The sequence below is a fragment of the Microcoleus sp. Pol1C5 genome, from assembly GCF_036701115.1.
Lineage (GTDB): Bacteria > Cyanobacteriota > Cyanobacteriia > Cyanobacteriales > Microcoleaceae > Microcoleus.
In genome coordinates, this window is sequence record NZ_JAUBQE010000042.1 from 1 (window position 1) to 57,671 (window position 57,671).

The 57,671-nt window shown below is 46.7% G+C and carries 47 protein-coding genes, 1 tRNA gene and 1 pseudogene (1 of these 49 running past the window's edge); 29 read left to right on the forward strand and 20 right to left on the reverse strand.

Annotated features, from left to right (window positions below; genetic code table 11):
• Nucleotides 1–480: 480 nt before the first annotated feature.
• The 3 genes from QUA23_RS21615 to QUA23_RS21625 form a co-directional block, all read right to left on the reverse strand.
• Complete coding sequence (locus QUA23_RS21615) at nucleotides 481–1,359, reverse strand: 3'(2'),5'-bisphosphate nucleotidase CysQ (RefSeq protein ID WP_333078066.1); 879 nt, start codon at nucleotides 1,357–1,359, stop codon at nucleotides 481–483.
• A 97-nt stretch (nucleotides 1,360–1,456) separates the two neighbouring features.
• Nucleotides 1,457–2,581, reverse strand: a complete 1,125-nt coding sequence (locus tag QUA23_RS21620; protein ID WP_333078067.1) for a cupin-like domain-containing protein — start codon at nucleotides 2,579–2,581, stop codon at nucleotides 1,457–1,459.
• Nucleotides 2,582–2,813: 232 nt separating this feature from the next.
• The gene (locus tag QUA23_RS21625; RefSeq protein WP_333078068.1) at nucleotides 2,814–3,671 is read right to left on the reverse strand and encodes a PfkB family carbohydrate kinase; all 858 of its coding nucleotides are present in this window, start codon (nucleotides 3,669–3,671) and stop codon (nucleotides 2,814–2,816) included.
• 71 nt (nucleotides 3,672–3,742) lie between these two features.
• Between QUA23_RS21625 and rsmI the strand changes: the two genes are divergently transcribed.
• From rsmI to QUA23_RS21660, 7 genes are all read left to right on the forward strand, one after another.
• Nucleotides 3,743–4,624, forward strand: a complete 882-nt coding sequence (rsmI, locus tag QUA23_RS21630) for a 16S rRNA (cytidine(1402)-2'-O)-methyltransferase (RefSeq protein ID WP_333078069.1) — start codon at nucleotides 3,743–3,745, stop codon at nucleotides 4,622–4,624.
• An 83-nt stretch (nucleotides 4,625–4,707) separates the two neighbouring features.
• Complete coding sequence (locus QUA23_RS21635; protein ID WP_333078071.1) at nucleotides 4,708–5,931, forward strand: glycosyltransferase; 1,224 nt, start codon at nucleotides 4,708–4,710, stop codon at nucleotides 5,929–5,931.
• A 232-nt stretch (nucleotides 5,932–6,163) separates the two neighbouring features.
• Nucleotides 6,164–7,324: an FAD-dependent urate hydroxylase HpxO gene (gene hpxO / locus QUA23_RS21640; protein ID WP_333078072.1), complete on the forward strand. Its 1,161-nt coding sequence runs from the start codon at nucleotides 6,164–6,166 to the stop codon at nucleotides 7,322–7,324.
• A 111-nt stretch (nucleotides 7,325–7,435) separates the two neighbouring features.
• A complete protein-coding gene (gene uraH / locus QUA23_RS21645) occupies nucleotides 7,436–7,798 on the forward strand; it encodes a hydroxyisourate hydrolase (RefSeq protein WP_333078073.1) in 363 nt (120 codons plus the stop codon).
• A 74-nt stretch (nucleotides 7,799–7,872) separates the two neighbouring features.
• The gene (locus tag QUA23_RS21650) at nucleotides 7,873–8,337 is read left to right on the forward strand and encodes a Rieske 2Fe-2S domain-containing protein (RefSeq protein ID WP_333078074.1); all 465 of its coding nucleotides are present in this window, start codon (nucleotides 7,873–7,875) and stop codon (nucleotides 8,335–8,337) included.
• A gap of 22 nt (nucleotides 8,338–8,359) precedes the next feature.
• Complete coding sequence (gene uraD / locus QUA23_RS21655; protein ID WP_333078075.1) at nucleotides 8,360–8,860, forward strand: 2-oxo-4-hydroxy-4-carboxy-5-ureidoimidazoline decarboxylase; 501 nt, start codon at nucleotides 8,360–8,362, stop codon at nucleotides 8,858–8,860.
• A gap of 259 nt (nucleotides 8,861–9,119) precedes the next feature.
• On the forward strand, nucleotides 9,120–9,275 hold the full coding sequence (locus QUA23_RS21660; RefSeq protein WP_333078076.1) for a hypothetical protein: 156 nt from the start codon (nucleotides 9,120–9,122) through the stop codon (nucleotides 9,273–9,275).
• Here the strand turns inward: QUA23_RS21660 and QUA23_RS21665 are convergent.
• Nucleotides 9,260–10,030, reverse strand: a complete 771-nt coding sequence (locus tag QUA23_RS21665; RefSeq protein WP_333078077.1) for an ABC transporter permease — start codon at nucleotides 10,028–10,030, stop codon at nucleotides 9,260–9,262. The two genes, QUA23_RS21660 and QUA23_RS21665, sit on opposite strands and share 16 nt — an antisense overlap.
• A gap of 13 nt (nucleotides 10,031–10,043) precedes the next feature.
• Nucleotides 10,044–10,871 carry an ABC transporter ATP-binding protein gene (locus QUA23_RS21670; RefSeq protein WP_333078078.1) on the reverse strand — a complete coding sequence of 276 codons (828 nt, stop codon included), beginning with the start codon at nucleotides 10,869–10,871 and terminating at the stop codon, nucleotides 10,044–10,046.
• A 420-nt stretch (nucleotides 10,872–11,291) separates the two neighbouring features.
• Between QUA23_RS21670 and QUA23_RS21675 the strand changes: the two genes are divergently transcribed.
• The 4 genes from QUA23_RS21675 to puuE all read left to right on the forward strand — a co-directional run bounded on the left by QUA23_RS21675 (nucleotide 11,292) and on the right by puuE (nucleotide 16,856).
• Nucleotides 11,292–12,413, forward strand: coding sequence for an ABC transporter substrate-binding protein (locus tag QUA23_RS21675; protein ID WP_333078079.1), 1,122 nt, complete (start codon nucleotides 11,292–11,294; stop codon nucleotides 12,411–12,413).
• Nucleotides 12,414–12,595: 182 nt separating this feature from the next.
• Nucleotides 12,596–14,833, forward strand: a complete 2,238-nt coding sequence (locus QUA23_RS21680; RefSeq protein ID WP_333078080.1) for an iron uptake porin — start codon at nucleotides 12,596–12,598, stop codon at nucleotides 14,831–14,833.
• Between the two features lie 296 nt (nucleotides 14,834–15,129).
• A complete protein-coding gene (locus tag QUA23_RS21685) occupies nucleotides 15,130–15,843 on the forward strand; it encodes a GntR family transcriptional regulator (protein ID WP_333078081.1) in 714 nt (237 codons plus the stop codon).
• Between the two features lie 89 nt (nucleotides 15,844–15,932).
• Nucleotides 15,933–16,856 (forward strand): allantoinase PuuE, encoded by a 924-nt coding sequence (gene puuE / locus QUA23_RS21690; RefSeq protein WP_333078082.1) that lies wholly within the window; start codon nucleotides 15,933–15,935, stop codon nucleotides 16,854–16,856.
• Between the two features lie 87 nt (nucleotides 16,857–16,943).
• Here puuE and QUA23_RS21695 read toward each other — a convergent pair whose 3' ends face one another.
• Nucleotides 16,944–17,447 carry an allophanate hydrolase-related protein gene (locus QUA23_RS21695; RefSeq protein WP_333078083.1) on the reverse strand — a complete coding sequence of 168 codons (504 nt, stop codon included), beginning with the start codon at nucleotides 17,445–17,447 and terminating at the stop codon, nucleotides 16,944–16,946.
• A 97-nt stretch (nucleotides 17,448–17,544) separates the two neighbouring features.
• Between QUA23_RS21695 and QUA23_RS21700 the strand changes: the two genes are divergently transcribed.
• The 3 genes and pseudogenes from QUA23_RS21700 (at nucleotide 17,545) to QUA23_RS21710 (ending at nucleotide 20,054) form a co-directional block, all read left to right on the forward strand.
• Nucleotides 17,545–18,804: a Zn-dependent hydrolase gene (locus QUA23_RS21700; protein ID WP_333078084.1), complete on the forward strand. Its 1,260-nt coding sequence runs from the start codon at nucleotides 17,545–17,547 to the stop codon at nucleotides 18,802–18,804.
• A 248-nt stretch (nucleotides 18,805–19,052) separates the two neighbouring features.
• A pseudogene (locus QUA23_RS21705) lies at nucleotides 19,053–19,523 on the forward strand (DUF4365 domain-containing protein); the annotation flags it as partial.
• Nucleotides 19,524–19,820: 297 nt separating this feature from the next.
• On the forward strand, nucleotides 19,821–20,054 hold the full coding sequence (locus tag QUA23_RS21710) for a hypothetical protein (RefSeq protein WP_333078085.1): 234 nt from the start codon (nucleotides 19,821–19,823) through the stop codon (nucleotides 20,052–20,054).
• Nucleotides 20,055–20,072: 18 nt separating this feature from the next.
• On the opposite strand, the gene QUA23_RS21715 is transcribed toward QUA23_RS21710, so the two are convergent.
• Entirely contained in the window at nucleotides 20,073–21,089 is a 1,017-nt protein-coding gene (locus QUA23_RS21715) for a DNA cytosine methyltransferase (RefSeq protein ID WP_333078088.1), read from the reverse strand.
• Between the two features lie 142 nt (nucleotides 21,090–21,231).
• Here QUA23_RS21715 and QUA23_RS21720 point away from each other — a divergent pair, with 142 nt between their 5' ends.
• The 3 genes from QUA23_RS21720 to QUA23_RS21730 all read left to right on the forward strand — a co-directional run bounded on the left by QUA23_RS21720 (nucleotide 21,232) and on the right by QUA23_RS21730 (nucleotide 23,872).
• Entirely contained in the window at nucleotides 21,232–22,494 is a 1,263-nt protein-coding gene (locus tag QUA23_RS21720) for a folylpolyglutamate synthase/dihydrofolate synthase family protein (RefSeq protein WP_333078089.1), read from the forward strand.
• A gap of 332 nt (nucleotides 22,495–22,826) precedes the next feature.
• Entirely contained in the window at nucleotides 22,827–23,444 is a 618-nt protein-coding gene (locus QUA23_RS21725; protein WP_333078090.1) for a hypothetical protein, read from the forward strand.
• Nucleotides 23,441–23,872, forward strand: a complete 432-nt coding sequence (locus QUA23_RS21730) for a type II toxin-antitoxin system VapC family toxin (protein ID WP_333078091.1) — start codon at nucleotides 23,441–23,443, stop codon at nucleotides 23,870–23,872. Before QUA23_RS21725 ends, QUA23_RS21730 begins: the two co-directional genes overlap by 4 nt.
• 49 nt (nucleotides 23,873–23,921) lie before the next feature.
• Here the strand turns inward: QUA23_RS21730 and QUA23_RS21735 are convergent, their stop codons facing one another.
• Nucleotides 23,922–25,205 carry a sugar ABC transporter substrate-binding protein gene (locus QUA23_RS21735; protein WP_333078092.1) on the reverse strand — a complete coding sequence of 428 codons (1,284 nt, stop codon included), beginning with the start codon at nucleotides 25,203–25,205 and terminating at the stop codon, nucleotides 23,922–23,924.
• Nucleotides 25,206–25,652: 447 nt separating this feature from the next.
• On the opposite strand from QUA23_RS21735, the gene pilM reads away from it, so the two are divergent.
• From pilM to QUA23_RS21775, 8 genes are all read left to right on the forward strand, one after another.
• Nucleotides 25,653–26,747, forward strand: a complete 1,095-nt coding sequence (gene pilM, locus QUA23_RS21740) for a type IV pilus assembly protein PilM (RefSeq protein WP_333067299.1) — start codon at nucleotides 25,653–25,655, stop codon at nucleotides 26,745–26,747.
• Between the two features lie 399 nt (nucleotides 26,748–27,146).
• The gene (locus QUA23_RS21745; protein ID WP_333078093.1) at nucleotides 27,147–28,049 is read left to right on the forward strand and encodes a PilN domain-containing protein; all 903 of its coding nucleotides are present in this window, start codon (nucleotides 27,147–27,149) and stop codon (nucleotides 28,047–28,049) included.
• Nucleotides 28,046–28,846, forward strand: a complete 801-nt coding sequence (locus tag QUA23_RS21750) for a pilus assembly protein PilO (RefSeq protein ID WP_333078094.1) — start codon at nucleotides 28,046–28,048, stop codon at nucleotides 28,844–28,846. The genes QUA23_RS21745 and QUA23_RS21750 overlap by 4 nt, the downstream gene beginning before the upstream one ends.
• Nucleotides 28,847–29,324: 478 nt before the next feature.
• Entirely contained in the window at nucleotides 29,325–31,709 is a 2,385-nt protein-coding gene (locus QUA23_RS21755) for an AMIN domain-containing protein (protein WP_333078095.1), read from the forward strand.
• An 837-nt stretch (nucleotides 31,710–32,546) separates the two neighbouring features.
• On the forward strand, nucleotides 32,547–32,855 hold the full coding sequence (locus QUA23_RS21760; protein WP_278187376.1) for an HU family DNA-binding protein: 309 nt from the start codon (nucleotides 32,547–32,549) through the stop codon (nucleotides 32,853–32,855).
• Between the two features lie 15 nt (nucleotides 32,856–32,870).
• Entirely contained in the window at nucleotides 32,871–34,004 is a 1,134-nt protein-coding gene (cobD, locus tag QUA23_RS21765) for a threonine-phosphate decarboxylase CobD (RefSeq protein ID WP_333078096.1), read from the forward strand.
• A 222-nt stretch (nucleotides 34,005–34,226) separates the two neighbouring features.
• Nucleotides 34,227–35,702: an NAD(P)/FAD-dependent oxidoreductase gene (locus tag QUA23_RS21770; protein ID WP_333078097.1), complete on the forward strand. Its 1,476-nt coding sequence runs from the start codon at nucleotides 34,227–34,229 to the stop codon at nucleotides 35,700–35,702.
• Between the two features lie 619 nt (nucleotides 35,703–36,321).
• Nucleotides 36,322–41,796 (forward strand): AAA family ATPase, encoded by a 5,475-nt coding sequence (locus tag QUA23_RS21775; RefSeq protein WP_333078098.1) that lies wholly within the window; start codon nucleotides 36,322–36,324, stop codon nucleotides 41,794–41,796.
• Nucleotides 41,797–42,302: 506 nt separating this feature from the next.
• Here QUA23_RS21775 and QUA23_RS21780 read toward each other — a convergent pair.
• The 3 genes from QUA23_RS21780 to QUA23_RS21790 form a co-directional block, all read right to left on the reverse strand.
• A tRNA-Ser gene (locus QUA23_RS21780) sits at nucleotides 42,303–42,389 on the reverse strand.
• Between the two features lie 60 nt (nucleotides 42,390–42,449).
• Nucleotides 42,450–45,059, reverse strand: a complete 2,610-nt coding sequence (locus QUA23_RS21785) for a ComEC/Rec2 family competence protein (RefSeq protein WP_333078099.1) — start codon at nucleotides 45,057–45,059, stop codon at nucleotides 42,450–42,452.
• 211 nt (nucleotides 45,060–45,270) lie between these two features.
• Nucleotides 45,271–45,750: a DUF4079 domain-containing protein gene (locus QUA23_RS21790; RefSeq protein ID WP_333041247.1), complete on the reverse strand. Its 480-nt coding sequence runs from the start codon at nucleotides 45,748–45,750 to the stop codon at nucleotides 45,271–45,273.
• Nucleotides 45,751–46,002: 252 nt separating this feature from the next.
• Here QUA23_RS21790 and QUA23_RS21795 point away from each other — a divergent pair, with 252 nt between their 5' ends.
• Nucleotides 46,003–47,049: an endonuclease/exonuclease/phosphatase family protein gene (locus QUA23_RS21795; protein ID WP_333078100.1), complete on the forward strand. Its 1,047-nt coding sequence runs from the start codon at nucleotides 46,003–46,005 to the stop codon at nucleotides 47,047–47,049.
• An 827-nt stretch (nucleotides 47,050–47,876) separates the two neighbouring features.
• On the opposite strand, the gene QUA23_RS21800 is transcribed toward QUA23_RS21795, so the two are convergent.
• The 4 genes from QUA23_RS21800 to QUA23_RS21815 form a co-directional block, all read right to left on the reverse strand.
• Complete coding sequence (locus QUA23_RS21800; protein ID WP_333078101.1) at nucleotides 47,877–48,221, reverse strand: DUF1815 family protein; 345 nt, start codon at nucleotides 48,219–48,221, stop codon at nucleotides 47,877–47,879.
• Nucleotides 48,222–48,538: 317 nt separating this feature from the next.
• Nucleotides 48,539–49,270, reverse strand: a complete 732-nt coding sequence (radC, locus tag QUA23_RS21805) for a RadC family protein (protein WP_333044167.1) — start codon at nucleotides 49,268–49,270, stop codon at nucleotides 48,539–48,541.
• 122 nt (nucleotides 49,271–49,392) lie between these two features.
• Nucleotides 49,393–50,016: an excalibur calcium-binding domain-containing protein gene (locus QUA23_RS21810; protein ID WP_333078103.1), complete on the reverse strand. Its 624-nt coding sequence runs from the start codon at nucleotides 50,014–50,016 to the stop codon at nucleotides 49,393–49,395.
• Between the two features lie 448 nt (nucleotides 50,017–50,464).
• Entirely contained in the window at nucleotides 50,465–50,707 is a 243-nt protein-coding gene (locus QUA23_RS21815) for a hypothetical protein (RefSeq protein ID WP_333110507.1), read from the reverse strand.
• A 238-nt stretch (nucleotides 50,708–50,945) separates the two neighbouring features.
• On the opposite strand from QUA23_RS21815, the gene QUA23_RS21820 reads away from it, so the two are divergent.
• Together QUA23_RS21820 and QUA23_RS21825 are read left to right on the forward strand one after the other, a co-directional pair.
• On the forward strand, nucleotides 50,946–51,962 hold the full coding sequence (locus QUA23_RS21820; RefSeq protein ID WP_333078105.1) for a succinate dehydrogenase/fumarate reductase iron-sulfur subunit: 1,017 nt from the start codon (nucleotides 50,946–50,948) through the stop codon (nucleotides 51,960–51,962).
• A gap of 94 nt (nucleotides 51,963–52,056) precedes the next feature.
• Complete coding sequence (locus QUA23_RS21825) at nucleotides 52,057–52,245, forward strand: chlorophyll a/b-binding protein (RefSeq protein ID WP_333078106.1); 189 nt, start codon at nucleotides 52,057–52,059, stop codon at nucleotides 52,243–52,245.
• A 238-nt stretch (nucleotides 52,246–52,483) separates the two neighbouring features.
• Here the strand turns inward: QUA23_RS21825 and QUA23_RS21830 are convergent, their stop codons facing one another.
• The 5 genes from QUA23_RS21830 to psbX form a co-directional block, all read right to left on the reverse strand.
• The gene (locus QUA23_RS21830; protein WP_333067318.1) at nucleotides 52,484–53,104 is read right to left on the reverse strand and encodes a pre-peptidase C-terminal domain-containing protein; all 621 of its coding nucleotides are present in this window, start codon (nucleotides 53,102–53,104) and stop codon (nucleotides 52,484–52,486) included.
• Between the two features lie 204 nt (nucleotides 53,105–53,308).
• The gene (locus tag QUA23_RS21835; RefSeq protein WP_333078107.1) at nucleotides 53,309–54,757 is read right to left on the reverse strand and encodes a trypsin-like peptidase domain-containing protein; all 1,449 of its coding nucleotides are present in this window, start codon (nucleotides 54,755–54,757) and stop codon (nucleotides 53,309–53,311) included.
• A gap of 109 nt (nucleotides 54,758–54,866) precedes the next feature.
• The gene (locus QUA23_RS21840; protein ID WP_333078108.1) at nucleotides 54,867–55,991 is read right to left on the reverse strand and encodes a redoxin domain-containing protein; all 1,125 of its coding nucleotides are present in this window, start codon (nucleotides 55,989–55,991) and stop codon (nucleotides 54,867–54,869) included.
• Nucleotides 55,992–56,258: 267 nt separating this feature from the next.
• On the reverse strand, nucleotides 56,259–57,071 hold the full coding sequence (locus QUA23_RS21845; protein WP_333041931.1) for a Ycf66 family protein: 813 nt from the start codon (nucleotides 57,069–57,071) through the stop codon (nucleotides 56,259–56,261).
• A 280-nt stretch (nucleotides 57,072–57,351) separates the two neighbouring features.
• A complete protein-coding gene (gene psbX, locus QUA23_RS21850) occupies nucleotides 57,352–57,471 on the reverse strand; it encodes a photosystem II reaction center X protein (protein WP_172191671.1) in 120 nt (39 codons plus the stop codon).
• A 124-nt stretch (nucleotides 57,472–57,595) separates the two neighbouring features.
• On the opposite strand from psbX, the gene QUA23_RS21855 reads away from it, so the two are divergent.
• Nucleotides 57,596–57,671, forward strand: partial view of a YggT family protein gene (locus tag QUA23_RS21855; RefSeq protein WP_006634856.1) — the beginning only. It continues 209 nt past the right edge of the window; only the first 76 of its 285 coding nucleotides appear in the window; its start codon is at nucleotides 57,596–57,598; the stop codon falls past the right edge of the window.

A 57,671-nucleotide genomic window follows, 5' to 3' on the forward strand; every position in this document is an offset into this window, starting at 1 on the left:
CTTTATTATTTAAATTTGGCATACTGCACCTACTAATAGCTAAAAAAAGACAAGGATTTCCCTGTTTCGCGACTTGCGTCCGAAACTCTTTCTCCAGGTTGTAGTAACAATAACTGTTTTTTAAGAGAATATGTATAAAGTTTTCTTTATAAACACCTTTTTAATTAAAGTTTTGATAAAGTGGGGGATTTTTATTAAGTAATATTGCTGAGAAGCCAACGCGAGGTTGCTCATATAACACAAAAAGCATTCAATAGCAAGTGTGATTAGACTGGAATATTAAGAGTGGGATTTTTGATAAATATGTGCGATCGGGTTGCGCCGTTCGTTTCAACCCCTGGCGGACTTTCGGGCAAGGGTGGGGGCAGGTTTACGAGATAATTGGTTTTAGGCAATTATTTCTCGTAAAACCCGCCCTACAAGTTATTCGTTAGAATCTTTAAGGGCGATTCCCTACGGGATAGCTTCGCACGCGCGGACTTACTTCAAACCCCCATCTATCCCCGCTAAAATCTCCTCAGCCTCCCCGCATAAAGCAGCGTGACAGCAACCGTTACTCGCCAACAATCCCCCCCACTGACTCACATCTCCCCGGTTATATTGCAAAGTAGAACCGTCAAAACGAGTAAATTGACCGCCCGCTTCAGTCAAAATTAATTCCGGTGCCGCTAAATCCCAATCTTTCGGTGCAGACTTTCCCGAAAGCGCAATATAAACATCAGCTTTTTGTTCGACAATTGTCGCAATTTTACAACCAATACTACCGACAGCTAGTTGATTTTGACAAGGCAGTTTTTGTAACAATTGATTAAAGCGCTCCCCCCGGTGACTGCGGCTGGTTACTATAGATAAATCTGCCACTATATTTCGCGCCGAAACCTGCAATTTGACCGCAGAACCGTTCCGAGTTTCCATAAAAGCGCCAGCATTTTGCACTGCGTAATAAATCTTTTGCTGTTCGGGCCAAGCCACAACTGCTAATACCGGTCTTCCCTCGAACGCTAAAGCAATGTGAACTGCAAATTCACCTGTCCTGTCAATAAAATCTCGCGTTCCATCCAACGGGTCAATAATCCAAACCCAACTTTGGGGTAAGGGAACTTTGCCATAAGTTTCTAAATAAGATTTGTAAGTTTCTTCGCTGAGATAGCCAAATTCTGCATTCCCTAAAGCCGACTGCAATTCGTCGAGAATGTAAGAATTGACTGCGACATCGGCGGCGGTGACGGGGCCATCTTTTTTTTCTTGGATGTCGAGGTTAGGAGTGTTGGAATCCTGGCGATAATAGGATTGTAGGATATCTGATGCACTCCAGGCGATCGATCGGGCAATTTCGCTGATTTCTTCGAGAGTTTTCATGAATTTCTTTTTTGTGAACCGCAGATGAACGCCGATTAACGCAGATTTCTGTAGGGCGGTGCCCCCGTGCCCGCCCCTGGAAACCATACATTAGCAATTACCAATTAATATGAGGATATTTCCATTCATAATAATTAGGAAACACAAAATTAGTAAACGAAACCGAAATACTAACTTCCAATGATTTTACATGATGCCACCAACCGACAGGAATAAAGATAGCTTCTCCCGGTTCTAAAATTACTTCAATAATTTTCGCATCTCTGTAAAGCGGGTATTTGTCATAGTCGGGATTTTCGCCATCCACCTTGCTGAAAACTCCGACGTGATTGTAAAGGAGAGGTGTTTGTTGCGGAGAAATCAATTTAATTAGTTTGCGACCCGACACTTGAGCTAAAATTAAATTAACTGGGTCATGGTGCAGCGGTGTAATCGTGCCTTTCGGACCGAACCAAAAGAAAACTCTGCCTTTTGTATCCGTTGGATTTAGGTATTCTGGGAAAATTTCAATGTCGTCAAATAGGGGTTTAAATTCCTCTCTTTCCAGAGTTTTGTTGTTAGCAACCATGTAGTAGTCGTTGCTAGGCCCGCCCTTGACCACCATCTCTACATATTTGCGGAACAAAACAATTTTTTTGTGATTCTCTATCTTAATTTCATAATTCGGGTCTGAGTTGCGGTTGGCTTGAATTTGTACCTCTGCATCGCCGTATTTTTGCTGCAAATACTCCGGCGTCCACAACTGCAACGCTTTCCAGTTGTGCATAATGTTGGTAATAATTACTGGAGTATTTTTGGCGTAGTAATTTTCGAGAAAATACTCTCTAGAAAGGCTGCTTTTGCGTTCAATTGTGCCAAACTTGGAAGACAATGCAGCTAATTGATTGTTAATCCTGAGATGGGATTCTAATTTTTGCAATAACTGGACGTAATGGCTGCCTGCTTGAAAGTAGGGATGAGATGATATTTCCCTAACTTCTGCGGTGGCTGTTTCCGCATCTATGCCGGTATTTACTAGGGCTTGAATGATTTCTTCGTCGGGTTTATTTAATAATTTATTAGCCGCCACCCACTGTTTCATATTGTCGGGAAGTTCTTGTTTGCTTGGGGTGAGTAGATTGGGCAAGTTTTGTGTCAGCCATTCTAGGTTAACTTGCTGTTGTTCTGTGAGGGTAATCCGCAAAGGGGGAAGGGTGATAGTTAGGGGTTGGGTGTCAGACATGATTCGGGTATGTTGTTTTGGGAGTGTTTTGTGTGACTTGAACTTGTCTTACTAATATAGCAATTTTGTTAACGAACCGCGAAGGCGCTAAGGGCGCGAAGGAAGAGAAGAGGGAAGTTCACAAATTTTGTCGAGGTTGCTGTCAGGATTTTAACTTAACAAGTGTTGCCTGTTCAACTTTTCTAGCTTTGAACGGTTTTAACCGGATAGTTTGGTTAATTTTTATTTAAAATTAACCCTTATTCATCCAGGCGCGGGTTCCGAAGTTTTTGCAGGAATGGGAAGCGATTTTAGCCGCTGCGGTGAGAGTATCGGTAAAGTTGTTTTGCAAAATGTAGTGACAGAAAGCCCCGTGAAAGATGTCGCCCGCGCCTAAAGTATCTGTGGCTTGAATTTGAGGTACTTCTACAGTGCCATAACTGCCATTGCTGAGGTATAAAATTGATTTTTCGCCGCGAGTGATGGCAATATGGGAAATTCCGGCTGCTGACAGGTAAGCAAAGACTTGTTCAGAATTGTCGCAGTTGGGCGGATGAAAGTTATCGGAACATACCGCCCATTCTATAAAAGGCAATATTTCCTCTAATCCGGGTTTCCAACTGCCGCCGTCGAGGACAATGGGAATGTTTTTTGACTTGGCAAGTTGAGCAATTTCTTTGCTGGCTGCGATTTGATGTCCGTCAAGCAGTACAATACTAACTGATGTTAAAATATCCTGGTTAATTACTTGGCGGTCAACTTGCGATTTCGTAGCATTGATGGAAATTACCGATCGATCGCCAGTTGCTTCAGTTACAATAATCGAGGACACTGGTGGCGAGTGCGATCGCCCTTGCTCCAAATCAATTATCCTGACATTATACTCCGCTAAGTCTGCACGAATTAATTGGGCGATCGCGTGAGTGCCCAAAACGCCAGCCCATATCGCCGCATTCCCCAAATAGCTAAAAGTGACCGCAGCATTGGCCGCCGGCCCGCCCGCAGCAATGGTACAATCAGAAGCAACAACTTTCTGATTTTCACCCGGAGGCTTCCCTGCCAAATAAACTAAATCTAAAGTTGTCAATCCCAAAAACAATCCTGTTTTCATATCTTCTTAAAGATGTGGCATGGGCGTCCCGCCCGTGCTTTATGTGCGGTTAAAAACTTCAAAATATCAAAATGCAGCCAAATCCCAATACAGGAACACTTTACATCGTAGGAACCCCGATCGGCAACCTCGAAGACATGACATTTCGCGCCATCCGAATCTTGCAAACAGTAGACTTCATCGCCGCCGAAGATACCCGCCATACAGGCAAACTCTTGCACCATTTTCAAATCCAAACGCCCCAAATCAGCTATCACGAACACAACCAACACCAGCGACTTCCCGAACTCATCGACAAACTGCTTTTAGGCAAAGATATCGCCCTCGTCACCGATGCCGGAATGCCGGGAATTTCTGACCCAGGATACGAGTTAGTCAAAGCTTGCGCCGATGCTAATATTAACATTATTCCGATTCCCGGTCCGACTGCCTGCATAGTTGGCATAACTGCATCAGGATTACCCACAGAAAGATTTGTATTTGAAGGTTTCTTACCCGTGAAAGGTCAAGAACGACAACAAAGTTTAGAAGCTTTGCAAATAGAATCCCGCACTATAATATTATACGAATCTCCTCACCGATTGCGGCAAACTTTACAAGATTTAGCAAATAGTTTGGGAAGCGACAGACAGATTGTGCTGGCGAGAGAGTTAACTAAAATGCACGAAGAGTTTTGGCGTGGTAGTATGGAAAGTGCGATCGAGCTTTACACCAATCGCGAACCCCAGGGAGAATTTACCCTCGTAATTGCCGGCATCCAAACAGCAGCCCCAATATTTTCCGAAGACGCCATTAAAGCAGAATTGCAAACATTAATTGCCGAAGGCATAAGTCGTTCCCAAGCCAGCCGCCAACTAGCGCAACAAACATCCCTCCCCCGCCGCCAAATCTACCAACTTGCCCTCACAATAGGCGACAATGAATCGCTAGAACAACCCTTAGATGACTTGTGAATATCTCTCTTCTCTTCTCCTCTGCGCCCTCTGCGGCCTCTGCGGTTAAATAAAAAAAGCTAGATACTCACACTCAGAATTATATGGTACGCGGAAACTACGATCGACAAAAGCCATATTTACGAAACGCCCACATCAACAAACCAATCGCCGAAATTTATGCAGACTTAGACGCCTTTACCTGGGAGATATTTGAAGACCAACCCCACCGCTTCGATACCGTCAGTTTCTACGTCTTGCTTCCCCCACTGTTTTACGAAGGGCGTTTCATCAAAGGAATTTATTTCAGCGAAGCAGTCGAACTCATCAACAAACTATTTCCCCAACTTTCCTCAGTATTTTTATCCTTCGCCTATTCCCCCGGAATCTCCTACTCCTGGGCCCCCATAGCTGACGCCTACTCTAGTTTATACAAAAACCCGCAGCGGGATAAATGGTTTCGCGAAACTTATCCCGATCGCGCCCACAAACCAATCATACCCCTGCAAGACACAGACTTCATCAACGAATACTTAATTTCCCCTCGCAACGTCCCCGCCAAAGATATCGACTTGCTAGCCGTCTCCCGAATTTCCGAAGAAAAAAATTTGCCAATCATAGCCAAAGCGTTAAAAGTTTATCGCCAAAAATATCCGCAAAAACCGATAAAATTAACAGTAGTCACCGGCCACGAATTTGATGCTACCAACCTGAAAACTCTCGACCAGTACGCCTTACAAGAATGGCGACAAGTAGAGGAAATTTTAACCAATCCTTCCGACTACATTAACTTAGTGCCAAGAGTAGACTACTACAGCGAAATCCCCACATATTATTCGCGAGCCCAAGCATTCGTCCTCGGTTCCCTCCTCGAAGGAAAAAACCGGGGCATTACCGAAGCCATGAGTTGCAACTTACCAGTAATTTGTTTTGAAGAATTCAACCAATACGCCAGAGGCAACTCGCCAGTTTTCCCCGAAGGTGCGGGTCTTTACGCCAAATTTGACCCAGAATCTCTCGCAGATACTATATATACAGTATTGGAAAATCAAACAGAATTCAAACCGCGATATCAGTATTTAAAACATTGCGGGCGCAAAAACTTTTTCAATACTTGTATAGACAGTTTTCCTTACTATCAGCACAATATCCCCGACTACAAACCGGGAGAAGCCTTTAAGAATTTATGGCTGGATTTGGCGGTACAGCAAAATTATCAAGTTAGCTTGAACAACTTTTTGTACGGAGGTTCTCCGTTGTCTCATATTCGGGGGATAAATGCGATTCAGCAAAATCTCGGCGAGTTAACAAAATTTATAGCTGAGTAAGATACCCACAGTAGGGAAACGGCAATGCCGTGTCCCTACGGGGATATGCCGCACCAAAGCCGATCGCAATTGTCTAAAACCGCATAAATTAGTAATTTACGATACAGTAAAAACAGCAATTAGGGTATTATAAAATATAGTGATTTTCAAAATTCGGGCAGACCAAAAACAAAAGTTATTTAACTGTTATGAATTGTTGAAATAAGCTGTCATTCAGCAGGAGAAATAGAGAATGCACGACTTGAAAGTTGTCATCATCGGTGCGGGAATTGGCGGCTTAACTGCGGGCATAGCCCTCGAACAAGCGGGTTATCAAGTTGAAATTTACGATCGCGTTAAAGAACTGCGCCCCGCAGGAGCCGGAATATCTTTGTGGTCGAACGGGGTCAAAGTTCTCAACCGACTCGGTTTAGGCGAAAAGATGGCAAAAATTGGCGGGCAAATGGAGCGCATGGAATACCGCACCAAAACCGGCGAACTTCTGAATGACATCGATTTAATGCCGCTAATTCAACAAGTCGGTCAGCGCCCCTATCCCGTTGCCCGCCGAGATTTGCAAAATATGTTGCTAGCAGGATTTAAGGGAGAAGTCAAGCTCGATCGCAAGTGTATTTCTGTAGAAGAAGACGAAAGCGGAGTAACAGCAATCTTTGAAAATGGAGACAAAGCGCGGGGCGATTTGTTAGTGGCGGCTGACGGCGTGCGATCGATTTTGCGCACATATATATTGGGCCGCGAAGTAGAGCCGAAATACGGCGGCTATATCAACTGGAACGGGTTAGTTCCGGCAGATGAAGAACTCGCGCCGAAAAACACTTGGGCGATATATGTCGGCGATCACAAACGGGCGTCAATGATGCCGGTAGCGGGCGATCGATTTTACTTTTTCTTAGATGTTCCCTTGCCCAAAGGCACTCCCGCCAATCCCGACAATTACAAAGCGGAACTTAAAGAACACTTTCAAGGCTGGGCCGAGCCCGTGCAATTATTAATAGACAGGTTCGATCCCGCAGCAGTGGCGCGGCCGGAAATTCACGACGTAGGGCCGATCGACCGCTTCGTTCGCGGTAAAGTTGCTTTGCTGGGAGATTCCGCCCACGCCACCTGCCCGGATCTCGGACAAGGCGGCTGTCAGGCGATGGAAGATGCGCTGGTACTGAGCAACTACCTTTTGAGTACGAATTTGGGCGTAGAATACGCGCTAAAACGTTACGAAACCGAGCGCAAACAGCGGGCCAATGCAGTGGTAGAAAAAGCCCGACAGCGCGCGGAACAAATACACGGCAAAGATCCGCAGGTAACAGAACAGTGGTACGAACAATTGGCTGATGAACGGCCAACTGATGTCACCGATGCGATCGCCAAAATCATCGCGGCCGGCCCGTTACACTAATAAAAACAGATAATTGCCAGGACACAGCAGTGCTGTGTCCCTACGGATACCGGGTTCATTTAAATTGCAGCGCGCAAAATAGATCGAACACTAACATTTAACCTTGCAAAAATGTCAGGCAAACTTACTACTCACGTTCTCGATACAGCCCGCGGCTGTGCGGCAGCAAATATGTCGATCGCCCTACATTCAATTGACCCAAAATCAGGCGAAAAAACCCTGCTGAAAACAGTAACAACTAATGCTGACGGTCGCACCGCAGTTCCGTTACTATCAGAAAGCGAACTCAAACCGGCAGTTTACGAATTAGTCTTTTCCGTTGGCGAATACTTCGCGCAGGGCGCCGAAAATTTGCCAGAACCGCCGTTTTTAAACAGCGTTCCGATTCAGTTCGGCATCGCCGATTCCACCGCACACTATCACGTACCTTTGCTAGTTTCCCCTTGGTCGTACAGCACTTATAGAGGTAGCTGAATAAAAGTTAGTTGTCAGTTGTCACTTGTCAGTTGTCAGAAGGGTTTAGTTATCCTTGATTGTGGCGAGGCATTATGTTAGTTACGAAGCAACCTGTTTTCAAACGATTCTGGTATCCAGTCATTCCCAGTGCCGAATTGTCCGGCGAACCAAAAGCTTTTGAACTATTAGGCGAACCCATAGTCCTGTGGCTGGATTCCGAAGGCAAACCCGCAGCAGTTGAAGACCGCTGCTGTCACCGCACGGCTAAACTTTCGATCGGAAAAGTTGTCGGCAGCAACATTTGCTATGCCTACCGCGGCTGGACATTTAACTTGTCTGGAACTTGCGTTTGCGTTCCGCAGCAGCAAAACGGCATCATTTCTCCCAACTACAAAGTAAAAGCTTACCGCACTTGCCGATCGCTACGGATATGTTTGGGTTTGTCTCGGCGATCCGCTGGCAGAAATTCCCGATATTCCCGAAGCTGCTGCACTCCTCAAAGCCCACGGCGAAGTCGAACAAACTCAATTCAGCAGTCAGTAGTCAGTAGTCAGTAGTTAGATAGTATTTTCATAAACAATGCAATATTCTTTAGTTGAACTCAACCAAATCAGCCAGGAAGAATTTACAGAAGCCCTGGGCGCGATTTTTGAAGATACACCCGCCATCGCCCGCCGCACTTGGGACGATCGCCCTTTTGCCTCCACAGCCGATTTGCACGCCAAAATGGTAACAGTTGTCAGCGCCATGACTCAATCCGAAAAATTAGCTTTGATTCAAGCGCACCCGGATTTAGGAAGCAAAGCGAAAATGGCGGAAGCATCCGTTAGCGAACAAGCCGGTGCGGGTTTGGATCGACTTTCTGCTTCTGAGTTCGATCGCTTTCAATTCCTCAATCGATCGTACCGCGAAAAGTTTGGTTTCCCCTTCATTGCTGCGGTGAAAAAACACACTAAAACCAGCATTCTCGAAGCATTTAAAAGCCGCCTCGATAATTCCCCTGAAACTGAAATGCAGCAGGCTTTAGCTGAAATTTGCGAGATTGCCCGCTTTCGCCTTGAGTCGGCAATTCAACATTAATCGCTCCGACTCAAGAAACCGGGTTTTTTTACGAAAATTCTTCGTTGCAGCCCGCTGGTTCGGTAAAAAACCAGGTTTCTGGGGCCCCATGACAATTTAAATGCAGGAAATATCACCCGATCGGGGGATACTTCCCGCCCAAAAAGTTCTATAATAGTATCATAAGGCACAGAAAAAGATTCGGACATACCAATTCAAGCTGGTATGGTGACAGGTTTCCTATGTGCCTCCCAGAAACCACTCTCTTGGAGGCAAATCCATGACATTCTTCAATCGCCCACTCACAAAAAAATCCCCCGCGCCAGTACCTGCAGAAGAAATTAAACAGGCTCAGTACGAAGAACCTGTAGGCCACCTGCACGGCATTTTCCGCCACTGGATGTGGCTTAGCCCATCCAATCACCGCGCCCAGTAAATCAGGTATTTCTCCGCCGCCGCAAACAAGCCATAAAGCACGGTTCCCATCACCGCCAAAACCATCAATCCTGCAAAACCTAAAGGCACGTCAAAGTTAGAACTCGCGGTGACAATTAAGTAGCCGAGCCCTTTGTTGGATGCTACTGTTTCCGAAATTACAGCGCCGACAAAGGCGAGGGAAATTGCTATTTTTAGGGATGCAAAAACGTAGGGTAAGGTGTGGGGGAACCCGACTTTTTGGAAAATTTCGATTTGCGATGCACCAAGCGATCGCATTACATCTTTCATCTCGGGTTCCACTGTATCTAATCCTAAAGCTACGTTAACGGCGATCGGGAAAAATGCCAGCAAAAAAGCAGTCAGAATTGCCGGCACCGTACCGATGCCAAACCACAGCGCAAACAGCGGCACTAACGCTACCTTCGGTACAGTATTGAACCCAACTAATAGCGGGTACAGAACTACATAGGCAATCCGCGAATATCCGATTAGAAAACCCAGCACTATGCCCGCTACAATGGCGAGAATGAAACCCGCGAGAGTTGTAAACAGAGTTTGTCCGGTGTTTTCGATCAGTGCTTTGCTTTGAGTGAAAGTTGCGACGATAATCGCAGAAGGTGCGGGCAGGTTGTACGGGGGAATTTTGAACAGCAATACTAGAAGTTCCCACAGCACGAACAGCAAGATTGTCGCAGCAATTGGCATCACAATACTTGCTTTTTTTGAGCGAGCAAATTTCTCTAAATCATCCATTGCTTTCTCGTTTTTAATTGCGGTGAATGTGTCGGCGCAGTTCTGCTACGATGTGGTTGAAGTCATCCGAGACCATCATATCTAGATTGGTGGGACGCGGCAGGTTGACTTTTACTTTATAGACGATCGAACTCGGACGCGGGCCCATTACATAAACTGTATCCGATAAGAAAACTGCCTCCCGCAAATCGTGAGTGATCAGGATGCAAACGCACTTCACCCGCATCCACAAATCTTGCAGCATCACCCACATTTCCTCGCGGGTGAAAGCATCTAGCGCCCCAAAAGGTTCGTCCAGCAGCAGTATTTCCGGTTGGTGAATTAACCCCCGACACAGGGAAGCCCTCTGCCGCATTCCTCCCGACAATTGCCAGGGAAACTGTTTCTGAAAGTCTTGCAATCCGACTGTAGCTAACAATTCTTGGGCTTGGCGCACAAACTTTTCGCGCCGCTTCGGATCTTTAGATTCCCGCTTGTAAGGCTGCACTACTTCCAGCGGCAGCAGTACGTTGTCGAGGGTATTTCGCCAAGGCAACAGCACGGGATTTTGAAACGCAATTCCGACATTTTTGAGCGGTTTGGTAATCTTTTTGTCCCGAATCCGAATTTCGCCGATCGGGGCTGGAGATAGCCCGGAAACCATCCTCAAAATAGAAGTTTTACCGCAGCCGCTCGGTCCCACAAACGACACAAATTCCCCCTGGGCGATCGACAGAGAAATCTCGTCAATAATTCGCCTCGGTTGCCCGTCAACTCGATACTCCAAACCCACCCGATCGAATTCCAAAAGAGTCGGTTCTTGCGTTTCGACCGCATCTGTTATAATTTTAGGCTGTACCACGATTAGTCTACCTCCTTTCTTTAATAGAAACTGAGATGTGGATGCGGTAAACAGTATTATCTCAACATTATCCCGTCACCACTATCCTGTATACAAAAACAATTTCAAATTTATCTATTTATTGTTGATAATTGAGAACGGTGCTGTATCAGAGAATACAAACTTTCGACAAGCAAGTAAGCGATCGCAGCATCAGCCAGTGCAGCCGAAAATAACAACTTATTTATTTGATTGTTGTTTGACAAAAACAAAATAAATGTGTTTCTGTATACAGTACGTCAAGTAATTAGAGTATACGGTATACGGCAAGCCAGAGCGCTGCTTAAATTGGACGCAAGATCTGCAGAGATTAGCGATCGTGTTTGGCGCGCTAAATAGGTTTTTTCTTTGGTTGGTTGTCCAAATAGCAAGCTTTTCTCCATGAAAAATACGTGGTTAGTACGATCGCTATCCCTAGTGCTGATTGCAAGTCCAGTCATCCTGAGTAGCTGCCAATCTCAGCAGCCGAATGCCGCAACTACCCCTGCACCGGGGGGAGCAACTGCAACAACAGCCGCCGACACCGCACAGAAACGCAGGATCACAGTCAATCCATCTTGGCTGCTGCAAGGCGACAATGCACCGCTAACAATTGCCATTGAAAAAGGCTATTTCCCAGCCGAAGAATTGGATGTCAAAATCGAGCGGGGCTACGGTTCATCTGACACAATTACCAAAGTTGCAGCAGGCCAATTCGAGATCGGATTTGGCGATATTTACTCGATGATGGAGTTCAACTCCAAGAATCCAAACGATCCAGTAGTAGCAGTTGCAGTACCTTACAACCGATCGGCTTTTGCAATTGTCGCCCTCAAGTCGAGCAACATTGCAGATCCTAAAGGATTAGCCGGCAAAAAGCTAGGATCTCCCGCAGGAGATGCACCCCGCAAATTGTGGCCGGTATTTGCCCAAAAAACGGGCGTGCAGGCCGACTCGGTAGAGTGGATTACAATGGAGCCCAAGCTGCGCGAAACATTATTAATTAAAGGCGATGTGGATGCGGTGAGTGGCTTTGCAACAACGATAATCCCTGCATTAGAAAAAGCCGGCAAAAAGCCGGAAGATATAAATGTCTTTTACTACACCGAGAACGGTTTAGATTTGTACGGAAATGCGATCGTTGTTAAAAAAGCCTTTTTAGAAAAAAATCCAGAAGTAGTAAAAGGCTTTTTGAGAGCGTATTTTAAAGGACTTCAAGATACATTAAAAGATCCGGCAGCCGGATTGGAATCGGTGGTGAAAGCTGGAGATAGCTTGATGGACAAAAATGCGGAAAAGCGCCGCCTGCAAATTGCTTTAGAAAGGCTGTACGTCACTCCCGAAGTTGAAAAAGTTGGCTTGGGAGGAGTCGATCCAACTCGTCTGGAAGCCACAGCCAAACAAGTAGCAGAAGTCTTACAAATAGCAGCTCCGCCAGTTAATCAGATATTTGATGAGAGCTATTTGCCTCCCAAAGAGGAGCGGGCTTTACCTCCTGCTGCCGATCGCAAACCCTTGACTTAAAAGTCGATCGAATATATTGCCGTTGTCCCAGATCGCTCGGCGGTTGAAACCGCTCCTTGTCAAACAAAGTCCGCCTACGCGGACTAAGAAATCGAGGCGTATTCTACTCGTTACCAGGCTCTGCCTGGTAACGCAGATCCGGAGGCTCTGCCTCCAATTTCGCTATTTACGGTGTGAGGATAATGTCTAAATCTTTGTTTTTCCAAATCCTGCTGACAGCAACGCCAGCCTTTTTTTGTATTAATTTTCTGCATTATCCTGCCAGCTTTGCTGCGGAAATTGCCGCTGCTGGAACCGAGGAAGCAAAAGCCCTGACAGCAGAGTTACCGCTAGCAGAATTGGTTGCATCGCCAGTGGCGCTCGCACCAAGTCAAACACAGATAAACCCTGCGGTAACGCCAGAAATAGCCGCCAAGAACGAACTAAACGATCGACAACAACAGGAGAATAATTCACTCACTCCAGACAGCGATAAAGTCACATCAGTTTCTCAGCTAAACGATGTTACACCTGCCTATATAGTAACTGAAGAATCCGGCGAAGCACAAATTGCGATCGCACCAATCCCCACCCAGACAAATCCAGCGGTAACACCAGAAAATTCCGCCGCAATCGCACCAAAAAATCAACCAGAAACAGAGCCGGAAAAAGTTCCAGCATTTTCTCAAGAAAACAAGGTAAAACCTACAGAAACAGCAGCACAAGAATCCGGCGGATTGAACGTATTGGCAGAGTCAATGCAAACGCAGGAAAATCGGGCGCCGGCAAGTATTGACGATATCCAACAGATAGATAGCCTGGAAATAAACGACGCTTCCGAAATAGAGCAAGTCACCTCAGTTTCCCAGCTCAGCGATGTTAAACCCACAGATTGGGCATTTCAAGCACTGCAATCATTAGTTGAACGCTACGGCTGCATCGCAGGATATCCCGACGGCACCTATCGCGGAAATCGAGCCATGACTCGCTACGAATTCGCCGCCGGCTTGAACGCTTGCCTCGATAAAATTTCGGAATTAATAACAGCCGGAACCTCGAATTTAGTTAAAAAAGAGGATTTAAATAAACTCCAGAAACTGCAAGAAGAATTTGCGGCAGAACTAGCAACGCTGCGCGGTAGAGTCGATGTATTAGAAGCTCGAACGGCGGAGCTAGAATCTAATCAATTCTCGACCACAACGAAACTCAATGCTACGGTTTGGTTCAACCTCACATCAGCATTTCCCACAGGCGACATCACTGCCGAACGCAGTCGAACTACCCCAAACAGCGCCTTTGCTCCCCCAACTCGCGATGCCAACAATCGACCGACTCGGGTTGAACGAGAGCAACCAGAAACTACTTTTAGCTATTACGCTTTCTTAACGCTAAATACTTCGTTTACAGGCAAAGATTCCCTGGTAACTCAGTTAGTTTTTGGCAACGGCAATTCGCCTGCAAACGAACTGGTATCTGCGGGTTTTTACAATTCTTGGGGAACGCCGTTTTTAGACCAAACTGGTGTACCGACGGCGAATGTTCTGGGAATTCGCGAGATGTCTTACACGTTTCCGGTGGGAGATAAGGTGCAAGTTGCCATCGGGCCGCGGTTGAATTATTATCGATATTTTGACGGCAATCGCTTCACATTTTTTCTAAGGGGGGCGACGAGTTTTAACTCGAACGGGAGTACACTGTTGAATGCAGTCGATCGCGGATCGGGCGCTGCTGTCACTTGGCAAGTTGCCAAACCACTCAGGTTTACGGCTGCTTATATGGCTGAAAATACCGAATTTTTGAATCCTGCGGTATTCAATACGGCTAGCAATCCCAGCGAGGGTTTGTTTAACAGTTCAAACACGATGACAGCCCAGTTGGAATACGCCCCCAGCAACTCTTTCAATCTCAGGCTGATTTACGCGCGATCGAGCCTCAAACCTTATAATGGATTCATCGGCGGAGCAGTGGGCGAGCCGCTGCCTTACGGCTACGCAGATGACGGTTTTGGGGGAAGAGTTAGAGACTCCGGTGCAGATGCTTTTGTGCTCAATTTCGATTGGTTGCTGACCAGAAATTTTGGTTTATTCGGGCGGTATTCCTACGGGCAACTTGAGGTAAATCCGGTAAATCGCGATCGCTCTGGCGGAGATATTAAAGTACAGTCTTTTCAAGTCGGGATGGGATTTCCCGATTTGGGAAAAAAGGGCGCGCTGGGTGTACTTTCATTTGTGGTTCCCCATGATTATATATCGGGCCGCAGATTTTTGCTGTCGGGCGGGGGTAATGGAGGTACTCAGTACGAGGTAGAGGGTTCGTACTATTACCCGATTACTAATAATATTGCGATCGTCCCGGCATTTTACGCTATTTTCAATGCCAACAATTTTGATGGCAACCCCACTGTATTTGTCGGAAATCTTCGCACTCAGTTTAGCTTTTAAGTAGGCACACGGCTTTTAAGTAGGCACACGGCATTGCCGTGTGCCTACAGTTGCAGGTGCGGGTAGGCACACGGCAGGGCCGTGTGCCTACAGGTGTCGCGTACAATCTATAGTCCCTACAAAGGTCACCTGCAATCTATACCTATCTGCTACAGAAGCGTCAATGTGCTGTATCATTGATAATGAGTCAGCCAAAACAAACTCTCATTTAACATAAAAGTTTTAGATAGGAGGCTGAATCAACCATTTTTAACAATAGTAAACTAACTTTATTTTAAATTGAAGGATAACTGATTTTGGGCCTTTCATTTCGCGCGATTCGCCGCACTCAATCCCTCCACGAACAAACTTACCAAGCTCTCCGAACTGCTATCCTGTCGGGGGAATTAGCAGGTGGAGAACGCCTGATCGAAACACAACTGGCCCAAATGCTAAACGTCAGCAGAACTCCGGTGAGAGAAGCTTTGTGCCAACTGCAACGAGAGAATTTAGTGACGGCAGATCCGAATAATGGATTGCGCGTCGCTACGCTGTCGATCGCCGATGCTGCGGATCTTTATGATTGCCGCATCGCTTTGGAACAGTTATCGGCGGCTCAAGCGAGTCAAAATGCTACACCCGCTCAATTGAAACAACTCGAATCGATCGTCCAGCAGGCAGAAAGTACAACACCCTTGCGATCGGGCGAACTCACCAACTATCAATTGCTGTACGCAGACTGCCAATTTCACCGCTTGCTAGCGCAAAGTTCCGGCAATCTTTGGTTGGTAACTCTGTTGGATCAGGTGTTTGACAAAATGATATTAGTGCGGCTCCGCACAATGGAATACAATCCGGGAGTATTGGAAATTCGCAGCGAACACCGCTGCATTTATCAAGCTGTGAGCGCACAGAATGCACCCGCCGCGGCGCAAGCAATTAAAGAACATTTAATCGCCAGTAAAGCGCGGGTAATTAAAGAAATTCAGGAGATAGAACAGCAGCAGGGGAAAATAGATAAGTTAAAATAAAGGCGATCGTACCATTAAAAAGAATCTCTCCCGATCGCCAGAGCGACAATCTCAATTAACGATCGCGAGCGGGACGCTCGCACTGTAATATGTCAGCAAATTATCCGCGAGAATTAATCGGTTACGGGCAAAATCCGCCCCACCCCAAATGGCCCGATCGAGCGCGCATAGCCGTGCAATTTGTCATCAATTACGAAGAAGGCGGAGAAACCTGCATCCTGCACGGAGATGCGTCTTCGGAAACGTTTCTGTCAGAAATTGTTGGGGCCGTCCCCCTATTGGGACTGCGCCACATGAATATGGAATCCTGTTACGAATACGGCAGTCGGGCCGGTTTGTGGCGGCTGCACCGGATGTTTGTTTCGAGGGGAATACCGGTCACTGTTTACGGGGTAGCGATGGCATTAGAAAGGCATCCCGAAGCAGTAGCAGCGATGTTAGAGGCCGATTGGGAAATTGCCAGCCACGGCTACCGCTGGATCGATTATAAGTATTTTGGAGAAGAAGCGGAACGGGAGCACTTGCACAGGGCGATCGCCCTCCATACGCAAGTTACAGGCAGCCGTCCCCTCGGCTGGTATACCGGGCGCACGAGCCCCCATACTCGCAAGCTAGTAGCCGAGGAAGGCGGTTTTCTCTACGATGCCGACAGCTACGCGGATGACCTGCCTTACTGGGTGTACGAGTGCTCGCGACCCCACCTAGTAATTCCCTACACCCTCGACAACAACGATATGCGGTTTGCCACGAGTCAGGGGTTTAATTCCGGCGATCAGTTTTTTGCTTACCTGCGGGATGCTTTCGACTTACTCTACGCCGAGGGCGAGACAGCACCCAAGATGATGAGTGTGGGACTCCACTGCCGTTTGGCGGGCAGGCCGGGGCGCGCTGCTGCCCTGGCGCGTTTTTTGGATTACGTGCAGCAGCACGAAAAGGTATGGGTATGCCGCCGCATCGATATTGCCCGACACTGGCACGAATATCACAAGCCGATAGTCTCCAAGGAGGACTGAAGTCCTCACTACAAACCTGAAATCCGTAGGGACACGGCACTACAAACCTGAAATCCGTAGGGACACGGCAGTGCCGTGTCCCTACTACTACGAACCCGCTTTATAAGCGGCCCACCCACCTCGATCGGAAATATCTTCCCATTGGTACTTCTCCACTAACTCCCGCGGGTACAAGAAAGCCGTTAAAACTTCCCCGTCCTCCAAAACCACATCCGACGGATACATATACGGCGGTTCCCCCGCTGCAAGCTGTTCAAATTGCTCTGGAGTCAGTTCGTACACTTCGCCCGGAATTGATACGCCGGAGGCGGCCACTTCGTAAATTGCAGGATGCCAGCCATTTTCTGCCGAGTGCAAGCGGTAAATCGGACGAGTTTTCGCTTCTCTGATAAATTTGGCTTCTCCAAGGTTGCTGTTGTCCGGCTGACCCCGAAGGGCAGAACCGCAAATGAACACTCGTTTAGCTGCAATTGCTGTTTGAGTCATATCCACCTGATAAAAAATTGTGCTTTTTTCTACAGTTAAATCGCCGCGATCGCCTTTATTCTGCTTACTGTGTTTTGTATACAGCAGTTTAAGTGCCAAAGCCATCGATTTTTGTAAACAAGGCTACATAGTTTCGCCCATTTAAATAATATTGCATACAGTATACAAAACTTAGTTAAATCAATCAATAGCAGAACTTTAGATGACAGTTACATTAACACTTTCAGTCAACGGGTCGCGCCTCAACCGCAGCATTGCCCAACTCGCTCAAATCGGCAAACTACCGGGAGGAGGCGTCAGTCGGGTAGCATTTACCAAAGCAGATTTGCTTGCCCGCCAACTCGTTGAATCTTGGATGGTAGAAGCAGGGATGACAGTTCGCATTGACGCGGCGGGGAATATTATCGGTCGATATCCCGGAAAGCGCGAAGGTGCAGCGCTAGCCACAGGTTCTCACATCGACACCGTTCCTGTGGGCGGCCATTACGACGGAGTTTTGGGAGTTTTGGCAGGCATTGAAGTGGTGCGGGTACTGCACGAAAACAACCTGCGCTTGGAACATCCCATTGAGACGATCGTATTTACTGACGAAGAATGCACCGTTATCGGCTGCAAAGCGATGGCCGGAAATACAATCAGCGATGCGGCATATTACCGACGCAGCGACGGTACTTCCATTGAAACTTGCTTGGGAAAAATTGGCGGAGATTGGTCAAAAATTGGGGATGCCAAACGCCATCCCCAAGAAATAGCAGCTTTTGTAGAACTGCACGTCGAACAAGGAGGCGTTTTGGAAAGTACCGGCGACGAAATAGGAGTAGTCAAAGGCATTGTCGGACAGTACCGCTATGCAGTAACGGTAACGGGTCGCCCCAATCATGCCGGTTCGACGCCCATGCACGCCCGAAAAGATGCGCTGGTAGCGGCTGCACAAATGGTACTGGCAGTCAACAAGCTGGGAGTGGAAACACCCGGAGAACAGGTAGCAACGGTGGGTTACTTAAATGTGTCGCCGAATGCTACAAATATTGTTCCGGGAAAGGTGGATTTTAAAATCGACTTGCGCGATATATCTCAAACTCATTTGGAAGAGTTGTTAGTTAAAATGAAACACGAGTTTGGGGCGATCGCACTTGCCACCCAAACCGAAGTTGAAATGACCGAAATGCTGCACGTATTGCCGACGCTAGCAGCACCAAAAATTCAAAATGCAATTGCAGAAGTTTGCCGGGAATTAAGCTTGAGTTACACGCATTTAATCAGCCGCGCCGGACACGACGCTCAAGAAATCGGACGGTTTACCGATATGGGGATGATTTTCGTTGCTTCTCGCGGCGGCATCAGCCATGCAGAAGATGAATATACTTCCCCCGAACAGTGTACTCAGGGAGCAAATGCGCTGTTGCAAACGTTCTTGAAGCTCGATCGGCTTTATGGGGAGGGCGATCGATTTGAGATTTAAGATTTGAGATTTGAGATTTGAGATTTGAGATTTGAGATTTGAGATTGAGCAATGTAGGGTGCGTGACTGTGAATTGATTTGGGCTTGTGTGGCAGGCTTTTTTAGTCACGCACCGCAACTTTATGCAACTTTATATAGCAGAGTTTTATAATCCGATTTGGTGTTATATCATTACTTTATGGCGGCGACAAAATTGCAGTAGCAGTTTAATGGATATCAACACCCAAAAAGAATAATTCAGCTATGCTTACGTTTACGCCGTTGCCTCAGCAGCAGGGTGCATCTGCCAGCGAACAACGACTCTTCTAGACAAGCTGGGTGTAGACCTAATTATCACTGGAATTGCAGAACCAGGTTTAGCAAACTTTCCCATTCTTTATCTTCAAGTCAAATGTACCTCCTGAGATATCCTCAATGAAAATAGCCTTCGCTATCCCCTGAACATTAAAAACTACGAAGGATTGAGCGCAAACAATGCCTACCCTCCTAGAATTATAATTGTGGTGAATGTTCCCGATCCCCCCAGTGACTGGCTGCAACAGACAGAAACAGAACTCTGTTTAAAACGTTGCGCCTATTGGATATCATTAGAAGGTGCAGCACCTACTGACAATAAAGAAACCGTCACTATTTCAATACCCAGAACAAATATATTTTCGGCTGAGACTCTGACAAGTATCATGCAGCGTATCGCAACCGGGAGACAACTAGGAATGTGACAATATAAGGATATTGAATTGCTCAAAAATCTCCAACCTCAGCAAATTAGCTACTACTTAGAAACAAAAGGTTGGAAACAAGCACAACAAATTGACAGCCGCGCTATTATTTGAACAAGCAGCGATATCAAGCCAGAAGCCCCTCAAATCTTTCTACCTTTAAATTCCACTCTTCCTGACTTTCCCGTGTCAATGAACTTGATGCTAGAGACATTAGAGGTTATCGAAAAGCGCTCTAAAATGGAAATTTGAGCAGATTTAATTACCGGGCTTCCTAATACAACTATTCAGGGAATCGTGATTCAAATTCACACTCCTAACGCCGACAAACTAAGTGGCGAGATTACCTTACTAAGTGTCATTGCCGACCAACTGCGGAAAATAAAAACAGAACTTGCTGACAAAGACTACATTCTGGCAATCAAATCTTATCAAGAACGCTTGCCCGTTTTCTGTACGGGAGACTTAATCAAAGAAAATCAAGTATTTATTGTCAAAAATACCCGAAATTTTACCCTAGATGACCAATAGCAAAACTAACCAAGAATATTAGTGTAAAGTCGAGGGCGCTAATCTGCCAGACTTTCTAATATCCTCAAAAATCTTACTTGCCAAAATTATAGCCAAATTCACAGGAACAGCATTGCCGACCATTTTGTATCCATCAGCAATATACTTGTATTTAAAAGTAAACTCATCCGGGAAAGTCTGAACTCTCGCGCACTCTCGCACAGAAAGCCGACGGTAAGGCTGAGGCGAATTGGGGTCAAAAATGCGTTTGTCTTTGCCAACCAAAATCATTTTACTAGCTTGAGGATGGAGAGGCGCGTGTCTGCCACTTGCCTGAATTGTAAAAGAAGGTTCTGACCAACTCCTAACTCGATTCCGCGACATATAAATGCTGGAAAACCCCAAATCCGCACATTCGTGATTTGGGACAGAATCGTGATAATTATCTAATTTAGCCTTAACTGACATTGGCGCGATCGCCTGCAAATCAAAAATCGCATCTTTCAGCGTCAAAACCTCGGTTCCAGGTTCGGGAAACTCAAAACCAAAACCCAGAGTTTCCCGATAGCCAACAACAATCACCCTTTGCCTATCTTGCGGAACACCAAAATTTCTAGCATTCAACAACTTGTACGAAACCCGATACCCGATGTCCTCAAACTGCGATAATATATAAGTGAAAGCATCCTTGTTTCTGGGAGCCAAAATACCGCTAACATTCTCAGCTAAAAAAAACAAAGGCTGCTTGTCCCGCACAATTCTGATATACTCCCAGAAAAGTTGACCCCGACAGTCATCAATCCCCCGTTTAGCGCCGGCCGCACTCCAACTTTGACAAGGAGGTCCGCCGATTATCCCAATACAGTTGGGAATTTCATCAGATTTGATTTTTCTGATATCTCTGCGATCTAAAATAGTTTCAGGATGATTGTAATTATACGTATCCCAAATAGACTTATCATATTCATTCGCCCAAACCGGATTAAACCCAGCTAAGCGAAAACCCAAATCCAGCCCCCCACAACCAGAAAACAGAGAAATAATATCAAAAGCCACCTTTTTTCGCCCGCAATAAATACAATAAATCAATTATAAACCTCTCTTTTCTTAGATATCTATCTCTTTCTTCTCTCACTCTGCGCCCTCTGCGGTTAATAAAAAAATATAATTCACACACAAACAGAATTTATCATCCTCAATGAATGCAGAATCCATCCTCCAATCTTACCAACACTTCGGCGTCCACCTCGGCCTAGAAAGAATTCACCAAGTTCTAGAAAAACTAGATAACCCCCACCAAAAAGTACCCCTTATCCACATTGCCGGCACCAATGGCAAAGGTTCCGTTTGCGCTTATCTCTCTTCCGTACTAACAGAAGCAGGCTATCGAGTTGGACGCTACACATCCCCGCACCTAATCGATTGGACAGAAAGAATTTGCATCAACCAAAAACCGATTTCCCCAACAGAATTGCAACAGTGTCTAGAACGAGTTGTCGCCGCCACCGAAAACAACACCGAAACTCCCACTCAATTTGAAATAATCACCGCAGCAGCTTGGCTGTATTTCGTCGCACAAAAAACAGACATCGCAGTCATAGAAACTGGATTGGGCGGTAGATTAGATGCGACTAACGTTTGCGAAACACCTCTCGCTAGCGTCATTACTTCTATCAGTCTCGAACACTGGCAAATACTCGGCCCCACCGTTGCAGATATTGCTGGGGAAAAAGCGGGAATTCTTAAAGCAAAATGTCCGGCAGTTATCGGAGAATTGCCAGAATCAGCTAGAATAGTAGTAGAAAAACGCATTCAAGAATTAGACTGTCCGGCTACTTGGGTAAAACCAGCAGTAGATTTAGGACAAGGATTTGCAGAATATCAGTTTAATCGAAATGCGGATAAAATAAAATATCAATTGCCGCTGCTGGGAAAAATTCAATTAATGAATTCAGCAATTGCGATCGCAACTTTGCAAATTCTCCAAAACCAAGGATGGCAAATTTCCCCAACCGCGATCGAAAACGGTATCGCCAAAACCCAATGGCCCGGAAGACTCCAGCAGACAACTTGGAAAAACCGCAATATATTAATTGACGGCGCGCACAATCCAGCCGCAGCGATCGCCCTGCGCGAATACGTCGATAATCTTAACAGTTCCCAACCGATTAACTGGGTAATCGGCATTCTGGCGACTAAAGACTGCGACGATATTTTGAAAGCATTACTCAAAAAGGGCGATGGCCTTTACCTAGTACCCGTACCCGATCAAAACTCTTCATCCCCCGCAGAATTAGCCACCCTAGCTCAAATTATCTGCCCCGGATTAACTCTCTGTCAAGCCTTCCCCGACTTAACAACAGCTTTAGATGCTGCTGTTACAGGTGACAACCTAACAATCCTTTGCGGTTCGCTTTATCTCGTCGGCTATTTTTTGCAACAACAACAATCCCAAGCTTAAACGCATCCTGCCTTAAGATGAATTGTTCGGGTAAACTGCAAGAGATGCTTCATAGACACTGGGTTTCTTGTCGTAATCTCATGTCCGTTAGCAGCGAATAGGATAATAGCATCCGCCTTGTGAAGAGGCGGTAATTTCATCATTCGATAACAACTTAAAAGCTTATATATGCTTATATGTGGCGATACAGATTGCCATTATTTAATAATACGTCAAGTGGCAGAAAAAAGCAAGGGGCGAACTCAAAAAAGATTAATGCTTAATGCCCAATGCCACTCCCCTATTTTTGTTACAATTCAAGTGAATTTAGAAAAATTTAGAGATAAAAGTTTATGAGCAACCTTATATCGGTGCAAACGCTAATTGAATATATAGAAGCTTTGCCAGCCCAAGAGCAAACTTTACTATTTGACGAGCTTTTCAAGCGAAACATAATCAAGCAGCGTCAGGAAAACAATACAGCAGCAGTGAAGGCGTCTATCATGGCAGAAAGAGAAAAGCCGCGCCAGGAAAACACCAAGCAGACAGTCAAGACAAAAACACTCTTAACAGGTAATGCTACCTGCGACATTCTCGCAGCCGATCGCACTAACTTTGGGGGCGACCTCGACAGCTCAACTGCTCACATAATCATTAAAAACGAATCAGACACAACAGTCAGTGCAGCGTTGCTGGGATGGCCCGAATGTAAAGCTTTTGGCGAGACGCGATCGCAAGCACTGCAAAACCTTCACGATTTAGTAAATGCCCAGCTAGCCGAAGCAGAAATCGTCTCTGTCAAAATCACTTCTAGTCGATCAAACAATCCTTGGGTGAGGTTAGCTGGTAAGGATGAAAACGATCCGCAATACGATGAGGTATTGGCACACATAGAAGAATATCGTCGCGAACTCGATGCAGAAACCGAAGCTTATTACAGTCAAATTGACGCTGCGGCTGAGACCAAATGAGCCGATACATACTTGATACGGATTGTTTCTCCCTTTGGCGAAAGAATCATCCAATGATGGTGCAGCGGGTCGAGGTTAACGCAGAAAACCTTGCTGTAACTATCGTAACCGTAGAGGAAGTAATTCGCGGCAGGTTCAATGTTATCAGACAGGCTTCTGAACCTTCGCAAGCGGACAAATTAGTATTGGCTTACATCAAGTTATGGGATACATTAGATGTTTTCAAAAATCTCAACATTCTGAAATTTGACCAGAATGCTTTCACTATTTACACTGAGTTCCGCAGTCAAAGAATACGCATCGGCACGCAAGATTTGCGGATTGCTGCTATTGTACTTGCTAATAATGCTATCCTCGTTACGCGCAACCACCGAGATTTTTCGCAAGTGCCTGATTTAGTGCAGGAAGACTGGACAATTCAACCTTAAAAGCAAGAGGCGAGATCAAAAAAAATCCCGCCCCAGCTTCAATTAAAAACTACCTTTGATCCCAAGCCTTAGCCGCATCAGCCACAGCTTGGTCTACCGACTTCTCGTCCAACATTGCCGCCTGCAAATTGTCATAAATCGCCTTTTGCAGCTTCTTAACATCCTTGAGAGGCGGAATCAATAGCTCGGCGGAAGTCAACCCAGAAGCACTAACAACCCGAGCTCGATCGGCAGCAGCAGCATCAGCCGGAACGCTCTTAAAATAATCGTCCTTTAAAGCCTCAACCGTAGAAGGCAAAACATTAGCAGCCTTAGCAAAAGCCAACTGATTTTGAGAATTAGTGACGTACAAAGCAAATTTGACAGCATCATCAGGGCGCTTGCTGTCGCGGGGTACAACCAAATTCATCACCGCCACAGTCTTCTTGCCGGTTTCCCCCGTAATTTGAGGGGCAGCAGCCGAAACAGCACCAATACTAGGAGCATTCTCAGCAATCGCCTTCAAAAACTGAGGCCCGGAAGCCAACAAAGAAGTTTCCCCAGCTTGATAAAGCTCGATCGCCCTGCGATGTCCCTGCACCAAAACATCCTGCGGCAAAAGTCCGTTTTTGTACAAATCTACCCAATACTGAAAAACAGCTTTGCCTTTAGCAGTATTAAAAGCAGCCTTGCCTTTAGCGTCCACCAAAGGCACACCCATCTGCACGAAAGATTGCAGCACTTCCGCCGAATCTTCCGGCACAAAAGTCACAAAAAAAGCAAACTTACCAGTCTTTTCCTTCACCTGCTTGGCAACAGTTGCCAACTCGGCATAGGTAGCCGGAGGCTTAGCAATTCCAGCCTTCTTCAACAAATCAGTATTGTAAATTGTCACCCCAGTCGTGAGATACCAAGGAATGCCAAAACTCTTGCCGTCGAGTACGCCAGCTTTCCAGATATTTGGCAGATAGGTCGATCGAACTTGCTGCGGAATCCGAGAATCCAAATCCAGCCAAGCATTGCGTCCCGCCAACAGCGAAGCAAAATCGGGATTTAGGTTAACCACATCCGGCGCCGTTTTAGCCGAAACAGCCCCCAAAATTTTGCTTTCCATCGCCGACCAAGGAACGTCCACCCAGCGCACCTTCACCCCTGGATTTTCCGCTTCAAAACCGGCGATCGTCTTGTTGAAATACTCAGTAAACTGAGGTTGAAGCTGCATAGTCCAGAACTCGATTTCCTGCGTATTATTTGCCTGGGAATTAACAGCCGGCTTGCCACAACTTACCACCGCAGCCAGCAGCAGCCCCACCAGTCCAAAAACAGCAAACAGTTGCCAAGATTTACGTTTCATAGAATAAAATTTGAGAGTTATGGGAACCGTTAGATAACAAAGCGTGAAACGAAGCTATCCCTTTCCCCGCAGGGGTTCCCGTTCCCCGTAGGGGTTCCCGTAGGGTAGGGAATCGCCCGAATCAAGCGCGATCGAGTCAGTAACAGAGTTTTGTACCTGGGCCTAGGAGCGAGATAGTCTGTTTTTGTGCAGAATCAGCAGGTTTTTGGTCGATCGAGTTGGAATTTATTGACATTCGCAGCAGAATAGCTATTGTCAAGTAAATTGGATAGCATAAAATCGGAACTAGCGATCGCGCAACACAGACGGAGCGGCGTAGCTACGGCGGGATACCGAGATTACAGCACTATTTCGGCAGTTGGAAACCAACCCTCCAACACCGGACTCGCTGAATCAGGCTGGCCAACAACAAAAGAAAAAAATAGCAATTACCGGCGACCCAATCACATGGTTAACTTTTTCAAAGGTCTACTTTCCCAACGCCAGCCAGGAATCGGGATCGAAATAGCCCCAGACCGCATCAACATCATTCAGCTCGAAAAGAAAGCTCAGGCATTAAAATTAGGCATCCTAGCCTCCATAGAAGTTCCAGAAGACATAGTACAAGAAGGACAAATAGTCGATCCGCCGGGAATGGCAGAACTAATACGTACCGTCCTTGCCGACAACAAAATCAAAGCCAAGCGAGTAGCCACAGCCATTCCCGGCCGCGAAGCCGTCATCCGCCTCATCCCAGTTCCTGCAGAGCTCAACGAAGAAGAACTGCGGGATTACATGAACGCAGAAGCAGGACTGTACTTGCCGTTTCCCAGAGAAGACGCGGACGTAGACTATCAAAAAATAGGCCTTTTTGTAGATGACGACGGAGTAGAAAAAGTGCAGGTCGTGTTAGTAGCAACCCGCCGAGAAGTTACCGATACATACATCGAAACCTTCAAAGAAGCCGGACTGATTATAGACGTACTAGAAGTAACCAGTTTTGCCCTAATCCGCACCCTCAAAGAACAACTGCAACAATTTTCCTCCCAAGAAGCAGCAGTTCTCACCGCCATAGAATTTGACAGCACCGAGTTAGCTATAGTAGTGGACGGCATACCTCAGTTCAACCGTACCATCCCGATCGGCACCTACCAAATCCAGACCGCCCTCAACCAAGCCATGAACCTGCCGCCAACCAGAGACACCAGCGAACTGCAAGGCATGACCCTGCCCGTCACAGATACAATGGGCGCATCGGGAGACGCCAATCCGGGAACAAATGCGATGATAAAAGTATTGGGAGAACTAGCAGACGAACTGCGCCGCTCAGTAGACTTTTACCTCAACCAGAGCGAAGAACTCGAAGTAGCGCAACTGCTGCTAGCAGGCCCTGGAGCTGCGATCGGCAAACTAGACGAATTTTTTATGCAAAGATTAAGCTTGCCCGCATCTCAAGTCGATCCCATCGAAACCCTAGGACTCGAAATCAGCCAAGAAATTACCCCAGAACAGCGAGCAGGTTTAGGAGTCGCGCTAGGTTTAGGACTAAGGGAGGTTATGTGACCTAACAGTTTTAGATGAGAGAAAAACCCATTTGAGAATTTTAGGTAAAAATCCCTTCCAAAAGAAGAAGGTAGAAAGTAGAAGGTAAAATATTGGAGGTAGAAGGTAGAAGGTAAAAGGTAGAATATATCTGAAGTAGAAGCAGCCCCTTTTTTCAGTAGAAGGCAAAAAGTTGTTTCTTTCTTCCCTAAATAAATCCTTCACTTGTACCAGCAATCTTGGGTTCTGTCTAAAATCTCAAATTTCAAATTTAAATCTATAGCAACAGCCAAGACTGTTAGGACATTCTTAATTGCTCAAACATAAGCGGTAAATCAGTTTTTCCTTCTTCCTTGTGTCTTTTACCTTCTACCTTGTGCCTTCTGCCTTCTTCCTTCTGCTATAAAATCGAGTGAAGCCATGTACAGCCTAGATATTAATTTTCTCAACGACCGTCCGGACTACAAACCCGTTGCAACCAAAAGCCCAGCTAAAAAAAGTTCCGGTGGGGCCAAAGACCAACTGCCCATATATGGGGCGGTGCTGTTTGCCTTCGGGGTCAACGCCGCCGTCCTGGGCGCCTGGTGGTGGGCGACTAACGAAAATAACAAGTTGGCCCAACAACAAGCAACCATCGACCAAGAACTGGTAACGTTAAACACTCAAGCCAGCACCATCAAAGCCATCAACGCCGAAACCGACCAAGTTACCGCCGAATACAAAGCATTAGCCGGAGTATTCGACCAAATTAAACCTTGGTCAGCGATGCTGCAAGACCTCAGCGCCCGCACCCCGGCGGGAGTGCAAATTGGCAAAATCGAGCAAATCGACCCCAGTCCCTCCCCCGTTGCAGCAGCACCCCCACCCCCTGCAGCCACCCCCGCAGCCAGCCCGTCCCCAGGGGCGAGTCCGTCTCCAGCCAGCCCTACCCCGGCTGCCGCTCCCCCCCCCGTCGTCCCGCAGCAGGCAGCAAAAGTACAAATTTCCGGGATAGCCAGTACCTTTGCTCAAGTTAACGACTTTATGCTGCTAGTCCAGCGTTCTCCTTTCTTCCTTAACACCGATACCAAACTGATAGCGGCCACATTAAAAAACAACCCCGCACAATTACAAGTACGCAACCAAAACGCAGCACCACCAGAACTTCCCAAACTGCGACCGGTGGTGGAATATAAAATTGAAACGACGCTCAGCCCGACCGGAGCCTCCGAGTTGCTCCCCGAGCTCCGCAGCAAGCAAGCAGACGGGCTAGCAATACGGATAGAAACACTTCAAGAAAAAGGAGTGCTAGAACCACAAAAACCAGAGGTGAAAAAACAATGACAGCAAATCAGTTTATTCCCAGCGGCGCACAAGCAGAAGATACAGGGGCTCAGGAAATATTCGGCATTAAGCTGACACCCCAAGTCCAAGCAATCGGCATCGCGGTTCTCGGCCTTCTACTTGCCGGCGGCCTCGGCTACCAGTTCGTACTTCCCGAATTCCAAAAAAGCGGCGAATTCCAGCAAAAACTTAGCGAAAGCAAGCAAACGCAACTGCAATTGCAAACTCAAATTCAAAAAAAGGCAGAAGCAGAAGCAAAGCAAGAAGAAGCAAAACAGCGTCGGGCAAACGTGACGGCAATGTTTGCCAGCGACGCCAGCGCCAACACGCTTTTGCTTGACATGACGCAACTGGTTAATAGAATCAATGCCGGCGTGCAAGGAGATGACCTCAAGGCTAAAATTACCAAGTTTGAGCCGGATAGGCCCCCAGCGGCAGCAACCGCCGCGCCGGGAGCTCCAGACCCTGATATTCTCGCCGATACTTCCTTCGGGCCGTCCCTCGCTGGCAAGCTCAGACGGAAAAAATTTAAGGTAGAGTTTGAAGGCACTTTCGCTCAAACCCGCAATTTTATGCGTAACTTGGAGTTGATGCAGTCACTGTTGGTAGTGAGGAATTTGAAATCTGAATTGCTAGCATCAAATCAGCCCATTGAAGTTGACTTTTTGAAAGGGAAAATAGTCCCTGTGGAGCAGCCGCCAACTAAAATTAAAACTGCTTTTGACTTGCACGCGCTGCTGCCGTTAAAGCAAGAAGAAAAACCGCCAACTCCGGCTCCAAGTCCTGGTGCTAAGTAGCTGTAGTTTGGCGGATATTAGTTAGCTATTGTTACCAAATGGCTATTTCACAAGAAAGGAGAAGACAGCAGGTTAAATTTTGAAGATTGAAGGTAGAAGTCAAAAAATATGAATGCCAGAAAAATATTTTTTATATGGCAATCAACAATTTGCTCTAAAACCTAATTTCTTCTAATACCATTTTCAAAAAGGAATGGAAATGTATAGCAATTTTTGCAGGAGTCGTATTTCTTTTACCCCAGCCCAATCCTCCCCTTACAAAGGGGAGGGAGTAAGAAATCCACAAATGATGCGAGGGTTGCTGTAGGATAGCTTCTAACCCTGATATCATCAGTTATTCCCAATAGAAAAAAGAAAATCGAAAAGGGCATAACTTCTTCCTTAAAAAAGGCTGGAAGCGAGAATATTTTAGTCAGTTTAGCAGCTAGCGACAAAAGACTGCGAACAAAAAATAACAAAGTGTAGTGGAGGAGAGAACGTGAAACAGCATCTACGGTTAAGTGGAGGACTCTTATGCAGCGTTGCAGGAGTTGCGATCGCCCAAGCCCCCGTCTGGGCAGCGCCGACTCAAGTCACAGGAGTGCAAGTAAGTCAAGGCAATAATGGCGTAAATATTGTGCTGGCGACAGAAAAGGGCGATCGCCCGCAAGTTTTCGCCATCAATAACGGCAATACTTACCAAGCCACAATTGTTAACACCCAGCTTCGCTTGCCACAAGGCAACAGCTTCCGTCAAGATAACCCCGCTCCAGGGATTTCTTCCGTAGAAATCAGCCAGGTAGAGGCTAACAGCATCCGCGTTGTGGTGGCGGGTACCAACGGAGTTCCCAACGGACAAATTGTGCCGGGACAAGGCCAAAGCATCGTTCTCAGCGTTGCCGGACAGGGTGGTACAGCACAGTCTGCCCCAACTGTACCCCCGCCGCCTCCAGGTCTGCCGCTGAGCCAAACAGCTCCCCCGCCGGCTCCCCAAGTCCGAACCTCGCAAACCCCAGGCGTGCTGCTGCCAAATCCCGAAGTTACTGTTACCAGGAACGATCGCCCCCCCCTCCCCAGCGAAATACAATCCCAGACAAATCAGGCTGCGCCTTTCCAACCGCGCGCCGTGGCGCCGCCCTTGGGAGATATCGCAGTGTCTAACATTGCCCCCGGCGCGGGAAATATTGAACTGAGTTCGGGAGAACGCATCCCCCGCTTGGTGCTGCGGGATGCCCCAGTCCGGGACGTTTTGGCTCTGCTGGCCCGCGCTGCGGGCTTGAACATTGCTTTTACAGGTGGCGGTGCCCCTGCTCAACCGGGCCAGCCCGCAGTGCCTGGTCAGCCGGGAGCCACCGGTTCAGATGAAGGGCCCAAGATTTCTTTGGACATCGAAAATGAGTCGGTGCAAGATGTCTTTAATTACGTGCTGCGCCTCAGCGGGTTGCAAGCTAACCGCCAAGGGCGGACGATTTTTGTAGGGACTAGCTTGCCGATCGACTCGCGCAATATTATCATTCGGACTCTGCGGCTCAATCAAGTTCGGTCTACGGATGCAGCTAACTTTTTGAGCGCTCAAGGGGCGGAAACTCAACTGCCGATTACTCGGGTGACAATTCAAAGCGTGGGCCAGGGAAATGCGGCGCGGGATGTAGAAATTAGGGAACCTGACATTAAGGCGATCGGCGCTAGGGAAGGCACCGGGCCGCTCTTGCTGAGGGGACTGTCGGTGCTGGCGGATTCTCGGCTCAATTCCATCACTTTAGTGGGAGACCCGCGCAAAGTTGACATGGCTGTGGCTTTCTTGACACAGCTAGATTTGCGTCGCCGTCAAGTTGCAGTCAACGTCAAGGTGATCGATATCAACTTGTTGGGAAACAACAACACCAGCAGCAGTTTCTCTTTCGGAATTAATAACAATTTCTTTGTCAATGACAATGGGGCGGCAAGTCTCAATTTTGGTGGCATCAATCCGCCCACTGGGACTGCCCTTGGGGGGATAAACGCTCGGCCGATCGTCCAGAACCCCCTAGGAACCCCCGATGTTTTCTACGATGCGAACGGTAGGCGTATCGTGCCGTTTACAGGTCAAGGTCTCGAAGGTCCCGCCAAAGGTGTGTTCCTCCAGCCGACAGCCCCAATTACTAATGACCCCACGCGAGTTGGAATTACGGATTACGAGCCAGGCTCGACGACAGGCTCAGGAAGTGCAGAGTTCGGCTTGTTCCCGCTGTTCCAATATCCCAGGAGATTCCTGTCGGCGTTGCAGGCAACGATTCAGAGCCAGAATGCCAAAATCCTGACCGATCCGACTTTGGTGGTTCAAGAAGGAGAAACGGCGAATGTGAATATTACTGATGAGGTGATCAGTAATATCACGTCCGACACCCAGACTACCGGAAATACAAGTACCACAACGGTGACGGCTGTCAAAGACAGGGCTGGTTTGCAGTTGGGGGTGGCGATCGACCGGATTGACGACAACGGCTTTGTGTCTCTGCGGGTCAACCCGATTATCAGAACACCGGGCAGCCCCCAAAACCTAAGCACGGGCCCGAACACCAATACTATCAGGCTGCTGGGCGAGCGCTCGTTGCAATCGGGATTAATTCGCCTGCGGGACGGTCAGACTTTGATTGTTTCGGGGATTATCCGCGACGAAGAACGGATTACAGCGAACAAGATTCCGATTTTGGGAGATTTGCCGATTATCGGTTCGCTGTTCAGGAGTACCAATAAGGCTAACCAGCGGGCGGAGTTGATTGTATTGCTGACACCGCAGATTTTGGATGATAGCGATCGATCGAACTTTGGCTACCAAAACAACATCAGTCCCGACGCCCGCCAACTGTTGCAGCGCAGCCAGCCCGTCCAGCCGAGACAGTAGAAACGAAGGAAAAATGCCTGGCTGTCAACTTTCCACCCTCTTTCCCTTGAGCTGACAGTCGGACAGGGGTTTCAACCTCGGCCTCAAAGCTAAAGTCCTCTTGCATAGGACTAAAGAACTCATTAGTCCTATGCAAGAGGAGTATAAATCAATACTCCGGACAGTTTTTGAGACAGAGGCTGAAACCCTCATTCTACCGTTAGCATTTGACCTCGCTGAGAAGGCCCAAACCCGCATTCTACCGTTAGTGATTGAAAACTGTCCGGACTATTGATAAATCACTCTTTCAGTCGTCTAAAGACGACTTGAGCTATGAGACAGGGACTTCAGCCCCTGGCGGGTTTAGGGAGAATGAAACAGCCCTGCCCCGCTGGCGAAAGAAAGAGGGGAAATAAAGAAGAAAGAAGGAAAAAACTTTTCCTTTAGCCCTTGACAAATTACATTTTATTCCTTCTATTTCTTCTTTTTTTAAGCTTTCAAATCCACCGAGGCGACAAATCTTCTCTCCAAGGTGGTATTTTTTTACCTAAATTTTGGGATTAATTAAAAAAAATTAGCAAGTTCCATATAAATTAAAGGTTCCACCGATCCATAACGGTCGGCAAGACTTTAGAATAATGCAGTGAAAATTAGATGCTGTGGGGTTTTCAGCACTTAGAAACAAAAATTCCTTTTCTGACCAATTACCCTAGGGTAATTAGTATTCAGCAGGAGTTGTGATTCGGGGAAGCGGACGGGAGCAATAGGGAACCACCCAAACCTCCCAATCCACACCTCAATCCAGTTGAGCACTCACGGCTAATAGTTGAACTAACTCTGTTTAACGTAATTTTGCAAATCCAGAAGGAGTTCGCAATGAACAAAGGTGAATTGGTTGATGCAGTCGCGGAAAAGGCTAGCGTGACGAAAAAACAGGCAGATGCTGTTTTGAGTGCCGCCCTTGAAGCAATCATGGAAGCTGTCTCCGATGGCGACAAGGTGACGCTGGTCGGTTTTGGCTCGTTTGAGTCGCGGGAACGCAAGGCCCGCGAGGGTCGCAATCCCAAAACTGGCGACAAGATGGAAATCCCGGCAACCAGAGTTCCTGCATTTTCCGCAGGGAAGTTGTTTAAGGACAGAGTTGCACCGCCGAAAAACGCGGAATAGCTGGCGAACTGAGTCTTGATTAGACCTGTACACGGTGGGAATTTAGCTTGGGCAGCCGCACTGGCAGGCTGCCCTGCCTCTGCTATTCTGGATTTTTCTGCCAGTATCAGTCCTTTGGGCCCTCCTGAGTCGGCCCTGGATGCGATTCAATCACACTTGAGCAGTCTTACGGCTTACCCAGACCCGGATTATGGAGAGCTCAGGACTGCTTTGGGTGAGGCTTTGAATGTTGACCCGGATTGGGTTTTGCCGGGGAATGGTTCGGCGGAATTGTTGACTTGGGCGGCTTGGGATTTGTCGAAGCTTCCGGCGACTTATTTGGTGACTCCGGCTTTTGGCGATTACTGGCGGGCTCTTTCGGCTTTCGGGGCGAAGGTGCTCAAATGTCCTTTGGATCTCCAATTGTTGGACGCGGAGCCTGTTCGCCGATTAGTAACGGATGATTTGTCGGTTTCTAACCGTTCCCTTGTCTCCCCTTCTTTCCGTCTCCCGGTTCCTCTTGCTCTCGATGCCGAGAGAGGTTTGCTTCTGAACAACCCGCACAATCCTACGGGTTTACTGTTTGGGAGAGAGGCGATTTTGCCTTATGTGGAGCAGTTAGGTATGGTGGTGGTGGATGAGGCCTTTATGGACTTTCTACCGCCTTCTGAGCAGGAAACTTTGATCGATGCTGTTGAGGAGTTTCCGAATTTGGTGATTTTACGATCGCTCACTAAATTCTATTCTCTGCCGGGACTGCGGTTGGGCTGTGCGATCGCCCATCCCGATATTCTGCGCCGCTGGCAGCAGCAGCGCGATCCTTGGCCTGTGAATGCTTTGGCTGCTGCTGCTGCTGCTGCTGTGGTTCGAGATGCTGCTTTTGAGCGGCAAACCTGGGATTGGCTTCCTGTTGCTCGCCGAGAGCTATTTGAGGGTTTGGCTAATTTACCCGGTTTGGAACCTTTTCCAGGCGCGGCTAATTTCTTGTTGGTTGAGTCGTCTATGTCGGTTTCTTCTATTCAAAAAAGTCTGTTGGAACGACACCGGATTTTGATTCGGGATTGTTTGAGTTTTCCTGAGTTGGGCGATCGGTTTTTTCGGGTAGCTGTGCGCTCAAGGGCGGACAATCTGCGGCTGATTGCTGGACTTACGGATGTCATTAGTCGTTAACTCGGAAATTCATTTCACGCCAACATCAAAGATTTGGCGTGAGATGAATGCCAGTGAGTTTAAGACTGCACATCTTTGATAGAGTCGGTGAACCGCAGATGTAAGACAGATAAACACAGATAAACGCAGATAATTTCCAGAATTAAGAGCTAAGGAAAGCAATTCAAGTCTGCTGATTACTGACTGCTGACTATTGACTACTGACTACTGACTTCTTTATTTATGCTTGACTATGATTTAGTGATTATTGGTGGAACTCCGGCCGGACGTTATGCTGCTTTGACTGCAACTAATTTCCCGGCTCGCGTTGCTTTGGTGGAACCGCTAAGTAATTCCCAAGATTTGCCGACAGGGGGGAAAGAGTCGATCGACCTTGGTTTGAGATACAGCCAAACTTTGAGGGAGGCTGCTCGTTTTGCTCAGCAGATAACCCGCCAGCAGTTGGGGGTGCGCTGGGAAGTAGCTAATTCCTCCATGCCGATCAAATTAGGGTTTGACGGGGTTCTCAAGTGGGCCGAGGGTGTTGTTTCTAATTTGTCAGAAATTGATGATCTCGGCGTTTTGGCTGCTCGCGGTGTCGATGTTATTTTTGGCAGCGGCGAGTTTGTGGCGAAACCGGATTTGGCTTTTGTTGTCGGCGGGCGAAAATTGCGATCGCTTTGTTATTTGCTAGCTTGTCCAACTCTGCCGGCGATTCCCAATATTGAAGGACTTTCGTCTGCTGGCTTTTTTACTTCGGAAACTGTCGGGGAATTAGCAAAACTTCCAGAGTTACCTAAAAGTTTGGCTGTAATCGGTGCCGATCCCAGCGGTGTCGAAGTGGCTCAGACTTTTTCTCGGCTGGGGGTTGCTGTCACTTTGGTGGTGAAAAGTTCGCACATTTTGGCTAAAGAAGACCGGGAGGCTGCTGGTTTGGTGCAAGCTGGAATGGAAGCTGAAGGAGTGCGAATTCTGACTGCTACTGAGGTGACTCAAGCGAGGGTGATTGATGGTAAGAAGTGGATTCAAGCTGGGCCAAGGGCGATCGAAGCTGAGGAGATTTTTCTGGCCGCCGGTAGAGGGCACAATTTTTCGTCATTAAATCTCGAAGCGGCTAGGGTTAAATTCAGCGATCGCGGGGTGATTTTAAATGAAAAGCTGCAAACAACTAATCACCGAATTTACGCGATCGGCGATGTTGCTGGAGGTTATCCGTTCCCTCACATCGCTAATTACGAAGCTGCAGTTGCTGTGAAAAATGCTTTGTTTTTGCCAATGTTTCAAATAGATTATCGCGGGATTCCTTGGGCGATTTTTTCTGACCCGCAATTGGCGAGGGTTGGCTTGACTGAAGCGCAAGCAAGGCGCCGTTTTGGAGACGATCTCATTGTTTGTCGGGAATATTTCAAGAATGTTGAAAGAGCTCAAATGTCCGGGGATACAACTGGTTTTTGTAAGATTGTCGGGCGTCGCAACGGGGAGATTTTGGGAGCGAGTATTGTGGGGCCGCAAGCTGCTGAGTTGATTCACGCGATCGCCTTGGCTGTGCGTCACGGGATGAAGGTTGAGGCGATCGCCCAACTTCCTTATATTTGGTCGAGTTTTTCGGCAATTAACGGTCAAACTGCTGCTGTTTGGGAGTCGCAGCGCTTGGGCAGCAACACTTTTATGCAGAATTTGTGGGAGAATTTGTTTCACTGGCGCAGGTATTGGAAGTAAAAAAATCAAAGGGGTAATTGGTAATTCGTAATTGTAAGTATCTGAGTGGCAAAATATAATTGACTTGGGCTAGTTCCATAGTCTACTTATGAACTTTGGCATTTAATGCCTGATTCACTTATTAGATTGGGCAGCTTGTTGTGGCATCTCGACAAATAATTCGGCTGGCGATTCCCTGAATCCCAATTTATCCCAAATCTGACACACAAACTCAATTTTCTCTGCTTCCAGCTTTAAATTACGCTCCGCCCGAATTGTATTAATGACATTAAATTATTACCTAAACTATATATTAACATTTAATAGGCGATCGCATACAAGCATCGGTGTCAAAAATACTTTTAAGTACCTGAGTAGCCTCTTAAATTTTTCTTCTATCAACTGCTCTCCTTCACTCAGCCTTATCCTCCTTCATTTTCTACTTAGTCTTAACTCAAGTATAAACAGCTCTTACATAAACAATTCAAGTATTGTTTTAAACTCGTGTTTTCATAAGTTGAACCACAAAGTATATTAAGAAAAATGTAATACACTGAATACCACAGCAGATAGAGCGACAATAGTAGATATCAACTCTCAGAAACTTCAGGCTTTATAGAAGTAGTAGGAATACGTAGGTATGACTAGCATCACAAATCTTGTTCAAGGATATTACATAAACGAGCAAATATACGCAGGTAATCGAACTCTAGTTTATCGTGGCATTCGCTCGGAAAATGGGCAGCCAGTCGCGATCAAACTGCTGCGAAATGACTTTCCCCGCTTCAACGAACTGCTTCATTTTCGCAACCAGTACATCATTGCTAAAAACTTAGATATCCCTGGCAGTGTTAAGGCATACAGCCTGGAGACTTACCATAACCACTATGCTCTGGTGATGGAAGACTTTGGCGGAATTTCCTTAAGTAACTACCTTGCTAGTCTCGCATCCGATAGCAACGAAGCTCTAGAAGGCTTGCCCGTTAACGAGTTTCTTCCCATTGCCATTCAAATTGCCAACGCCCTTGACGGACTTTATCGCCACCGAGTCATCCATAAAGACCTCAAGCCCGCCAACATTCTGATTAACCCCACCAGCAAAGAAGTGAAGCTGATTGACTTCAGCATCGCTTCCCTGCTGCCTCGCGAAACCCAAGAAATTCAAAATCCTAACGTCCTCGAAGGCACTTTACCCTACATATCTCCAGAACAAACTGGCCGGATGAACAGGGGTATTGACTACCGCACAGATTTCTACTCTTTAGGAGTAACATTCTACGAATTACTAACAGGAAAGTTACCATTTCAAACAGATGATCCAATGGATTTGGTACACTGCCACCTCGCCAAACAACCTATCCCAGCCTCAACGATCAACCAGAGTGTTCCATTGGTGCTGTCTGAGATTGTCAGCAAACTGATGGCGAAGAATGCTGAAGCTCGGTATCAAAGCGCGATCGGACTCAAGTTTGATTTGGAAACTTGTTTATCCCAGTGGCAAGAGACAGGGACGCTGACTAACTTTAAAATAGGGGAGCGAGATTTGTGCGATCGCTTTACTCTTCCAGAAAAATTATACGGTAGAGAAAGGGAAGTATTCTCCCTGCTAGCGGCCTTTGAGCGCGTCAGTGGGGGAAGCACGGAAATGATGCTCGTTGCCGGTTTCTCCGGCATTGGCAAAACCGCTGTTGTCAACGAAGTTCACAAACCAATTGTGAGACAGCGAGGATACTTTATTAAAGGCAAATTCGACCAATTCCAACGTAACCTTCCTTTTAGTGCTTTTGTCCAAGCTTTTCGCGATTTAATGGGACAATTGCTGTCAGAAACAGATGCTAAAATTGAAGAATGGAAGTTAAAAATTTTGGCAGCTTTGGGCGAGAGCGCTGGGGTGATAGTTGAAGTCATTCCCGAACTCGAACGTATTATCGGCTCGCAACCGCCAGTCCCAGAACTTTCTGGCAGTGCCGGTCAAAATCGCTTCAATTTGTTATTGGAAAAGTTTATTCAATTATTCACAACAAAAGAACATCCTTTAGTGATTTTCTTGGACGATTTGCAATGGGCAGACTCAGCATCGTTAAAATTAATTCAACTGCTGATGAGTGCTACCGATAACTGCTATCTCTTATTAATGGGAGCTTATCGAGATAACGAAGTGTTTCCAGCACATCCCTTGATGCTGACCTTAGCAGATATTCAAAAAACTGAAGCAAAGGTGAATGCGATTACCTTAGCTCCGCTCGATCGAGCGGACGTAAATAGTTTAGTAGCCGATACTCTAGCTTGTTCTACAGCGTTGGCTCTGCCTTTGACAGAACTCGTTTATCAGAAAACCCAAGGCAATCCATTTTTCAGCACACAATTTCTCAAATCTTTGCATGAAGATGGGCTAATTAAATTTAATTTTGAAGAGCGGTATTGGCAGTGCGATATTGCCCGAGTGCGAACCTTGGCACTAACAGATGATGTAGTAGAATTTATGGCACTTCAGTTGCGAAAGTTGCCAACCCAGACACAGGAAGTTTTAAAGTTAGCTGCTTGTATTGGCAATCAGTTCGATTTAGGGACTTTAGCAATTGTTGATGAAAGTTATCCCGTAGAAACCGCAACAGATTTATGGAAGGCACTAGAAGATGGGCTAATTTTACCCATTACCGAAGTTTATAAGTTTTATCAAGCAGAGGTGAATAGCGAATCGGTAATCGGTAATGGGAAAAAATCTGACCAATTATCATTTACCCATGACCAATTACCCAAATATAAGTTTTTACACGATCGGGTCCAGCAAGCAGCCTATTCTCTCATTCCTGAAGACCAAAAGCGCTCGACTCACTTAAAAATCGGTCACCTGCTGTTAGAGAAGACGCCAGAAGCAGATCGAGAAGAAAGAATTTTTGATATTGTCAACCACTTAAATGTGGGAGTTGAGCTAATTACTCAGGAAGGACAACGGGAGCAATTAGCACAGTTGAATCTGGTTGCTGGAAAGAAAGCCAAAGCTGCTACCGCTTATGATGCTGCGGTTGAATGCTTCAATATTGGCAGGAAATTACTGACAGAAAGTTGTTGGCATAATCAATACGAACTAGCCTTGGCGCTGTCTACAAAAGCAGCAGAAGTGGCATATCTCAGCGGTGATTTTGACCAGATGAAAAAATTAGCAGCAGTCGTGGAAAACAGCGCCCAAACGCTGCTGGACAAAGTAAAAGTGTACGAAGTCCAAATTCAAGCTTATATAGCTCAGAACAAGTTACTAGAAGCAGTTAATACGGCGCTACAAGTCTTAAAGCTGTTGGAAGTAGAATTTCCTTCTAAAGTGAACCCGTCAGATATTGAGCAGGCACTAGGGGAAACTGCGTCAATTTTGAACGGCAAGCAAATTGAGGATTTAATTGACCTGCCTCAAATGAGCGATCCCTATAAACTAGCAGCTATGAGACTTTTATCAAGTATCTTTGCTGCGGCATACATTGCTGCGCCAGAACTGGTGCCTTTGACGGTGTGCAAACAAGTAGATTTATCTGTCCAATATGGTAATGCTTCGGTATCTCCGTTTGCTTATGCAAATTATGGTCTTCTACTTTGCGGAGTTGTGGGAGATATTGATTCGGGTTATCAGTTCGGCCAATTGGCTTTAAATCTATTGTCGAAGTTGAATTCTCAAGAAATCAAAGCCAAGACAGTCGTTATGGTAAATATATTTATCCGACCTTGGAAAGAGCATCTGAGAAAAACCTTAGAACCTCTGGTATCAGCTTACTCTACTGGAATGGATACAGGAGATTTACAATATGCTGCCTTTGGTCTAATGCTGTACTCCTATTTTGCTTACTTTAGCGGCAAAGAACTGACTGTCCTTGAAAGAGAAATGGCAATCTACAGAAATGCTCTTCATAAAAGTATGCAAACAACAGCGCTTCATTATCACGAAATTTATTGGCAGGCTGTCTTAAATCTTCTCGACAATAGTGGAAATAATTGCTGCTTAAAGGGTGAAGCCTGCGATGAGCAGATCAGGTTGCCACTGCTCCAGCAAGCAAACGACAAAACGGGACTTTACTACATATATTGGAACAAACTTTTACTTAGTTACTGGTTTGAAAATTACTCAGAAGCGATTGAAAATATTGCTTTAGCAGAGAAGTATTTGGACGCAGTGGTAGGATTGCCTCTTATTCCTCTCTTCCATTTTTACGATTCTCTAGTGAGGTTGGCGGTGTATTCTGATACTCCACAGTCAGAGCAACAGAGGATTCTTGACAGAGTACAAGCTAATCAAGAAAAAATGCAGAAATGGGCGCATCATGCCCCCATGAATCATCTGCATAAATTCTATCTAGTGGAGGCTCAACGGCATCGGGTTTTAGACGAAAAAATAGAAGCGATCGAGATGTACGACAAAGCGATCGCTCTTGCTAAAGAAAACGGGTACATCAACGAAGAAGCTTTAGCTCACGAACTCGCTGCTAAATTCTATTTAGAATGGGGTAAAGAAAAACTGGCAAAACCCTATTTAATTGATGCTTACTATGCTTACGCTCGTTGGGGAGCAAAAGCAAAGATTGACCATCTAGAACAGCGCTATCCTCAATTGCTTGCTGTGATCCTGGAACAGGAGCGAACTCGCCCGAATCCGAGTGAAACAATTCACACATCCACCCATAGTGAATCATCCGTATCTAACACGAATAGAACAATTATCGGTAGCACCAGCAGTTGGGGCTTAGTAGATTTGCCGACAGTTATCAAAGCTTCTCAAGCTCTATCTAGCGAAATTAAACTCGATCAATTGCTCACTACCCTGATGCAAGTGGTGGTGAAGAATTCCGGAGCACAAAGCGGAGCATTAATTTTGAATGAAGAGGGAAACTGGAGGCTCAATGTCCACTGCACAAACCGTCAAGACTGCCTTCTGCAATCAATTCCGGTTGAGGAGAGCGAAGTAATTCCTCTGAGCCTGCTCAACTACGTCAAGCGTACAAAAGAAACCCTGATTTTTGATGATGCTAGCAATCAACCAAGATTTGCATCTGACCCCTACATAATCCAACACCAACCTCAGAGCCTGCTTTGCACTCCAATCAGCGAGCGAGGGAAAATGATGGGGATTTTGTATTTGGAAAATAATTTAGCAACAGGGGTATTCACGGGCGATCGCGTCGCCATCCTAAACATCTTTTGCTCCCAAGCTGCAATTTCCTTGCAGAACGCCCGACTGTATCAACAATCTCAGGAATATGCCCAAAAACTAGAGCAGTCTATCCAGGATCTCAAACAGATGCAACTGCAATTGGTGCAAGGTGAGAAGATGTCTGCTCTAGGAAATTTAGTCGCAGGGGTAGCCCACGAAATTAACAATCCCGTAGGCTTTATCGCCGGCAACTTGCAACCCGCTCAAGAATACGTCGGGGATTTATTCAATTTGATCGATCTCTATCAAGAAACATTTCCCAATCCGGGAGGGAAAATTGAAACAGAAATTGAGGATATGGACTTGGAGTATTTGCGAGAAGATTTGCCCAAATTGATTGGCTCAATGAAGGATGGAGTTGAGCGCATCCGCAATATCAGTACGAGTTTGAGAACGTTTTCTAGGGCAGATAGCGATCGACCAGTTTCTTTCTATATTCACGACGGACTCGAAAGCACTCTCCTGATTCTCAAGCATCGTTTAAAAGCAAGCGAGTTTCGCCCTGCCATTGAAGTTGTGAAAGAGTATGGTGATTTGCCCCTCGTGAAATGCTTTCCCGGCCAGTTAAACCAGGTATTTATGAACGTACTGGCCAATGCCATTGACGCTCTGGAGGAGTCAAATAAGGGACGCATTTTTCAGGAAATTAAAGTCAGACCTAATCAAATCACGGTTCAAACTGCTCTGAGCGAAGACCAAAATCAGGTTTTAATTCGCATTAAGGATAATGGAGTGGGGATGTCGAATGAAGTCAAGGAAAACATCTTTAACCACTTATTCACAACCAAATCTGTGGGTCAAGGAACCGGATTAGGATTGTCTATAGCCCACCAAATTGTTGTGGAAAAACATGGAGGTACATTAGTGGTGAATTCCTCCTTGGGGCAGGGTTCGGAGTTTGTGATTTCTATTCCAGTATGAGCAGTTCGTGCTAGGCTTTTACCGCATAGAGCACCGCCTCCCAACTTGGAACCTCGTTATTACAAGAAAGAGGACACGGGGAACGGGAAACAGGCTCTCTTGCTCTCAGGCTAGGAACTAGCGACTACAAACTAGGGAAATAAAAACTCTAGGCTCATTACCCCATACTCCGTCCGCACCTTATTAGTTAGTGATGGAGGCAGCGGTTTACAACCGCCTGCTTTACAAAAAAACTCTTCCCTGTTTTTGTTCTCGGTTTCGAGTTAAGAATTCCCTGGAGATTCTACGCATCTACCTTACTGAAACGAAAACGGCTATCATGCTACTGAGATTGTGGAGTTTAATTTCATAGCTGAAAACTCTATTTGAATTAACTCATTTTTGATAGAACGATCGCTAACATCATAATGTGCACAGCGCGGGCCCTACGTTGAAATTTGGGTTAGATAGGCAGCGCGCACCCTACATTAATAAGGTGCGCGCTTGCCACTTGAGGCTTAGATGTACGGAGAGGGTGGGATTTGAACCCACGTTAGAGTTACCCCTAAAGTAGATTTCGAGTCTACCGCATTCAACCGCTCTGCCACCTCTCCAAGTGATTTGAGATGTGAGCTAAAAGTATTTTACCGCACAGTGCGCCAGATTGTAAATCTTTATAAAAAAGAAGTTTGATTTTCTTCAGATTCCAAAGTGGTCTTAAATCCCCCTGCTGGAGTCCACTGGAGGGCTCCGTCGCGCCCTGTCCAGAATATCTGAGTTTTGCTTTGGCGCAGTTGGGCTGCGGTTTCTGGGTCGATTTCGTCAGCAGATGCGATCGCCACTTGCGGCCCAACTGCGCCCAATAACTCAGCCGTCAGGGCTTTTCCTGACCACCACAGCACTTGAGCCGGCTTCAAGGTTCCCGTTGCGACCAATTGTTTTTGCGCTTCCGGTGTCATTTCACCGAGGAGCAACCAAGTTCGATTTCCCACCAGGAATTCTACCACCGGCATCTCCGCATTCACCAACTGCAACCGCGTCGAACCCAGATCAACTGTACTGTTAGTTTCTAAAGGAAAGTAAACGCCTTGGCGAGATTGCACAGCCGTCATAAATTCCTGATTGTTGCCGCGGTGAATTTGTTTCGGAGCCTTGTTATCATAAAATGTTTTAATTGGCAAGCGTTCTAGTAATTTTCCCCAACCACTGCTCAAACCTAAATGACCGTGAGTGGCGATCGCAAAATTCACAGAATTAACTCCTTGCTGCTGCAAAAAAGGCAACACTGTAAACCTTACCGTATTTTCATCACCGCTATTAATTAGCGCCACTTTTCCCCTATCTTGAATTACTAAAACAGGTTCGCCAGATGTCGCCAGCAAAGTAACTTGAAATAAAGATGCTTGAACGTGCCAAGCTGGCAAAACTATGATACTTATTCCCGCCACCAGCGCCAGCGGTAAAATCCAAGCCACAGAAAAAACCGGCAGCGCAATAACTCTGCTTTTCCCCTTCTTCCCTTTCCCTTTTTCCTGGTTTTTACCTCTGACTGCTTCCGGCTTCCGTCTTTTTTCTTCCTTCCTTTTTCTATCCGTTACATCCCGTACATTGCTCGTTGCCGAACTTCCCCCGATCCAAACCCAGCAAATTAAACTGTAAAGCGCTATTAGCTGAAACACCGATACTTGACCGACAGCTACCGAATTACCGGGTAATTGCGAGAAATATTCGGCGATCGCAATTAACCCCTTTGCCGGATAGTCAAGCAGTTGCGCTAAAACACTGCCAGCGGGCGGAAAAATCAATCCAGCTAAAGCGCTAACCATGCCTCCAATACTCAAAATCCACAGCAAAGGAGCCGCAATAATATTAACTAAAATGCTGTAAGGTGATACCACACTAAAAACATAAAGTAACAGCGGTAGCACCCAAACTGAAGCGGCGATCGGAACCACAACAATCGAAGCGATCGCGGGAGGCATCCAGTCCAACTTTGCCATCAGCGGGGGCGTTGTCACGATTAACCCCAAAGTCGCCAAAAAACTCAGTTGAAAACCTAAATCCCAAATCCACAAAGGGTTAACCAGCAGTAAAAGAGTAGCAGCGATTAACAGCAATCCCAGCGGCTTAACTTGGCGGCTCAGCACCAAAGCAAATAATGTTCCAAATCCCATCAAAGCGGCGCGGCATACTGAAGCTTCAAAGCCAGTTAATGCCACTAGCAAAAATAAAGCACCGACGCCCAAACTAAATTGTAATTGTTTGGAAAAACGTCGGGTTAAACCTAGAACTAAAGCCAAAACCATTGAAACTTGAGTGCCGGAAGCTGCGATCGCGTGGGCTAATCCAGCCTGCACAAAATAGTCGCGGATATTGTAAGGTAAATCTACTGCTTGTTTGCCGAGGGCGATCGCACTGATCAAGGGCCCTTCTGGAACATTCAACTGCGATAGTTGCGATCGCACGATCCGCTGCCGCATCGCTTGAATTTTCGATGGCTGCATCCCGCTTGGCTCCAAGAAAGCAGCCGTTTGGCTGTTAACTCGATTTACATCCGCGATCGCATTTTCTCTCCTCCAGTCAATTTGACGGCCTTTGAGCCCTACAAAAGCTCCTTCTCTGGCTAAATATGCTTGAAAATCAAAAGCCCCTGGATTCGACGGCGGCTGCGGTTTGTACAAGGAACCCACAACCGCGATCGTATTGTCGGCGTACAAACCCGTTGCTTGCAGGAGGGGCACTGTAACGTAGAGTTTGCCGGATACTGGGCGGTTTACAAGTGCTCCTCCCTCGCCGCCGTTGATTTCGCTAACTAAATCTGTTTCTAGCCAAAATTGCGATCGACCCGATCGAGTCAATCGAGGCGTACTGACAACTCTACCGCGAACTGTCACTGCCACTTCTTGAGTGTTTCCGCCAGCCGGAATCAGTTTGCTGATGTCATCTATTGCCGGTTGGGGTGATCGAACTGCAAAATAAATGCTAGCTAGAAATGCCACCAAACCTGCTACTGCCCACACCCATTTCGCTCTCGGCAGCATCTCCAACAAACTCAACTCTTCCCTCGCATCTAAGGGTGCTTCAAGAGCATTATCTTTTTGTCTGCTGCGTCTTTTCTTAGTAACTTTGACGGAATTTTTAGTAAAATTTCGCAACAATTTTGGCAGGGCTATCGCCACGGCTATTCCCAAAGCAAGTATCCCGTATCTACCCCAAGGAACTGCTGTAGAAATCAACCCCAAAATGTAGGCAAGACAGAAAATGACACCCGTTGCTTGATTCATTAATTAGTAATTCAGAGGGGGAATATTTCAGGGAAACCGATGCAGGAATTATGCACTCCTTACCCAAGAAACCTGGTTTTTCAAGCGGAGTAAAAAGCTAAACGCCGTGTATTTAGATCAAAAACCTAGTTTCTGGCTACCCCTGCGTAAGTTATGGGAAAATTTCTTTCCTTACATTCTTTCCCTTCCCCTTCCCCTTCCTCTTCCTCTTCTAAATAGACAGCCCCAATTTTAAACCGAAAGCCGCGTGCAGCACCATAAGTGCAAGGGCCGTCGTGCCTAAATAAGCGTGAACTGCCCGCAGTGCTAGCTTATTGCCTCCAAAACCCGTCAGCGAAATCAAGCTGCCAACAGCCAGCAAAACCAGCACTGCCGAACCCGTCCAAAAATGTGGGCTTTCCATGACTGGTTGGTGCTGCATCACCAGCGACAGCAAGCCGCCTGTATAGCCCAAAGCTAGAAACAGAAACATCCACGGTGCAAGCTTGCGGTGATCCGAGCGACTTTTGAGTGCGACATCTTTATCGGCGGCCAAACGTCCCTGCCATCCCGTATACCCGACAAAACTTCCCATCGCCACCACCACTATCCCCATCATTACAGGGTGTCCCCAATGGGTAATTGGTTCGGGAATTCCCAGACTGCGAAATTGACTGGCGATGGGTTCTAGTAGTTCGCTGAGATTTATCATTTGCTTGAGATTCCTAACTTCGCGATCGCTAATTTTGATTTAACCAACAACTTACGCTAAATAGCAATATATCGATCGCGATTTTCAATCACTGTTTCCCGCCATAAGTCTGTATAAAATAAAAGAGCCGAACACAGGAGAAGTGTATTCCCTAGTCTCAGCAGGGGAGCGGTCATTTCAGGTAATTTGAGCTGAGCAGTATCCAGTTTTTTGTGCCCACACCCGTAAGAGGAGGCTATTGCAGACGGCGCTATGATTAAGCCTTACCGATTTTTGCAGCTAATTGCTCAACTGCTCGCCTACGCTTACTCAGCACTGATTGTCAGCTATCTGATTCTGAGACTGATCTTTTGGGACAGGCTGTGGCCGATTGCCTTGATGGGGGATTTTGTTCCTTGGATTTTCTTGCCAATCTTCCTGCTGCCAATTCTAGGGTTTTTTATCATAAAGAAACGCTGGTTCGCGATTCTTTCCTCTGTGGCTGGCATCTGCCTGCTGGGTTGGCTACACGTCACCTACTTTTCTCCCCAGCCGACGAACATCAGTGACTCCCAGCCAACCCTCAAGATTTTTTCTCTCAACCTCGGCTGGCATCACAAATCCCCACAAGCTTTGGTCAACCTAATTGAGGAAGAAAAACCAGACATCATTTGTTTGCAAGAAATTAAGGAGGATTACGCCAAAGAAGTATTCTCTAAGTTGGTCGCATTATACCCGCACCACCTGGGGCGCGGATACCATGTGATTCTCAGCAGATATCCCATTCGATCTTTTCAAAAGTTAAAGCTAGCCGGTGGGAACGAACCACAGGAACGAGCTATTATCGGAATGAACCAGCAAGATGTAGTTCTTTATAACATTTCAACAACCCCACCGTGGTTTCGCAAGCATAAAATTTTGCCTTTCCTCAAAATCCCAGTTTACGAGTACGGCGACCGACCGGCACAAATTCAAGATTTAGTGCGGCGACTCCAGAAAGAAACGCTGCCGACTATTGCTGCCGGGGACTTTAATCTGACTGACCATTCTCAAGACTACTATTATTTGAGAGCGGTTATGCAAGATGCTTTCCGAACAGCAGGACTGGGTTTTGGCTTTACTTTTCCTCACGGGTGGGATCTGAGTTTACTGGTTAAACAGTTAAACTGGAAATTAACTTTTCCCCTGGTGAGGCTTGACTATGTTTGGTATTCTCAGCACTGGGGGGCGAAATCAGCCAAGGTTTTACCGCCAATTGGTTCAGAGCATCTGCCCATGTGGGCTGAACTGCGGATGCGACCGAAATTGGGACGAGTCTAGGGGGTACACAACTCTTTTGTGGGGCGACTACAAGGGCATTGGTGTCAATTTAAGCTCCGGGCGAAGATCGTGATACTGTTGGCGAATCCGTGAAGGGTGACTCCTCACATTTGCTCCCATCACACCCCTCTTAGATCGTGTTCGGATAATTGCCCGCAATTAATTTTTCTATCCTTCTTCCTCTTTCTTCTTCCTTTTTGGGGTACTTGGCGTACTTGGCGTTTTGGCGGTTCATTATTAAACCACCAAAGAAACAAAATATTGATGCGCCAACAGTCTCATGGAATTCGCGACTATACAAACAGGGAATTTTAGACAAATGAAGATGTTTTCAACAAAGCACAGACTAATTGCTCGAATTAAGCCTTACCGACTTTGCAGTTGACTCCTGAATCGCCCGTATGCCATAGCCCTCGGTCTGCGCTTCACCCAATCTTCACAACCTCATCCTCACTGTGGATGTTAAATTCTACCTCCCTGCTTAAAGTTAATTTCAATTCCTTGACTTTTGAATGCCAAAGTGAGAAATTAACATCGCAGCCGACGAGCAGTCGCACTTCTAAATTTTGCTAATGGCTCTCAAGGGAGAATCAACTGCTGAAAAAAAACTAGAGGTTCCAAGTTTGACACTTTTTGCATAAAGTATGCCGTCTGCCCGATGAGAGTTCGATCGACTGAGCGTCTCCAGGCACCCTGAGAGCACCCTTGTCTGTTGAGCAGCCATCGCTGTGCAAGACGTGAACCCTCTCAACGAACTCGCTGGGGAGTCTGTTGTAGCAGACAAGCACCGACTTTCTTGCGTCGCCTTCCTCGGAACCGTGCAATCGCTAAACTCGCTGCGCCGTCGTTAAAGTAGCTTCCGAAGGTTGGATTTGATACTTTACGAGATTTGCCAGTTCTTGTAACTGATTAATCGCTTCTGCACCTTCTAGTTTCATGAGTTCGCGGTCGTCCCGCATCTCAGTCCAAGTGATACCGTAATCTGACACTAAAAATCGAATCAGATGGTTGTCCGTCAAACTGACCATAAATGAGGCACTGTTCATCTGACCCCCGCAAGTGTAGCAGGATGCCAGATAACCCCGATGCTCTAGCACGATAGCTAAAGCTTGGAGGTTCATTACCAAATCTTGAACGAATTTACGGTGTTGTTCTGCAAGTCTCAGAAACACAGTTCTCCTCCTATCACCACACCGTGTATTTTACATCCCATTTAATAATTTCTTAATAAGTGGGTATTTAGGTGCTGGTTCAGTATACGTTTAGTATGCTCAAAAAAAATCGGATTAGCGACCTCTTCAGCCTACCTATACTAGATTAACCGAGTTGTGGTCGAAACGAAGTATCAGCAGCGACATTCAGCCAAAACAGGCTCTCGCGGGGGACTCCATCTGGAAAATTTGCCTGCTGTCAGAGCTGATTGGGCCGTCGGAGAGCCCAAAGATACAAATAACTAATGATAGTCATCAAATTAGTTAAGTATAAGAATTCAATCGCCCTGGGGATACTCGTCCCAAAGCGTCGTCGTCTGCCGCAAGCTCCGAAAATCGCCATTCCCCAAAATCAAGTGATCGAGCAGCGGAATCGACAAGAACTGCGCTCCCGCCAGCAACTGTCGCGTCAAAGCAATATCCTCCGGGCTTGGCTCCACAATCCCGGAGGGGTGATTGTGCGAGATAATCGCCCGCGTCGCCCCTTGGCGGATCACCTCCCGAAATATATCCCGTGGGTGAGCCAAAGTTTCCGTGGCTGTGCCGATCGTAATTACCTGAGTTCCCAGCAGCCGATTTTTCACATCCAGCAGCACCACAGCAAAGCGTTCCTGAGACTGCCACATCAAATCCTGACTCAGGGCATCCGCCGCTGCTTGCGGAGAGTCAACCACAGCCATTTCCGGCGGCCGCGACTGAAATACCCGCTTCCCCAACTCCACTGCAGCCAAAATCGAAGTCGCCTTAGCAGGGCCAATCCCGTGAATCTGCGTCAACTCCTGAACGCTAATAGTGCGTAGCACAGCCACAGGATCGCGGGAATGCAAACTCAACTGATTTAAAATATACTGTCCGAGCCCGACGGCGGAAAGTTTGCCGGGTCCCTGACCAGTACCCAGGAGAATTGCAATCAATTCTGCAGTCGCCAAACTTTTCGGGCCACCCGCCATCAACCGTTCCCGTGGCCGTTCACTCGTTGGCAAATCGACAATTCTCAAGCTGTAAGTCATAGCTGCACCCGCACCGCAAGCTCAACAATTACATGATTTTAGCCGATCGATTTGCGTTCTTCAATTCGTACAATCACCCAAAAAAGCCTTCATCATTAACCGAGGCTGTTGGCAGATTAAATCTAACGCAGCGTTTCGCAAGCGATCGAGTCTCGATCTCGATCGAGCTTAAATGGATCGCCCGGATATGCCTCTAAAACTCGCTGCGCTTCGGCTTGATTCGCAAAGTCAGAACAGTTGCAATCCGAGTTAACGCAACTCGGAAAATCGGCACTTTTAACCTTCTGTTTAGAAGACTCATAAATAACTTTCTTAGTATCTTCCTTTGGCTGCTGTGCATCAAGAACAATCTCTGCGGTTAGCTCAACAGATTTGACTGAAGATGGCAATTTGCGATCGGGCCCTGGTTTGGCAAGTGCAGGTACTTTGGCAGAAATTGCAGGTTTCGGTGTTTGTGCCGACGTTTTGACAGTCTCCAACTTGGGTGTCTGCACTGCCAAAAGCGGTGACGGCTTAGCGGTTTGAGATGATACTAGCGGAGCGCTTGGGGCCGGAAGCGCCACTGAAACTTCCTGAGATGGAGGGGGTGCGGTGACGCCAACAAGCACAAACGAAGCCGCCATCAACCCGCCGTACATCGCTATCGATCGCTTGCGGGTTGGTGCGCCAACCCATTTCGGATTAACAATACCCAGGAAGAAGGCAGGGATAGACAATAGAAAGCTTAAGACGAAAAAATTAAACATAGCGATTTTTAGCACTAAAAAAGAGAAGTCATTTAGGACGCCGAAACCGAGTTTCTTTTACCAAAATCCGAGGTGAAGCACGAAGGATATCTGTTTAAACAACCTGAGTTCTTTAATCCCTGTGCGTCAATCCTGAGAAGTTAACTTGCTTATTTATCTGCCGGTCAACTCACAAATCCCTATAATTTACGAAGTAAACTAGAACGTTCGACACCAGACCTTGGTGCAACCGGGTTTCTGAGTGTATTTCTCCTTACTAAGCCCACGATTTTTCCCTACAGTTCGCGATCGCACTCCGACGCCTATAAACCGGGGTTTTTAATTGCAGTAAATGAGTAGAACCAAGTATTTTTCTTAAAAAACTACGTTTCTGGCCCCAACCGACCGTAAGTCCTGATAAAATTTCTTGTAATGCCGCCAAAAAAGTGAAATGCATACCCAGCTATCTTCAGCGCAAAGGTGCGCTTACCCTAAATTCTGGCGATTCAGTTGAGGCCAGCAGCCCGGATGAAACTGGTTGTGGCGTCTTAGGTGCTGTAACCCCAAGCAAAACGAACGAAACTGCCATCAAGCCGCCGTACAAGGCAGCCGATCGCTTGCGAGTTCCCAGTCCCACCCATTGAGGATTTAGCAGACCCAGACAAAAAGCCGGTGTGGAAAACATGAAAGTTAATACAAACAAGCTGGACATCACGCACCTCCTACTAGCGAATTGCAGCGATTAATTACTTTTATCTCCAATTAATAGCTCACAAATCCGCTTAAAAAAGTGGTAATTTAGGATTTATAACTTGAGAATTATTGATGTTTATCAAACAATAATATTTTTTTTTAAATCTCTTACTTTAGGTAGTTGTTAAAAAAATAATAGCTTTCTAGAAAGGTCAAAAATTTAGCTTAAAATAGAAATTAAATTCCTTACTCAAAATATGAAAGTCCGCTTTAATGTAGTGCGCCAAAATCAAAACGAGGCTCCTCGGATTCACACTTACACCCTAGATGTGGAAGAGAGCAATACCATCCTAGACTGCCTCAACAGTATTAAGTGGGAACACGACGGCACTTTAGCTTTTCGCAAAAATTGCCGCAATACAATTTGCGGCAGTTGTTCTATGCGAATTAACGGTCGCTCAGCATTAGCTTGCAAAGAAAATGTAGCCAGCGAACTCGCAAGACTGCAAAAAATAGCCGATTCCAGCTCAGCAGAAATACCTACCGATTTTATCCCACAAATCACCGTCGCCCCAATGGGAAATATGCCGGTTATTAAAGATTTGGTTGTTGATATGACCAGTTTTTGGGACAACCTAGAAGCAGTTGAACCCTATGTCAGCACCGCCTCGCGAGCAATTCCAGAACGCGAATTTCTGCAAACTCCAGAAGAGCGATCGAAACTCGACCAAACCGGCAACTGCATCCTCTGCGGTGCGTGCTATTCTGAGTGCAACGCCCGCGAAGTCAACCCGGAATTTGTCGGCCCCCACGCCCTCGCCAAAGCTTACCGCACGATCGCCGACTCCCGCGACAGCGAAACCGAAAATCGGCTCCAAAAATACAACGAAGGCACCGCAGGCGTCTGGGGATGCACCCGCTGTTACTACTGCAACTCGGTTTGCCCGATGGAAGTTGCGCCGATGGATCAAATTGGTAAGATTAAACAAGAGATTCTCGATCGCAAAGACGACCAAGCCAGTCGATCGATTCGTCACCGCAAAGTCTTAATCGATCTCGTCAAAGAAGGCGGCTGGATAGATGAGCGCAAATTTGGCATCGAAGTAGTAGGAAATTACTTCCGCGACGTTAAAGGTTTGCTGAGTCTGGGCCCGTTGGGTTTGAGAATGATCGCTCGCGGCAAGTTCCCGCTGTTTTTTGAGCCTTCTGAAGGTACCGAAACGGTGCGGAATCTGATCGAATCGGTTCAAAGTTTAGAAAAGTCAGCAGATTAGGCATGGGCTATCATTTTCCTGGTAAATTACAAGTTGTGCGAGCGCAAAGCTTCCCAAAAGTAATTACTCAAAACTCAAAACTCAAAACTTTTAAATGACTGCTAAAACTCCTCCCTCCCCAAAACCGACAACCCCAAATACCTCAAAACCAGAACCAGCCTTTGGGTGGAATGCCTATGCAGAACAAATCAACGGCAGATTTGCGATGGTGGGATTCGTGGGGCTTTTGCTGCTAGAATTCTTCACCCGCCAGGATTTTTTTACCTGGCTGGGGCTGCGTTAAATTAATCTAAATCAATCAAGAATGGAAGTTGAAAATTTATCGCTCTTTCAGCTTCCATTCTGCTTTTAAGAGTTATTTAAAATACAGTTTATCAAATTAAAAAGGCAAAATTATGGTTTTTATTGTTTCAGATAACACATGAATGTACCAAAGTCGATCGCACTTACTTGTAGTGCGATCGTCCTAGAATTATAGGGACACGGCATTGCCGTGTCCTGACTCCGAAGTTTCGTTTAAACTAATTTCCAGTTGTTTCGCGGACGGTCAAACTGTACTTGCCTCTACCTTTTGGAGGCGGATCGTAAGCATTGACAATAACCCGGTAGCGACCGTTCGCAGACAAGGTAACAGTAAGCTCTGAATTGGAATTTTGCTGCGTGGCATCATCATTTTCTGCAAGTAGCTCGCCCTGGGAGTTGAAAATAGCGAGATAAGTATCAAACTCGGTACTTTCTACGGTAACAACCACTTTCTGACCCTGAGTGCCTTCAAAGGTATACTCGTCGTACAAACTGCTGTCCGAAGGCAGTACAGAAGACTTAGCAGGGCTCAGTTCTCCGTTTTGCTCTAAAATAACCTTAGATGAACCCGCATCAGGACTCGGCGGAGGTTCTACAGTTGGGCTCTGAGTTGGCGAACTCTGTGGTGATGGCGACGGGCTGGGGCTTGCTTGCGCTAAAACAGCCTTGTCAGCCGGCTTGGCGTTAGGTAAATTTTGAGGAATTTCTCCTGAAATGAGGGTGGAAATACTGTTAGCAACTCCACCTGAATTTGAAACTGGCAGGGAGAGAGTCGGCTTACCAGAAAAAGTAGCTACCAGAGCAATTGGCGCGATCGCCCAAAATCTAACTTGACGCATGAATTACCTCGATTTGCAACGAAGAAGGAAGTTCGGCAACGGATGAGTGTAACGGATTTAACGGATGGAAGAAGGAAGTTCGGCAACGAGCAATGTACGGGATTTAATGGATGGAAGGAAGTAGGAAGAAAAATTATTCGACCAATTCCCAATTACCAATTCCCAATTACCTATTCCCGATTACCAATTACCAATTACCCATTTTCACCGGACAGTTAGAGTGTAACGACCCCGGCCCGAAGCATCGTAAGCATTGACAATTACGCGGTAGCGACCCGTAGCGGGCAAAGTAACGCTTAGAAACGCATTTTTAGTCGAATCGCTCGAATCGTCATTTTCTGCCACTAATCGGCTATTAGGGCCAAAGATAGCCACATAGGGATCAAAATCTGTGCTTTCGAGGGAAATGGTTACAGACTGACCCGATCGACCTTCAAAAGTATACTCGCGATACAGACTGTTGTCAGACGGCAATACCGGGCCGCCTGCGACTAAAGCGCCTTCTTCTTGCAAAATCGCCCGAGAAGGCGCGGTAGGAGCACTCGCTTTTAGTTCTAACGTATAAGCCCCTGACTGCCTAGCTTCGTAGGAATTTGCCACTAACGTGTAAGTCCCGTCTGCAGGCAGCCTGACTGTAATTCTGGCGTCTTTACTGCCTGCCCCGTCATCGTCTTGCGCGATTTCGCGCTGGTTGGGCCCGAGCAAAATTAAATAAGGGTCAATTTCTTGACTTTTCATTTCTATTGTGATTTGCTGGCCCGCTTTTCCCTCAAAGGAGTAGAGGTCAAAAAAGCTGTTGTCTGCGGGCAGCACGCTAGACTGGTTGGTGAGTTTGCCGCTGAGGGCGGGCCCGTTTAACGCAACTTTTTGAGGCGATTTGTTGCCAAAGGGCGATCGGGTTTGAGCCACGCGGGGAGCTCGCCCTTCTCGTACCGCTGTCAGGAAAGCGGGTACTTTGTCTGCTGAAATTGCAAAACCGATACCGATATTACCTCCGCCCCGACCGCGAGTAAAAATAGAAGTATTGACGCCGATTAATTCTCCTGAACTGTTTAGCAGTGGGCCTCCTGAATTGCCGGGATTGATGGCGGCGTCGGTTTGAATTAAGCCTCGCTGCTGGTCGATGCGGCTGACGATTCCGACTGTAAAAGTACCTTGAAATTGACCGAAGGGATTGCCGATCGCAAATGCTTGTTGCCCGACTTTCACCGAACCGGGACGGGCTAAAGGAATGGTGGGCAAATTATTTTGACCGCGAATCTTAACCACGGCTAAGTCTAGACCTTCTTCACCAAATCCGACGACATCGGCCACAAGTTTTCTGCCGTCTGACAAAATGATATTGACCGTACCGCCTGCGGCAACAACGTGGGCGTTCGTTAACACCATGCCGTCGGGGCTGATAATTGTGCCACTGCCGTTAGATTTATCTGTATCGACCGTAACAACCGCCGGGCTAGCCTTTTCGTAGACTCGAATATTGGTTTGTTCTTCGACATTTTGGGCGATCGCACCTTGGGAATGCACCGAGTTAAATTCCGTTAAATCTGTTGATTGCCGCACAGGGGATGTCGTAACAACCGCAGCAGTGCTGGCTGTTACCCCAACCGTTAAAATTCCCGATACTGCTAAACTTAGAAGTTTGAAATTCATGGCTATCGATTATTATTTAGCGATCGGTAGCTAGGAATTAGGTTTTGTGGCTAACCTCTAACTACCTTCTCTAATTATTTTAGGACTTGCACCACGGTAGTGACATTTCTCACGCCGGTTCTCCAATTCGGGAATCTGAATCAGGGGCTAAATACTTAAAATTAGCTTGTCGCACCGCAGCGTCCTCATTGCCGTAGAAAAAAGACAGCAAAGCAAAACGCTGGCCGCTAATCACTGGGGTCGCTTCATGCAGCAAAGAACACGAAAAAATAATCGCCGTGCCAGAATCGCCTTTATAACCGTGCGGCGCGTACTCTGGAAACCTTAAAAATCCCCCCGTGTACTCTCCCACATTCAAGTTTAGCGTCATCGCAAACCTGCGGTGCAGCGTAGCTTTGCTAGTGTTGTCGCGGTGCGGCCGAAAATAACCGCCGCTGTCAGCATCGTAACAACCTATCAAATACCGTTCAAACCTAGTGATTGTAAACTGAAAAGCTTTCTCTACTTCCGGCCGCACCCGCCGTAGAATAATCGCATTCAATTGTCGCTGGAAATCCTCATCTTGAATAAAGAAATCTCGGCGCTTCTTAAAAGTGTCGTCGTGCAAGCCAACTGTTTTCCCGTCTATTTGCCTCATAAAACCCGACGGACTGCCACCATTAGCTTTGTACATATCAATCAAAGTACGGCAAGAGGCTTTGTCCAAAACATTAGGAATTACCAACACCGGGGCGTGGCGAGTGGCCGATCGCGCTTCCTCAATAGGGGGCAAAGTTTTGAGAAAATCTAATACTTGCTGGGCGTGTTGGTGCGGTTCGCCCATCGGCAAAATATTAATTACCTGAAGGTTTTCGTTGAGAATAAAAGTTTGTGGTGCATAGTGAACTCCGGCAACTCCATTCTCTTCGACATCTCGGAAAACACCGTACTGCTGACTGACTTTTTTGTCTAAGTCCCAGAAAAATATGAGTGACGGAGCAATTGTTGTCGGTCTGTTTTGTTCTTTGTCTGCTGGGTCAACGCTCACTCCGAACCTCGGTACTTGCAAGATTTGGAATTCTTCTGAAAGCTCTTGAAAGCTTTTGAGGATAACTTGGATTTGTTCAAAAGCTGCGCTGGCCAAGAAAAACAGCACGCTTCGCCGGCCGGCAACCGTTGAGAAATGAAATAAGGGGTTATTTGTAGAAGGAATGGAAAACCAGGGAGCCGGATCTCCTATTTCGAGTAATGGCATCTTGCTGATTTAAGAATTGGGATTTTATATTAAGATTATTATGCTTTCGATTAGTTCCACAGGTTCGGTAGGTCAAAGTAATTTTAAAAAAATTAGCTTTTATTTGTGTATATCTGGGTTGGTCTGGGGTTTTACACTCGCAATTTACAGTTTTTTTTAATCACTTTAGTATCTGAGAATAAGTAGATGGGCATCAATAAACGCAACTTATTTTTTTGCCTGCGGGCACTAGAAATGTTTAGTTTCACCCATCTACTTAGTGTTTGCCTATTTGTCGAAACTGGGGGAATTATCCGGTTGGTCTTCCGGGTATTCTACAGGTCGATACTCCACGTAGTCTGACGGGGGTGCTTCCACGTCGCGGTTGCTGGGGCGAGACCTGGATGATTCCGTAGGACGGGGTTTTTTGGTTCTCGGTGGGGTATCGGAACTGCGGTTTTCCGAAGCCGGGGGGCGACTGCTGCGGCTGCGGGTCGGTCTTTCTTCGGGGTTGTCTGAAACGTCCCAGTTGTCAGACTCTTGGGCAGGCGGGGCTTCGGGGCGAGAGGGACGTTTGCGAGACGACGATCGATCCGGCGACTCAGGCCTGGAGGTGTTAACGCTGCCGTTGCGATTCGAGGGGCGGCGGCGGGGTTCGTCGTCGTAGGCTTCCCGAGAGGAACGGTAGTCTTGGCTGCCTCTAATCCGGGGACGCTGCGGATAGTCTTCCTCTGGTTCTAGCTGTTCCATATCGGCATCGTAGCCGTCGTAACCGTAGGCGTTGCTGACCGGTCGGTCTTCATCTATGTATTGGGCGCGAGTTTTGGCTTGGGCTGTGGTCGCTCCTCGCAGTTTAATGCTTTCTGCTGCAAAAAATATGGCCGAACCGGTGAGCAGAAATTGACCGAATGCCAGAATAGGGTCAAGCCGCCATCCTTGAAATAACAGAATACCGCCGCACAGCAGGCCGACTGCTGCAAAAAAAATATCGTGGTCTCGGGCTAGTTTGGGACGCCACGATCGCAGAAAATACAGTCCTGCCCCTGCTACTGCTAGGATGATCCCTAACAGGCTGCTCCAGTTCAATCCTAAATTGACCATTAGCCTATCTCCTATGTCTTTCCTATGTTAGCGAGTTAGATTTTACATCTATCATTAAGTCTGTCAGCCCGACTGTGCTTTCTGGGGCAGCGTCCGGTCAGGGTTTCAGCTTGGGAAGTGAGTATAATAATGAGTTTAACGGGAAAAAACCTCAGCTTGGCAGTCAACCGAAGGTTTTGCCTTGACAGTTGCTGGCAGCCGAGGTTTCTCGGATCGGGGAAATGCCCGACGTGCAGGCGAAAATTGAGTTTCACGCCGGACTTAAAGACCTGCGGACTTTTTAGGTGCGCTTGATTTTGTCTTTTTGGCTGATGAAGATCAGGGCGACCGTTGCTGGAATCACTACTACCGCCACGCCGACCAGCAGGCTGTACAAAAAGTTCGCGAGAGAAGGAGTCATAGATTCAAAGCCTTTGTTACAACAATTTGATTTTTATTAATTTTATACTTTCGATCGCACCTGTGAAACGGTTAAAATTATGAACGGCTGACTTAACAAAACTTAAAATTTCGAGATAAGACCCATGACTGGTATTACCGTTGCAAGTTGGATTCTGGGATCTGTCCTAGTCGTGATGACCTTGCTGTTTATTTTTCGGA

Coding starts and splice junctions, on each gene's coding strand:
- QUA23_RS21615 (WP_333078066.1), bottom strand. CDS start 1,359: ATGAAAACTCTCGAAGAAATCAGCGAAATTGCCCGATCGATCGCCTGG.
- QUA23_RS21620 (WP_333078067.1), bottom strand. CDS start 2,581: ATGTCTGACACCCAACCCCTAACTATCACCCTTCCCCCTTTGCGGATT.
- QUA23_RS21625 (WP_333078068.1), bottom strand. CDS start 3,671: ATGAAAACAGGATTGTTTTTGGGATTGACAACTTTAGATTTAGTTTAT.
- rsmI (WP_333078069.1), top strand. CDS start 3,743: ATGCAGCCAAATCCCAATACAGGAACACTTTACATCGTAGGAACCCCG.
- QUA23_RS21635 (WP_333078071.1), top strand. CDS start 4,708: ATGGTACGCGGAAACTACGATCGACAAAAGCCATATTTACGAAACGCC.
- hpxO (WP_333078072.1), top strand. CDS start 6,164: ATGCACGACTTGAAAGTTGTCATCATCGGTGCGGGAATTGGCGGCTTA.
- uraH (WP_333078073.1), top strand. CDS start 7,436: ATGTCAGGCAAACTTACTACTCACGTTCTCGATACAGCCCGCGGCTGT.
- QUA23_RS21650 (WP_333078074.1), top strand. CDS start 7,873: ATGTTAGTTACGAAGCAACCTGTTTTCAAACGATTCTGGTATCCAGTC.
- uraD (WP_333078075.1), top strand. CDS start 8,360: ATGCAATATTCTTTAGTTGAACTCAACCAAATCAGCCAGGAAGAATTT.
- QUA23_RS21660 (WP_333078076.1), top strand. CDS start 9,120: ATGACATTCTTCAATCGCCCACTCACAAAAAAATCCCCCGCGCCAGTA.
- QUA23_RS21665 (WP_333078077.1), bottom strand. CDS start 10,030: ATGGATGATTTAGAGAAATTTGCTCGCTCAAAAAAAGCAAGTATTGTG.
- QUA23_RS21675 (WP_333078079.1), top strand. CDS start 11,292: ATGAAAAATACGTGGTTAGTACGATCGCTATCCCTAGTGCTGATTGCA.
- QUA23_RS21680 (WP_333078080.1), top strand. CDS start 12,596: ATGTCTAAATCTTTGTTTTTCCAAATCCTGCTGACAGCAACGCCAGCC.
- puuE (WP_333078082.1), top strand. CDS start 15,933: ATGTCAGCAAATTATCCGCGAGAATTAATCGGTTACGGGCAAAATCCG.
- QUA23_RS21695 (WP_333078083.1), bottom strand. CDS start 17,447: ATGGCTTTGGCACTTAAACTGCTGTATACAAAACACAGTAAGCAGAAT.
- QUA23_RS21700 (WP_333078084.1), top strand. CDS start 17,545: ATGACAGTTACATTAACACTTTCAGTCAACGGGTCGCGCCTCAACCGC.
- QUA23_RS21720 (WP_333078089.1), top strand. CDS start 21,232: ATGAATGCAGAATCCATCCTCCAATCTTACCAACACTTCGGCGTCCAC.
- QUA23_RS21725 (WP_333078090.1), top strand. CDS start 22,827: ATGAGCAACCTTATATCGGTGCAAACGCTAATTGAATATATAGAAGCT.
- QUA23_RS21730 (WP_333078091.1), top strand. CDS start 23,441: ATGAGCCGATACATACTTGATACGGATTGTTTCTCCCTTTGGCGAAAG.
- QUA23_RS21735 (WP_333078092.1), bottom strand. CDS start 25,205: ATGAAACGTAAATCTTGGCAACTGTTTGCTGTTTTTGGACTGGTGGGG.
- pilM (WP_333067299.1), top strand. CDS start 25,653: ATGGTTAACTTTTTCAAAGGTCTACTTTCCCAACGCCAGCCAGGAATC.
- QUA23_RS21745 (WP_333078093.1), top strand. CDS start 27,147: ATGTACAGCCTAGATATTAATTTTCTCAACGACCGTCCGGACTACAAA.
- QUA23_RS21750 (WP_333078094.1), top strand. CDS start 28,046: ATGACAGCAAATCAGTTTATTCCCAGCGGCGCACAAGCAGAAGATACA.
- QUA23_RS21770 (WP_333078097.1), top strand. CDS start 34,227: ATGCTTGACTATGATTTAGTGATTATTGGTGGAACTCCGGCCGGACGT.
- QUA23_RS21775 (WP_333078098.1), top strand. CDS start 36,322: ATGACTAGCATCACAAATCTTGTTCAAGGATATTACATAAACGAGCAA.
- QUA23_RS21785 (WP_333078099.1), bottom strand. CDS start 45,059: ATGAATCAAGCAACGGGTGTCATTTTCTGTCTTGCCTACATTTTGGGG.
- QUA23_RS21790 (WP_333041247.1), bottom strand. CDS start 45,750: ATGATAAATCTCAGCGAACTACTAGAACCCATCGCCAGTCAATTTCGC.
- QUA23_RS21795 (WP_333078100.1), top strand. CDS start 46,003: ATGATTAAGCCTTACCGATTTTTGCAGCTAATTGCTCAACTGCTCGCC.
- radC (WP_333044167.1), bottom strand. CDS start 49,270: ATGACTTACAGCTTGAGAATTGTCGATTTGCCAACGAGTGAACGGCCA.
- QUA23_RS21810 (WP_333078103.1), bottom strand. CDS start 50,016: ATGTTTAATTTTTTCGTCTTAAGCTTTCTATTGTCTATCCCTGCCTTC.
- QUA23_RS21815 (WP_333110507.1), bottom strand. CDS start 50,707: ATGTCCAGCTTGTTTGTATTAACTTTCATGTTTTCCACACCGGCTTTT.
- QUA23_RS21820 (WP_333078105.1), top strand. CDS start 50,946: ATGAAAGTCCGCTTTAATGTAGTGCGCCAAAATCAAAACGAGGCTCCT.
- QUA23_RS21825 (WP_333078106.1), top strand. CDS start 52,057: ATGACTGCTAAAACTCCTCCCTCCCCAAAACCGACAACCCCAAATACC.
- QUA23_RS21830 (WP_333067318.1), bottom strand. CDS start 53,104: ATGCGTCAAGTTAGATTTTGGGCGATCGCGCCAATTGCTCTGGTAGCT.
- QUA23_RS21835 (WP_333078107.1), bottom strand. CDS start 54,757: ATGAATTTCAAACTTCTAAGTTTAGCAGTATCGGGAATTTTAACGGTT.
- QUA23_RS21840 (WP_333078108.1), bottom strand. CDS start 55,991: ATGCCATTACTCGAAATAGGAGATCCGGCTCCCTGGTTTTCCATTCCT.
- QUA23_RS21845 (WP_333041931.1), bottom strand. CDS start 57,071: ATGGTCAATTTAGGATTGAACTGGAGCAGCCTGTTAGGGATCATCCTA.
- psbX (WP_172191671.1), bottom strand. CDS start 57,471: ATGACTCCTTCTCTCGCGAACTTTTTGTACAGCCTGCTGGTCGGCGTG.